This window comes from Streptomyces sp. Je 1-369 (assembly GCF_026810505.1).
Lineage (GTDB): Bacteria > Actinomycetota > Actinomycetes > Streptomycetales > Streptomycetaceae > Streptomyces.
In genome coordinates this window covers 5,922,722-5,979,531 of sequence record NZ_CP101750.1, presented here as the reverse complement: position 1 = coordinate 5,979,531, position 56,810 = coordinate 5,922,722, and the positions used below count along the sequence as shown (strand labels likewise).

Genomic DNA, 56,810 nt, shown 5'->3' with positions numbered 1-56,810 from the left:
CTGTTCGGTGTGCTGGCTGTCACACATGAGAAGCAATCTGCGCGTCTGTGCATCCGGAGCGCCAATTTGTCTGGTATTGGAGCGCTTTCGGGTCGCGCGTCAACGGGACGACTCGGCTTCCCGCCGCTCCTGGAAGCGCGAACGGGCGCCGATCGCGGTCGCTCCGTTGACGCCCGCGGGCACCGGAGGTTCCTCTTCCGCCGGTGTGGCCTCCTGGGCCGCCAGTTCGGCGGCGGCAGCGGCACGGCGGCGGCGGTAGCGCGGCGGCACGAACGCCTCGGCCCACCGCGGGGTGCGCGGGGTGAAGCGCGGCAGCAGGAGCAGGACGAGGCCCAGCGCGCTGAGCGCGACGATCAGCAGCAGGATCCACATGCTCGTCGAGTGGACCGAGTACGCGACGGTGCCGAAGGCGATGAGCGCCGACCAGAAGTACATGATCAGCACTGCGCGGCTGTGCGAGTGGCCGATCTCCAGGAGCCGGTGGTGGAGGTGCCCGCGGTCGGCGGCGAAGGGCGACTTGCCGTTCCAGGTGCGCCGGACGATCGCGAGGACCAGGTCCGCGAAGGGGATCGCGATGATCGTGAGCGGCATCAGGAGCGGGATGAAGACGGGAAGCATCGCGTGCGTCGCGTCGCGCCCGGTGCCGAAGTTCAGCTTCATCGTCGCGGGGTCGACCTGTCCGGTGACGGAGATCGCACCCGCCGCGAGGATGAGCCCGATGAGCATCGAGCCGGAGTCGCCCATGAAGATCCGGGCGGGGTGCATGTTGTGCGGCAGGAAGCCGAGGCACATGCCCATGAGGATGGCGGCGAAGAGGGTGGCAGGCGCGGCTGCCTCGATGCCGTAGCCGTACCAGATGCGGTAGGCGTACATGAAGGACGCGGCGGACGCGATGCAGACCATGCCCGCGGCGAGCCCGTCGAGGCCGTCGACGAAGTTCACGGCGTTGATCGTGATGACGACCAGCGCGACCGTCAGCAGCGTGCCCTGCCCGGACGTGAGCGAGACCGTGCCGACGCCGGGGACCGGGATCCACAGGATCGTCAGACCCTGCATCACCATGACGCCCGCGGCGATCATCTGGGCGCCGAGCTTGATGAGCGCGTCGATCTCGAACTTGTCGTCCAGGACGCCGATCAGCCAGATCAGCGCCGCGCCGGAGAGCAGCGCACGCGGTTCGTTGGAGTTCTCGAAGACCGCGTTGAGGTTCGGCAGGTGGTCGGCGACCAGGAGCCCCGCACAGAGACCGAAGAACATCGCGATCCCGCCGAGCCGCGGTGTGGGCTCCCGGTGCACGTCACGAGCGCGGATCTCCGGCATGGCGCCGGCCACGATCGCGAACTTCCGCACCGGGCCGGTCAGCAGGTAGGTCACCGCGGCCGTGATGCAGAGCGTCAGGAGGTATTCACGCACGGGCTTCCCCACAGGTCTCGCTGGCCATCTCAGCCCCACACCCTAGCTTTGCGCGCATACGGTTGGGGACTTACGGGTAGCGACGATGGTTGCACGACTCTCCGTCGCCCTCTGACCCGGCCGCCCCTCGTCAGGCCGGATACGGCGGAAATCCCCCCACCAGTCCGCGTACCTCTTCTCGTACGTTCGTGTCCTCCCGCACCGCTTCGACCAGGAGTCCCGCGATGCGCGCCTGTTCCCGGCCGCCCATGCCCTGGGTCGTGACGGCCGCCGTGCCGAGCCGTAGACCGCGGGTGTCGTCGTGGGGCAGGGCGCAGGTGTCGAGGAAGATGCCGGAGGCCGCGAGGCGGCCTCGGGCCGTGTGGGCGTCCACCCCGAGGGGGGTCGGGTCGGCCAGGATCAGGTGGGTGTCCGTGCCGCCGGTGGTGACGGCGAAGCCTGCGGCGGCCAGTGCTTCCGCCAGGATGCGTGCGTTGCGGACCACCTGATGGGCGTACGCCGTGAACGCGGGCGTCGCCGCCTCGCCGAACGCGACGGCCTTGGCGGCGATCGTGTGCATCTGGGCGCCGCCCTGCGTGAACGGGAAGACGGCGCGGTCGATCCGTTCCGCGAGCTCCGTCCCGCACAGCAGGAGGCCGCCCCGCGGGCCGCGCAGGACCTTGTGCGTCGTGGCGCAGACGACGTCCGCGTGCGGTACGGGGTTCGGCGCCGCTCCCCCGGCGATCAGGCCCATGGGGTGCGCGGCGTCGGCGATGAGATACGCGCCCACGTCGTCGGCGATCTCGCGGAAGGCCGCGTAGTCCATGTGCCGGGGGTAGGAGATCGAGCCGCAGACGATGGCCTTGGGGCGGTGCGAGCGGGCGAGGGCGTGCACCTGGTCGTAGTCGATGAGGCCGCTCTCGGGGTCCACTCCGTACCCGACGAAGTCGAACCAGCGGCCGGAGAAGTTCGCGGGCGAGCCGTGCGTGAGGTGACCGCCGTACGGCAGGCCCATCGCGAGGACCGTGTCGCCGGGGCGCAGCAGCGCGGCGTACGCGGCGAGCACGGCGGAGGAACCGGAGTGTGCCTGTACGTTGGCGTGCTCGGCGCCGAACAGGGCCTTGGCCCGGTCGACGGCGATCCGCTCGGCGATGTCGACGAGCTCGCAGCCGCCGTGGTGGCGGGCGCCGGGGTAGCCCTCGGCGTACTTGTTGGCGAGCGGCGAGCCGAGCGCGGTGAGGACGGCGGGCGAGGTGAAGTTCTCGGCGGCGATCAGCTGCAGCGCGTCGGCCTGCCGGGCGGCCTCCGCGGCGAGGACCTCGGCCAGCTCGGGGTCCTGCCTGCGCAGCCCTTCGAGGTCCGTGTAGGACGTGGGTGCGGTGGCTGCGGTGGGTGCGGTGCTGACCGTGCTGAGCGACATCGTGGGCTCCGGGCCTTGCAGGGGTGACCTCAGATCCAATGTAGGCCGCTACATGTGCGCGGGCACCCCGGTCAGCGCCGTCACCACGGGGTCGAGGGCCTGGTTGATCTCGTCGCCCACCGACCGGAAGAACGGCAGGGGCGCCCCGTACGGGTCGTACACCTCGTCGGCCTCCACGTTCGGTGCGAGGAGCCAGCCGCGCAGCGCGGCGGCGGCCCGCACCAGCGCGCGGGCCCGCTCCACCACTCCGCCGTCCGGGTCCGGCAGCGTCGTCATGTCTATGGCCCGTACGAGCCGCGTGAACTCCTTGAGCGTGAACGTGCGCAGGCCCGCCGAGTGCCCCATGGAGATGACCTGCGCCCGGTGGTCGCGGGTGGCGGTCAGCACCAGGTCGGCGCGGATGACGTGGTCGTCGAGGAGCTCGCGGCCCATGAAGCCGGTGGGGTCCGCGCCGAAGTCGGCGAGGACCGTCTCGGCGTTGGTCTCCATGGGGGCGCCCTCGTGGCCCCAGGTGCCCGCGCTCTCCACGATCAGACCACCGGTGAGGGGGTCGCCGAGGCGGTCCGCCAGGGCATGTCTGGTCAGCCGCTCGGTGATGGGCGAGCGGCACACGTTGCCGGTACTGACGTGGAGGATGCGGAAGGAGTCCGCAGAGCCCGGGAAGCCCGCTATGCCACGCCCCGTCTCAGGGGCTGTCAATTCGCCACCTCGAGGTCGGGTACCACCTTGCGCAGCTCGTCCGCGTCGAGTGCGCCCGCGCGGAGCAGCACCGGCACCTTGCCCGTGACGTCGACGATCGACGACGGGACGATGCCGGGGGTCGGGCCGCCGTCCAGGTAGACGGAGACGGAGTCGCCGAGCATCTCCTGGGCGGCGTCGCAGTCCTCGGGGGCGGGGTGTCCCGTGAGGTTGGCCGAGGAGACGGCCATCGGGCCGACCTCGGTGAGCAGCTCGATGGCGACGGGGTGCAGCGGCATGCGGATGGCGACCGTGCCGCGGGTGTCGCCGAGGTCCCACTGCAGGGACGGCTGCTGCTTGGCGATGAGGGTCAGGGCGCCGGGCCAGAAGGCGTCGACGAGCTCCCAGGCCATCTCGGAGAAGTCGGTGACCAGGCCGTGCAGGGTGTTCGGCGAGCCGATCAGGACGGGCGTGGGCATGTTGCGGCCGCGGCCCTTGGCGTCCAGCAGGTCGGAGCACGCCTCCGGGGAGAAGGCGTCGGCGCCGATCCCGTAGACCGTGTCGGTGGGCAGCACGACCAGTTCGCCGCGGCGTACGGCGGACGCGGCCTCGCGCAGACCGGTCGTACGGTCGGTCGCGTCGTTGGTGTCGTATCGCCGTGCCATTAGTCCGGACTCCTCACTGAAAAGCTGACACTGATGATCTGGGTCGTCAGGGCTGTCGTCACGGCATCGCCCTGCGGGCGGTGGCGAAGCGCGGGCGGTTGTTGAGATCGGGGTGGTCGGCCGCGTCGGCCCAGCCGCGTTCCTCGGTGAAGATCCACGGGACCTGGCCGCCCTGGGTGTCCGCGTGCTCGATGACGACCACGCCCCCGGGCCGCAGCAGCCGGTGCGCGGTGCGCTCGATGCCGCGGATCAGGTCGAGGCCGTCCTCACCGGAGAAGAGGGCGAGCTCGGGGTCGTGGTCGCGGGCTTCCGGGGCGACGTACTCCCACTCGGTGAGCGGGATGTACGGCGGGTTGGAGATCACGAGGTCCACCTGTCCGTCGAGCTCGGGGAAGGCCTCCCTGGCGTCTCCCCGCACGAGCTCGACCCTGGACCCCTCGACGTTCTTGCGCGTCCACTTCAGGGCGTCCTCGGACAGCTCCACGGCGTGCACCCGCGAGCGCGGGACCTCCTGCGCCATGGCGAGGGCGATGGCGCCGGAGCCGGTGCACAGGTCGACGATGAGCGGTTCGACGACGTCCATCGCGCGGACGGCGTCTATGGCCCACCCGACGACGGACTCGGTCTCCGGACGCGGCACGAAGACGCCGGGGCCGACCTGCAGCTCCAGGTAGCGGAAGAAGGCCCGCCCCGTGATGTGCTGGAGCGGTTCGCGGGCCTCGCGGCGCGCGACGGTCTCCCAGTAGCGGGCGTCGAAGTCGGAGTCCTTGACGGTGTGCAGCTCGCCCCGCTTCACGCCGTGCACGAAGGCGGCGAGCTCCTCGGCGTCATTGCGCGGCGAGGGCACGCCGGCGTCGGCCAGCCGCTGGGTGGCCTGGGCCACTTCCGCGAGCAGCAGGTTCACGCTGGTCCTCCGGGGACGGGTCGTACGAGCGGGTGTGCTTACGCGGCGGCGAGCTTGGCGGCGGAGTCGGCGTCGACGCAGGCCTGGATGACCGGGTCGAGTTCGCCGTCGAGCACCTGGTCCAAGTTGTACGCCTTGAAGCCGACGCGGTGGTCCGAGATCCGGTTTTCCGGGAAGTTGTACGTACGGATCTTCTCGGAGCGGTCGACCGTGCGGACCTGGCTGCGGCGGGCGTCCGCGGCCTTGCTCTCCGCCTCTTCCTGGGCCGCCGCAAGGAGCCTGGAGCGCAGAATGCGCATCGCCTGCTCCTTGTTCTGCAGCTGGCTCTTCTCGTTCTGGCAGGAGGCGACGACTCCGGTGGGAAGGTGCGTGATGCGGACGGCGGAGTCCGTCGTGTTGACGGACTGGCCGCCGGGACCCGACGAGCGGTAGACGTCGATGCGCAGGTCGTTGGCGTGGATCTCCACGTCGATCTCCTCGGCCTCGGGCGTCACGAGGACACCGGCCGCGGAGGTGTGGATGCGCCCCTGGGACTCGGTGGAGGGCACGCGCTGCACGCGGTGCACGCCGCCCTCGTACTTCAGCCGCGCCCAGACGCCCTGACCCGGCTCGGTGGCGCCCTGGCCGCCCTTGGTCTTCACGGCGACCTGAACGTCCTTGTAGCCGCCGAGCTCGGACTCGGTGGAGTCGATGATCTCGGTCTTCCAGCCGATGCGCTCCGCGTACCGCAGGTACATGCGCAGGAGGTCGCCGGCGAACAGGGCGGACTCGTCGCCGCCCGCGCCCGCCTTGATCTCCAGGATGACGTCCTTGTCGTCGGACGGGTCCCGGGGCACGAGCAGCAGCCGCAGCTTCTCGGTGATCTCCTCGCGCTGCCGCTCCAGGTCCTTGACCTCGGCGACGAAGTCCGGGTCGTCGGCCGCGAACTCGCGCGCGGTCTCGATGTCCTCCCCGGTCTGCTTCCAGGAGCGGTACGTCGCGACGATCGGGGTGAGCTCGGCGTAGCGCTTGTTGAGCTTGCGCGCGTTGGCCTGGTCGGCGTGGACCGACGGGTCCGCGAGCTTCTGTTCGAGATCGGCGTGCTCGCCGATCAGTTCCTCGACCGCCTCGAACATCGGGGGCTCCTGGTCTTCTGCGCGGTGATTCTCCGCGAATTGGCTGCGGGACGGCAAAAGCGCCGGTCCCGGCCGCCCCCTCGCGAGGGCGGTCGACGACCGGCGCAGTGGCTCGCTACTTCTTGGCGGAGCCGGCCTTGCCGAAGCGGGCCTCGAAGCGGGCCACGCGGCCACCGGTGTCGAGGATCTTCTGCTTGCCCGTGTAGAACGGGTGGCACTCGGAGCAGACCTCGGCACGGACGGTGCCGCTGGAGATCGTGCTGCGGGTGGTGAACGACGCGCCACAGGTGCAGCTGACCTGCGTCTCGACGTACTCGGGGTGGATGTCGCGCTTCAAGGTGTCTCCTAGTTTCGGGAGGGCGCCGGGTCGTACGCGCGGATTGCTCGTACGTGAACCGGGGCCGACGTACCAGTCTGCCAGGACCGGCCGTATCTCCCAAAACCGGGGTGGAGGCCGATCTATTCCGGATCCGTCCGGATCGGTCCGGCTCAGTGGCTGGAGACCACGTCGCCCGCGTCGCCCTTGTCACCGGCGGACTTCTCCGTGGCGGACTTGGGTATGGCCTTGTCGGCCCTGAGCGCGTCCCAGACCTCCTGGTCGGCCTTCTCCAGGGGGAGGACGCGGTTGGGGTCGTTCGGGTCGTACTGGATGGGCAGCGTGACCATCTTCATGTCACCCGCGCCGATGCCCTTGAGGCCGTTCGCGAAGCTCGCCAGGGACTTGACGTCGTTCAGGTCGGAGTCGGTGGTGATGGCGCTGGTCGCGTCGTTCGCCAGGTCGTACAGCTTCTTCGGGTTGCCGAAGACGCCGACGTCCTTGACCTGGTCGAGGAGGGCCTTGATGAAGGCCTGCTGGAGCTGGATGCGGCCGAGGTCGCTGCCGTCGCCGACGCCGTGCCGGGTGCGGACCAGGCCGAGGGCCTGCTCACCGTTGAGGGTGTGGGTGCCGGCGTCCAGGTCGAGGTGGCTGTCCTTGTCGTGGATGGCCTTCTTCGTGGTGATGTCGACGCCGCCGAGGGTGTCTATGAGCTTCTTGAAGCCCGTGAAATCGACCTCTACGTAGTGGTCCATCCGGATGCCGGACATCTTCTCGACGGTCTTGACGGCACAGGCGGGGCCCCCGACCTCGTACGCCGTGTTGAACATCTGCCGCTGCCCGCCGGGCTCGGACTTGCCGTCCTCGGTCGAGCAGTCGGGCCGGGATATGAGGGTGTCGCGGGGTATGGAGACGACGCTGGCCGTCTTGTGGCCCTTGTAGACGTGGACGATCATCGCCGTGTCCGAGCGGGCGGCACCCTCGTCCTTGCCGTACTTGGCGTTGTCGCCGGAGCGCGAGTCGGAGCCGAGGACGAGGATGTCCTGGGAGCCGTTGTCGACGTCCAGGGGGCGGTCCGTGCCGAGAGCGGCGTTGATGTCGACGCCCTTGATGTTGCCGTTGAGCTTGAAGTACACGTAACCGAGACCGGTGCCTCCGAGGACGGCCACGCCCGCGGCGGTCCATGCGGTGACGACGAGCACCTTCTTGCGCGTACTCCGCGGCTTGCGGCGGCGGCCACGCTTCGCGCGCTTCGGCGCGTCGGCGGCCCTGCTCTCGTCGGTCATGCGCTCCTCAGTCCCGTCGGTCGGTACCCCCTGCTTTCAGGGCCAGATGCGGTGTGTCGTCACTAGTCAGACGGCCAAACCGCTTGAAGGGTTGCACAGCGCGCTGTGCGCACCCCGGGCACCACCGGTGACCGACCGTGTACCCCCACCCCAACGATTTCAGGCCTCACCTGCGCCTTTTTCCGTCACCGGGCTACTGCCCGTGACCGTGAGAGTCTCTTATGTGTGTGGCCAAGGTCTCTCCCTGGTCGCATCGCGCACCAAAAGGGCCGCCCCGTCACAGCTGTGACGGGGCGGCCCTGTGGACTGCTGAGGACGACTAGTCGTTGCCGTTGCCCGGCGTCGGCGTCGTCTTCTGGATCTGCAGCAGGAACTCCGCGTTCGACTTCGTCTGCTTCATCTTGTCGAGGAGCAGCTCGATCGCCTGCTGCTGGTCGAGCGCGTGCAGCACACGGCGCAGCTTCCAGGTGATCGCGAGCTCGTCGGAGCCGAGCAGGATCTCTTCCTTGCGGGTACCGGACGCGTCGACGTCCACCGCCGGGAAGATGCGCTTGTCGGCGAGCTTCCTGTCGAGCTTGAGCTCGGCGTTGCCGGTGCCCTTGAACTCTTCGAAGATGACCTCGTCCATGCGCGAGCCGGTGTCCACGAGCGCGGTGGCGAGGATGGTCAGCGAGCCGCCGTCCTCGATGTTGCGCGCGGCACCGAAGAAGCGCTTCGGCGGGTAGAGGGCCGTCGAGTCGACACCACCGGACAGGATGCGGCCGGAGGCCGGGGCGGCGAGGTTGTACGCACGGCCCAGACGGGTGATCGAGTCGAGCAGCACGACGACGTCGTGGCCCAGCTCCACCAGACGCTTGGCGCGCTCGATGGCGAGCTCGGCGACCGTGGTGTGGTCCTCGGCGGGACGGTCGAAGGTCGAGGAGATGACCTCGCCCTTCACCGACCGCTGCATGTCGGTGACCTCTTCCGGACGCTCGTCGACCAGGACGACCATCAGGTGGCACTCGGGATTGTTGTGCGTGATCGCGTTGGCGATCGCCTGCATGATCATGGTCTTGCCGGTCTTCGGCGGGGCCACGATCAGACCGCGCTGTCCCTTGCCGATGGGCGCGACGAGGTCGATGATGCGGGTGGTGAGCACGCCCGGGTCGGTCTCCAGACGGAGCCTGTCCTGCGGGTAGAGGGGCGTCAGCTTGTTGAACTCCGGCCGTCCGCGCCCGGATTCGGGCGCCATGCCGTTCTGCGAGTCCAGGCGGACCAGCGCGTTGAACTTCTCGCGGCGCTCGCCGTCCTTGGGCTGGCGGACCGCGCCGGTGACGTGGTCACCCTTGCGCAGACCGTTCTTGCGGACCTGGGCCAGCGAGACGTAGACGTCGTTGGGACCGGGGAGGTAGCCCGACGTACGGATGAACGCGTAGTTGTCGAGGATGTCCAGGATGCCCGCGACGGGGATCAGGACGTCGTCGTCGGAGACCTGCGGCTCGTTGCCGAAGCCCTGCTCGTCACGGCCACGACGGCCACGGCGGTCGCGGTAGCGCCCGCGGCGGCCACGGCGCCCGCCATCGAAGTCGTCGTCGTCCTGCGGACCGTTGTCGCGCTGCTGACGGTCCTGGCGGTCCTGCCGCTCCTGGCGCCCGCCGCCCTGCTGCTGGCGGTCCTGACGGTCCTGGCGGTCCTGACGGCCGCCGCCCTGCTGGTCGTCGCCCTTGTTGCCGCGGCGGTCGCGGTCACGGCCGCGGCCCTGCCGGTCACGGCGCTCACGACGGCCCTCGCCACCGTTGTCGCCGGAGGCGTCGTTGCCCTTGTCGCCCTTGGCGCCCTTGTCGTCGGACGCGTCGCCCGAGGCGTCGCCCTTCGCCTCGGCGGCGGCCGACTCGGGGCTGCCCGCGTCGGCGGTGGCCCGGCGCCTGCGGCGCTCGGCCGGCGGCTGGTCCTCTCCGCCGCGCTCGCCCTCGCTCGCGCGGGCGGGGCCGCCGGCGGGCTGCCCGGGGATGTCGATCTGCTGCTGGGCCGCGGCCTTGTCGGCCTTGGCGTCGGACTTGCCGCTCGCGGCCTTGGCCGGGGCGCTCGCCTTGGCGGCGGGCTCGGCGTCGTCACCCGTGCGGGCCTTCGAGGTGGCGCGGCGCTTGGGCTTGGTCTCGGTGGTGTCCCCCGAGGAGGCGGCGCTCTTCGCCGGGGCTCCGCCCCCTGCCTGCGCCTCCTTGATGACCTCGATCAGCTGGCTCTTGCGCATGCGCCCGGTTCCCTTGATCCCAAGGCCCGATGCGACCTGCTGCAGTTCCGCCAGCACCATGCCCTCGAGGCCGGTGCCGCGGCGCCGCCTCGACCCGGCCGAAGCACCGGTGGCAGGCGCCGCGGAGGCGTCCGTGGCGGGCGTGTCGGCAGTCACGCCCATCAGATCGGTGGTGTCGCTCACGAAGGGTCCTTCCCTGGAGCGGACGTCGGCCTGTCTGGCTCGGCGACCGGTTGTGCTGTCCGGCGGTCGGTCCTTGCATTCTGTGGACCGTGCCGGGGCGGTGGTCCGCCAACGCGGCGGAAGAATTCATTGGTGATGGCGATTCCCGGTGCGGTGCCACTGAAGTGCGGTGTCACCCGGCTCGGTCACGCCGGTTCCGGAGCGTGCTCAGGACCGCTCAGTGCAGGGCACGAAGCAGTTTGGGAGGCTCCCGGAAGAATGGTTGTCCCGGACGGGGACACAAAGCACCTCGCCATGGTGAGGTCGGGTGCGGACTTGAGATTAACACTACCGGATCCAACAAACATTCCCCCTCTCAGGATCGGGACACCCCGAATCCCTTCGTTCACTGCGTCAGGGCGCGAGCGGCAGCACGCTCGCTCCCGAGGCGTCGAGTTCCAGGCGGTTGGCCGCCCAGCCCTCTCCCGCCAGTCGTGCGACCTTGTCGGCCGCACTGTCTTCGGCCAGCGCGAGGACCGTGGGCCCCGCGCCGGAGATCACCGCGGGCACGCCGTCGGCGCGCAGCCGCTCCACCAGGGCGGCGCTCTCCGGCATGGCGGGAGAGCGGTACTCCTGGTGCAGACGGTCCTCGGTGGCGGGCAGCAGCAGCTCGGGGCGCCTGGTCAGGGCCTCGACGAGCAGGGCCGCACGGCCCGCGTTGGTGGCCGCGTCGACGTGCGGGACGGTGCGCGGCAGGAGGCCGCGCGCCGTCTCGGTGAGGACGGGCTTTCCGGGGACGAAAACCACCGGAACGATGGAATCGACGGGTTCCATCCTGATCGCGCGGGCGGAGCCCCCGTCCATCCAGGAGAGCGTGAAGCCGCCGAGCAGGCAGGCGGCGACGTTGTCGGGATGGCCTTCGATCTCGGTGGCCAGTTCCAGCAGCGCGGCGTCGTCGAGCCTGGCCTCGCCGCCTATGGTCACGGCGCGCGCCGCGACGATGCCGGCGCAGATGGCGGCGGACGACGAGCCGAGGCCGCGGCCGTGCGGAATGCGGTTGGCGCAGACGATCTCGAGGCCGCGCGGCTGTCCGCCGAGCAGGTCGAAGGCGGTGCGCAGGGAACGTACCAACAGATGCGACTCGTCGCGCGGGAGGGTGTCGCTGCCCTCGCCTGCGATGTCGATGTTCAGACCGGAGTCGGCCACCCGGACGACGACGTCGTCGTACAGACCCAGCGACAGGCCCAGGGCGTCGAAGCCCGGACCGAGGTTGGCGCTGGTGGCGGGGACGCGCACCCGGACGGCGGCGGCGCGGAACGCGGGACCGGCCATCGCTCGATGACTCTCCTTGAGCTGCGTGTTTTTGAGGCTGCGTATTTTCGGTACGTGCCACGTGTACGGAACACCCGAAGGCCGCGAACAACGGCGGCACCGCGGCATATGCGGCGGGGCGGGTTCGGTACAGCCTATCGAAGGAAGGTTCTGTGGCGACATAGGGCGCACAGGAGGCGCACGATGCGTGTCGTAAGCCCCCTGTGCCACCCCCTGTACAGGGTCGCGGGTTCTGTCAGCCCACGTGGTTACGCGAGGCCGAGGCGCTCGGCCGCGGCGGCCGCGTCGACCGGGACGGTGACCGGCTGCGGAGCACCCGCGACGGCCCAGTCAGGGTCCTTCAGTCCATTGCCGGTGACAGTGCAGACGATCCGCTGCCCCTTGTCGACCTTGCCCTGCTCGGCGGCCTTCAGGAGACCGGCGACCGAGGCGGCCGACGCGGGCTCCACGAAGACACCCTCCTGGGACGCCAACAGCTTGTAGGCGCGCAGGATCTCACGGTCCGTCACCTCGTCGATGAAGCCGTCGGACTCGTCGCGCGCGGCGAGCGCGTGCTGCCACGACGCGGGGTTGCCGATGCGAATCGCGGTGGCGATCGTCGAGGGGTCCTTGACGACCTCGCCGCGCACGATGGGCGCGGAGCCGGAGGCCTGGAAGCCCCACATCCGGGGGGTACGGGTCGACACCGCGTCGGCCGCGTACTCCTTGTAGCCCTTCCAGTAGGCGGTGATGTTGCCGGCGTTGCCGACGGGAAGGACGTGGATGTCCGGGGCGTCGCCGAGCGCGTCGACGATCTCGAACGAGCCCGTCTTCTGGCCCTCGATTCGGTACGGGTTGACCGAATTGACCAGTGCCACCGGGTAGTTCTCCGACAGCGCTCGAGCGAGGTTCAAGCAGTCGTCGAAGTTGCCGTCGACCTGAAGGATCTTCGAGCCGTAGACGAGCGCCTGGCCCATCTTGCCGAGCGCGATCTTGCCCTGCGGCACGAGGACCGCGCAGACCATTCCGGCGCGTACGGCGTAGGCGGCCGCGGACGCCGAGGTGTTGCCGGTGGAGGCGCAGATGACGGCCTTCGCGCCCTCCTCCTTGGCCTTGGTGATCGCCATGGTCATGCCGCGGTCCTTGAAGGATCCCGTGGGGTTGGCGCCCTCGACCTTGAGGTGGACCTCGCAGCCCGTGCGCTCGGAGAGCACATGTGCCGGTACGAGCGGCGTGCCGCCCTCCCGGAGCGTCACGACCGGCGTGGTGTCGGAGACCGGAAGACGGTCCCGGTACTCCTCGATGATTCCGCGCCACTGGTGGGTCATTGCTGCTTACTCCCCTTCAACCCGCATGATGCTGGCGACACCACGCACGGTGTCGAGATTGCGCAGCGCCTCGACGGTGCCGCTGAGGGCGGCGTCGGGCGCGCGGTGGGTGACGACGACGAGGGAGGCCTCGCCGTCCTTGCCCGTCTGACGGACCGTATCGATCGATACGCCGTGTTCGGCGAAGACCGTCGCGACCTGGGCGAGCACGCCCGGCTTGTCGGCCACGTCGAGGCTGATGTGGTAGCGCGTGACGACCTCGCCCATGGAGCTCACGGGCAGCTGGGTGTACGCGGAGTCGCCGGGCCCGGTGGCTTCGGCGAGCTTGTTGCGGCAGACGGCGACGAGGTCACCGAGGACGGCGGACGCGGTGGGCGAGCCACCGGCGCCGGGCCCGTAGAACATGAGCTGTCCCGCGGCCTCCGCCTCGACGAAGACGGCGTTGTACGCACCTCGCACCGACGCCAGCGGATGGCTGAGCGGAATCATCGCGGGGTGCACGCGCGCGGTGACGGACCCGCCGTCGGCGGCCCGCTCGCAGATGGCAAGAAGCTTGATGGTGCAGCCCATGCGTTTGGCGGAGGCGAAGTCGGCGGCGGTGACCTCGGTCATGCCCTCGCGGTACACGTCGTCGAGGCGCACGCGCGTGTGGAAGGCGATTCCGGCGAGGATGGCGGCCTTGGCGGCGGCGTCGAACCCTTCGACGTCGGCGGTGGGGTCGGCTTCCGCGTAACCGAGTGCGGTGGCCTCGTCCAGGGCTTCCTGGTAACCGGCCCCCGTCGTGTCCATCGCATCGAGAATGAAATTCGTGGTCCCGTTCACGATGCCGAGGACGCGGTTGACCTTGTCACCGGCGAGGGACTCGCGCAGCGGCCGGATCAGCGGAATGGCACCGGCGACGGCGGCCTCGTAGTACAGATCCCGCCCGTGCTCGACGGCGGAGGCGTGCAGCGCGGCGCCGTCCTGGGCGATGAGCGCCTTGTTCGCGGAGACGACTGAGGCGCCGTGCTCGAACGCGGTGGTGATCAGGGTCCGGGCGGGCTCGATCCCCCCGATCACCTCGACGATGACGTCGATGTCCCCACGCTTGACCAGAGCGGTCGCATCCGTGGTGATCAGTGACGGATCGATTCCCTCACGCACCTTGGAGGGGCGGCGGACGGCGACCCCGGCGAGTTCCACCGGGGCGCCGATCCTGGCTGTGAGGTCGTCGGCGTGCGTCGTCATGATGCGCGCCACCTCTGAGCCGACAACCCCACAGCCCAGCAGCGCCACCTTCAGCGGACGCGTACGCATCATCCGACCTCACTTCTCATACATCTACGGTGGGACCAGTCTCACCCACCGGAACAGACTTTCTGTCCATCGTCCGGATCCTGAGACATCTATTTCATGTTTTGCGTCATCCGACGTCGAGACGCAGGAGATCTTCCTCCGTCTCACGCCGGACGATCACCCGCGCCTCGCCGTCGCGCACGGCGACGACGGGCGGGCGAAGTGCGTGGTTGTAGTTGCTCGCCATCGAGCGGCAGTACGCGCCGGTCGCGGGCACGGCGATCAGATCACCGGGCGCGAGATCCGCCGGAAGGAAAGCATCTCGTACGACGATGTCACCACTCTCGCAGTGCTTGCCCACGACACGCACCAGGACGGGGTCGGCGTCGGAGGAGCGGGAGACGAGGGCGACGGTGTATTCGGCGTCGTACAGCGCGGTGCGGATGTTGTCGGACATGCCGCCGTCCACGGACACGTACGTACGGAGCCCTTCGAGGGGCTTGACGGTGCCGACCTCGTAGAGCGTGAAGGCGGTGGGCCCGACGATGGCGCGCCCCGGCTCGACGGAGATGCGCGGCGTCCGCAGCTTCGCCGCGGCACACTCCCGCGTCACGATCTCGTTCAGCGCCGTGGCGATCTCGTGCGGCTCGCGGGGGTCGTCGTCGGAGGTGTAGGCGATACCGAGCCCGCCGCCGAGGTCGATCTCGGGCAGCTCGACGCCGTGCTCGTCGCGCACCTCGGCGAGCAGCTGCACGACGCGGCGGGCGGAGACCTCGAACCCGGCCATGTCGAAGATCTGCGACCCGATGTGGGAGTGGATGCCGATGAGGTCGAGCGAGTCGAGCTTCAGCACGCGCCGCACGGCCTCGGCGGCCTGCCCGCCCGCGAGCGCGATGCCGAACTTCTGGTCCTCGTGCGCGGTGGCGATGAACTCATGGGTGTGCGCCTCCACGCCCACGGTCACGCGGATCTGCACGCGCTGCCGCTTGCCGAGCCGCTCGGCGATGTGCGCGACGCGGACGATCTCCTGGAAGGAGTCGAGCACGATGCGGCCCACGCCGACGTCGACGGCGCGCTCGATCTCGGCGGGTGTCTTGTTGTTCCCGTGGAACGCGATGCGTTCGACGGGCATCCCGGCGTCGATGGCGGTGGCGAGCTCGCCACCGCTGCACACGTCGAGGTTGAGCCCCTCCTCGTGCAGCCACCGCACGACGGCGCGGGACAGAAACGCCTTTCCGGCATAGAAGACATCAGCTTCGCTGCCGAAGGCATCACGCCAGGCCTGACACCGGGCGCGGAAGTCGGCCTCGTCGATGAAGTAGGCGGGCGTACCGAACTCCTCGGCGAGCCGCGTCACTTCGATCCCACCCGTACTGACGACCCCTTCGGGGGTACGGGTGACGGTGCGGGACCAGACCTTGGGGTCCAGCGCGTTGAGATCGGCGGGCGGCGCGCTGTAGTGCCCCTCGGGCAGCACGTCGGCGTGGCGGGGGCCTGCGGGGTGGGCGGAACGGCTCATGGGTGCGGTGTCTCGTCTCTTGCGGGGTGATGGCCGTGGGGAGGCGGGGCGGAGGGGGCGGGCGGGGTGTCCGCGCCGTGCGGTACGTGTTTCTGCGGGAACACGTACCGCACGCCGTGCACGGGATGTCGCCCACCACTCCGCTGCTCACTCACGGGTGTCACACGAATTCGGGTGCGCTGATGCCGAGCAGGGACAGGCCACCGGCGAGCACCGTCCCGGCGGCTTCGGCGAGGGCCAGCCGGGCGCGGTGGGCGGCCGAGGGTTTCTCGTCACCGCGCGGCAGGACGGCTCCCTGCGGGGCGCTCTGCAAGGCCAGGAACGCGTCGGCGATGACGACGAGCTGCCGGGCGAGTCGGTCCGGGGCGCGGTGACGCCCTGCGGAGGCGAGGGTGGCGGGGTAGTCGCCGAGGGGGGTGAGGAGGGCCGGTGCGGGGTCGTCCGGGTGGCCCGGTGTGTCCTCTGCCGCCGGGTCCCGCTCCGGCTGGGCGGTAAAGCCGAGGGCGGCCGCGTTGCGGGTGAGGGCGCGGTTGCGGGCGTAGGCGTACTGGACGCGGAAGAGGGGGTTGTTCTCGCGCTGTACGAGGTGCTCGTCGCCGCCCTGCTCCGGGGTGACGCGGGGGTGGTCGTGCGGGGCGGGGTGGAGCAGTGCCCAGCGGGCGGCGTCGCGGCCGAGCCGGAGGACGGCGTCGGCGGGCGCGGGGGCCGGGACGGGGCGGAGGGTGGGGAGCGGCTCGGGGGGCCGTCCGTAGGCGTCGATGCGTACGTCGAGGGCGTCGAGGGCGGCCGCCCAGGCGGGGTCGGGCTCCTCGTCGCAGGTGACACGGACCAGAACGCCCTGTGAGCGCAGGATGCGGCGGGCGCTGTCGGCGATGACGGCGGCCCGGAGCTCGCGGGGCACGTGGATCTGGGCGAGGCCGCCGGTGTCGGGGTGGACGTGGCCGTAGCAACGGCCGCGCTCACGGATCTCGCGTACGAGGGCGGTGGCGTGGGCGCGGGCGTCCGTGAGCGTGATGTTGAGGAACCCGGGCCCGGTGATGTCGACGCCGGCGATGCCGGGCGCGGCGGCGAGTCGCGGGGACAGCACCTCGGCGACCTCCCGGGGCGTACGTCCGGCGGCGCGGGCGATCTGGAGGGCGACGTTGGTGGCGAAGTCCCCGCGTCCACCGGGCCGGGGCCGCTCGACCCGTACGTTCCCCGCCTCCACGGACGCGGTCACGTCCCCGCTGAGCTCCCCGGCATCGACGGCATTACGCATGGCGCGCAGCACGGTGCGGGAGAGCTCGGCGGGGGTCACGGGTCCAGCGTATGGGAGGAGGGGGGTCGGTAGGCGAGTCGGTTTCGGGGATGGTCCGGGATGTGGACGGGGGTGGGGCTTGGGTGCGGGGGGGGCTCCGCCTCCGGCGGCTGGCCTCTGTCGTGTGTGTGTGGGGGGGGGAGCCCCGGCCGGACCTCCCGCCGGGCAGGGCGGCCTCCGTGACCTGTGCCCGCCCACGCCCCCTCAGTCACGGAGACGAATGACGAGCGACGAGCGACTGACTCACCCAATGGTCTGTCCGACACGGACACCCACGCCCCGCGTCCGCACCCGCGTCCGCACCCGCACCGCTACTGCTCCGACGCCTCGCTCCCCGCGCCACCGCAGCCAAGATCACGTCCGACCGTGACGCCCTCACGCACTCTTTCCCCACCGGACTCGGGCTCGCCTTCCCCGTCAGGCTCCGCTTCCCCGTCCGCCTCACCGTCCCCCGCACTGCCCCGTCTCCCCTCCCCCTCCGATGAGATCAACTGGCGGACGATGCCGACCAGTTCGTTCGGCTCGAAGGGCTTGGCGAGGAAGGCGTCGACGCCGACTTCAAGGCCGCTCTCGACCTCGTACCGCGTGCATGCGCTGATGACGACGATGGGGAGGTCACGGGTCCGCGCGTCGGACCGCAGACGCGCCGCGGTGCGCAGTCCGTCGAGCCGGGGCATCACAACGTCGAGGGTGATCACATCGGGCTGGACCTGCTGCACGACGTCCAGGCATTCGACACCATCGGCCGCGGTCACGACCTCGAAGCCCTCCAGCTCGAGGTTGACCCTGATCAGCTGCCGGATGACCTTGTTGTCGTCCACAACAAGCACGCGGCCGGGCACGCCTGGCACAACTCGAGAGTAGGTCCGCGCCCGCCACCGCGTCCCGGTTTTCCCTACTTCCGCCCCGTGCGGCCCGCCCGGCCACCGCTCCCCTCCACCCCGGAGCGCCCCCTCCCCGGCCCGCCCCGTGAGCACGGAAATACCTGTTCATGGCGAGCCCCACAGAGCTGGTAGGGTTCTACCCGTCACCGCGCAAGCCGCGCTGATACGCCCCCGTAGCTCAGGGGATAGAGCAACGGCCTCCGGAGCCGTGTGCGCAGGTTCGAATCCTGCCGGGGGCACTCGCCACACAGTCAGCCTGAATCAAGTGCTGAGCTGGGCGGATGCCGACATGAGAGAGCGGGAGTCAGTCTCACTGGCTCCCGCTCTTTTTCGTTGTCTCTCAGTACTCACGCACTATCTGCGATACGTGCGACACACCTCCGACACGCCAACGCCACTCAGGAGTCTTCCCGCTATCTGCCACCCCAAGGTGTGGTGGAGCCTTCCCCCTTGCGGGGTGGGGGGCGCACGCTGAGTGGGGTGAGGGGGCGGAGGGGGCGAGCGTGCGAGTGAGAGGGTTGAGGATGATCCGAGCGTGCCTGTCCAGTGCGGCCGTGCCCGCCAAGGAGCGGTTCGACTGGTGGTTCGGGCTGAAGTCCGCGTCGCCCATCGCGACGACGTTGCGCAGTGACTACACCGATGACTTTCCCGTCGCCGTCGACCACGTGGACCTCGGGGCCGCGACGCTGACCACCATGTCGTACCCGTCGGCCGAGGTACGACGGACGGCGCGGCACATTCGCCGAGGGGATCCCGGGAGTTTGCAGGTCTCCCTCACTCTGCAAGGGCTCAGCGGCTTCGAGCAGGCTGGGCGGAACGTGCAGTTCGGGGCCGGGAATTTCTTGCTGTACGAGTCTTCTTCGCCCTTTGCGGGGTGGATGCGGCGGCTGGACGAGAGTGGTGCTCCCACTCGGAGCATCGTGGCCACGCTGCCCATGCATCTGCTGCCGTTCCCCGCCGACCGTCTTCCCGACCTCGTCTCCCGGCCCCTGTCCGGTCAGGAAGGGTTTGGTTCGCTGCTCTCAGTTTTCATGCGGCAAGTCGTCGATGATCCGGCGCAGTTCGGGGATACGCCTGCCGCCGCCGATCGGCTCACCCATACCCTCGTCGACCTCGTGGGGCATCTCGCCGCCCAACACTTGGACAGCGAACGTTCATTACCGGCCGAGAGTCGTACGCGCGTCCTGTTGCTGCGGGTGCAGAGTCATGTCCGACGGCATCTGCGCGACCCGGGGCTCAACCCCGACAGCATTGCCGCCGCGCATCACATCTCCACTCGGTATTTGCACCGGTTGTTCCAGGAGCAGGGGCTGACCGTCTCCTCCTGGATACGGCAGCTGCGCCTCGAACGCTGTCGTCGGGCGCTCGCCAATCCCGCCCTCGCCGCCGTGCCCGTCGGGGCCATCGCCGCCCGATGGGGGTTCACCCGGCCCGCCGTCTTCACCCGTGCGTTCCGTGCCGCGTACGGGCTCACCCCCAGCGAAGTGCGCGCTCGCACGCTGCTGAGCGACGGGAGTGCGCTGGCGGTCAACAAGAGTGCGCCCTTGGTCAACGACGTCGAGTGAGCGGTCGGGAAGACTTTGGGGCAGCGGCGAGGTCGGGGGTTCGCCGCCAGTGTCCGCCACTGCGCCCGAAGGAACGGGGGAGGGCGTAGGGGCGCGGCACGTACACCCGAGCCGATGACGTGTTGACGGCCGCCCGGCCATCCCGCGCCGTGACCTTCCGTGACCGGTCGCCGTCCCACCGTGCATCCACATCTTGTCGATCCTGTGCATCTTTGCCGTCGGCACCATGGAACCCGGACGAGGCCGCCCATCTTGCGAGGTGGTGGGCGTGGGCTGCGTGATAGCACGGAGCGATCATCGTCGAGGGAGGGTACGTACCCCGTGGGCATCTTCAGCCGTCGCCAGACCGCCACCATCGAGCCGACGTCGGCCGGTGGCACCGGCGCGCCCGGCGCGTACGACTCGGCGGGCGGTGTCGCGCTCGACTCCGCGCTGCGCGGGCTGACGGGGCAGTGGACCATCGACCGTCCGCACAGCCGCGTCGGATTCTCCGTGCGGCACGCGATGGTGACGACCGTCCGTGGCGCCTTCGCCGACTACGACAGCACGCTGCACTTCGACGGCGACCGGCCCTCCGCGTCGCGGGCCGAGATCGTCATCCGGGTCGGCAGCGTCGACACGGGCGTGGAGCAGCGGGACGCGCACCTCGTCGGCGCCGACTTCTTCGACGCGCGTCGCTTCCCGGAGATGGTCTTCCGTAGTACGTCCACCGTTCACGAGGGCGGAGAAAGTTTCCGTATGACCGGGGATCTGACCATCCGCGACGTCACGCGCCCCGTCGAGCTGCAACTCGACTACCTCGGGTCGGTCGTCGACCCGTTCGGCTTCGAGCGAGTCGGGTTCGACGGCACCACCACCATCGACCGCACCGACTGGGGGCTCGTCTACAACCAGCGCCTCGCGGCGGGCGGCACGATGGTCAGCGAGAAGGTGCGGCTCCAGTTCGACATCTCCGCGGTGCGCGCCGGCGTCACGTCATGACGTGACGTCGGCGGGGCCCTGCTTCTCCCTCTGCCGGTTCTCCTGCTGGTCCCGCTGCGCGTCCTCGTCCCTCAGCGCCTTCGTCTCGCTCTTGAGGATGCGCAGGGACTTGCCCACCGAGCGGGCCGCGTCCGGGAGTTTCTTGGAGCCGAACAGCACTACGACCACGAGCACCACGATCAGTAGGTGCCAGGGCTCCAGGGCGTTGCGGATCATCTTGGCCCTCGTCTTCCACTTCCATGAGCAATACTTGCCTTATTGCGCAACTGTACAACTGTTGCCGCGTAGAGGGTCAGGACCAGGGCCAGGAGTGCGTAGTAGAGGGGCGGGAGGGGTGTCATGCCCAGGGGTGGGGCCAGGGGTGTGAGCGGAAGGAGGAGGCCCGCGGCCGCCAACGCCATCGCTGCGCGGGTGACCGGGGTGGTGGCTCTTCTGCCCGGGGCGGTCGTCGCGTAGTACGCCGTGCCGCGCAGGAGCAGCATCGCCAGCGCCTGCGTGAGCAGGTTCTCCGTGAACCAGCCCGCGTGGAACAGCGGCTCGTCCTCCGTCCCCGTCGGGCCAGGTGCCGCGAGCGCCAGGACCGCGAAGGTCGCCAGGTCCGCCGCCGCGTTGAGCACGCCGAAGCCCGTGATGAGGCGGAGGAAGGTCCGGGGGCGCAGGACGGTGGGGCGGCGCAGGGCGGAGGGGCCCGGGCGTTCGTGGGCGAAGGCCAGCTGGGCCGCGTCGAAGCAGAGGTTCTGGACCAGCACCTGGGCGGGGAGCATCGGCAGGAAGGGCAGGAGCAGACCCGCCGTGAGCATCGCGATGACGTTGCCGAGGTTCGAGGAGAGCGTGATGCGCAGGTACGTGGCGATGTTCGTGCCGCTGCTTCGGCCTGCGGTGATGGCGTGGTCGATCGCGGCCAAGCCGCCTGTGGGGCCGCCTGCGGGGCCGTCCGCGGGGGCGCCTGTGGATCCGGCCGCGGGGACGCCTGTGGATCCGCCCGCGGGGACGCCTGTGGATCCGCCCTCGGGGCCGCCTGCGGGGCCGCCCGCGGGGACGCCTGTGGATCCGCCCTCGGGGCCGCCTGCGGGGCCGCCCGCGGGGACGCCTGTGGATCCGCCCTCGGGGCCGCCTGCGGGGCCGTCCGCGGGGACGCCTGTGGATCCGCCTGCGGGGCCGTCCGCGGGGACGCCTGTGGGGGCGCCTGTGGATCCGCCCGCGGGGCCGTCCGCGGGGACGTCCGTGGGGCCGGGGACATCCGTGGGGCCGTCCGTTTCGGGGTGGGCGGTCGTGGCGTGCGGGGCGCCGTACTGCGTGCGCTGCGGCAGGACCACGTCCGCCGCCTCCCTCGCCACCGGCACCGCGTCGTGCGGGGCGAGGCCCACGTCGGCCGCGTGCAGGGCCGGCAGGTCGTTGACGCCGTCGCCGAGGAAGCCCGTGGTGTGGCCGTGGGCTCGCAGGGCCGCTACGACGCGGGCCTTGTGGTCGGGCGTGCAGGCGGCGAAGACCGTGGTGCGGTGGGCCAGTTCCGCGAGGGCTGCGACGTCGGTGGCCGGGAGGGCGTCTATGTCCTCGGCCGTGCGGATGGCGTCGGGGGGCAGGGGCAGGGCCAGGTCGCGGCAGACGCGTGCGGCCGTTCCCGGGTGGTCGCCGGTGAGGATCTTGACCGTGACGCCTCGGTCGGCGAGCGCGCGCAGGGCGGGCCCGGCCGCCGGGTCCGGGGCGTCGCGGAAGGTGACGAAGCCGATGAAGGTGAGGCCGCGTACGTCGGTCCGGGACCAGGTCGGGCGGGAGGCGGTCCCGTGGCGCCGTGCGGGGCGGTCCGCCGTTGCCACGGCCAGTAGGCGCAGGCCCTCCGCCGCGTGGTGGGACGCCAGCGCGTGGAGGCGGGTGCGCTCCTCGGCGGGGAGGGTGCAGAGCTCCAGTACGTTCTCGACGGCGCCCTTGACCACCAGCGTGTGGACGCCGAGGCCCGCGCCGGGGCGCGTGACGACGGCCGTGGCGAGGCGGCGTACCGGATCGAAGGGCAGTGCCGCGACGCCGTCGTAGCGGGTGAGGGCGTCCTCGTCGGGCGCGGCCGCATCCAGGATCGCCTCGTCCAGCGCGTCCGGCGTGGGCAGGTCCGCCAGTTGGAGGGTCCACCACGCGTTCACCGCCGCCCAGTGCAGCGCCTCGGGGGCGTCGCGGCCCGCCGCGTCGAGGCTGCGGTCGACCACGGGGCGGTCCTGCGTGAGCGTGCCGGTCTTGTCCACGCAGAGGACGTCCATGGCGCCGAGGTCGTGCAGGGCGGGCAGGCGTCCGACGATGACGCCGTGCGTACGGGCCAGGTGGGCGGCGCCGCGGGCCAGGCACGTCGTGACGACGACCGGCAGCATCTCCGGGGTGAGACCCACCGCCACCGCCACGGCGAACGGCAGCGTCTCCAGGCCCCGGCCGCGCAGCGCGGCGTCCGCCACGAGCACCAGCGGAGGCGTGAGCAGCATGAAGCGGATCAGGATCCAGGAGATGCCGTGCACTGAGCGGTCGAAGGCGCGGGATCCTCTCCTCCCGCCGCTGGGTGGTCCCGGTGCCGCGTACGTCGTCGTGGCGAAGCGCGTGTGCCGTCCCGTCGCCGTCACCACGGCCGTGCCACTGCCCGCGGTGACGCTGCTGCCCTGGAAGCAGAGGTGGGGGGCCGGGGCGGCGGGTCGGGCGCCTGCTCGCGGCTCGGGTCCGCGTGGCGTCCAGGGTTCCTTGTCGGTCGGGGTCGACTCGCCCGTCAGCGGGGCCTCGTTGACGGACAACGCCGTTGCCGTGAGCAGCCGCGCGTCCGCCGGGATCAGGTCCCCGGGGGCCAGCCGGATGATGTCGCCGGGGACCAGTTCGTCGGCGGGGAGTTCGCGGGGCGCCACCCGTTCGTCGGGGGACGGGCGGCGTACCACCGTCGCCGTCGTCGGCACCAGGTCGCGCAGCGCCGTCATCGCGCGGTCGGCCCGGTGTTCGCCCGTCGCGCGGAGCGCGCAGCTCACCGCCACCAGGACCGTGATCACGGAGGCCGTGCCCCAGGCCGCCGTCGCGGCCGAGACGATGCCGAGGCAGAACAGGACCGCGGTGAACGGGTCGCGCGGGCCTCGTAGGAAACGGCGTGGCCAGGACACCGTGCGCCGGGTCGGCGGCACGTTCGGGCCGTGCCGGGCCAGGCGCGCGTCGGCCTCCTCCTCCGTGAGGCCGCGCGGTCCGGTCTCCAGCGAGCGCAGGACCTGGAGCGTGGTCGGTCCGGACATCGGACCCTCAGGCACCGGTTCCGCGGAGCCGGCGGGCCGGGGCGGTGGACGCCTCGGCGCGCGACGCGAGTTGCGTGACCATGAGGCGTACGACGGTCACGACGTCGGGGTCGGCGACGAAGTACACCATGCGGCGGCCCTCGCGGCGCGAGCCGACGAGGCCCGCCAGTTTCAGCTTGGTGAGGTGCTGGCTCACGGCGGGCAGCGCGCCGCCCACCCGCTCGGCGAGGCCGCTCACGTCGCTCTCGCCCTGCGCGAGGGCCCATACGATGTGCAGCCGCGCGGACGACGCGAGCAGGCCGAAGGCCGCGGCCGCTTCCGTGAGCAGTTCCGGGGGCGGATCGTCGTGGTCGGCGAGGGGTACGTCGGCGGGGGCGCCCGCGCCGTCCGGCGTCGTCGCCACCGGCGTCGTCACCGGGGCCGTCACCGGCGCCGTCCGTCGGCTTCCCGCTCTCACCACCGTCGCCCTTCTCGTCGCCCTCAACGTGGGCCGTCAGTCTAGGTCGGAGCCGGTCGGCCTCCGCCCGCCCCCGCCCCCGGCACCGCTCCCTCCCCCCGGCCTTCGACCGGGCGCACTTCCTCGGGCATGCTGACCTGAGCCAACGCACAGAACCCAGAACACAGAACACCGAACACAGAACACCGAACACCGAACGCCGAACACCGCCGCCCCGCGCGGCAGCGAAAGGAAGGTCGCGCTCGTGGGCGACTGGATACGCAGCTTCCACCCCGCGCCCGCCGCCGGGACCCGCCTCGTCTGCTTCCCGCACGCGGGCGGCTCAGCCAGCGCCTACCACGCGCTGTCCGCCGCCGTCTCCGGCGCCGTCGACCCGATGGTCGTGCAGTACCCGGGGCGCCAGGAGCGGTACGGCGAGCCGTTCGCCGAGCGCACGGACGACGTCGTGGACGCGGTGCTCGCCGCGCTCCCCAGGCCGGGTGGCGGCCCGCCCATCGCTCTCTTCGGGCACAGCATGGGCGCGGTCCTCGCCTTCGAGACCGCGCGGCGCATGACGGCCGAGGGGCGGCCGCCCGTCGCCCTCTTCATCTCCGGGCGGCAGGCCCCCTCGCTGCCCTCGCGCACCGCGGCGGCGGACCGGCCGGTGTACGAGATGTCCGACCGTGAACTCGTGGACGAGATGCGCGAGCTCTCCGGCACCGCGAACGAGCTCCTCTCCTCCCCCGACCTGCTGCCGCTCATCCTGCCGCCGGTACGCGCCGACTACCGCCTCCTCGACACCCACGTCCACCGCCCCGGGCCCCCGCTCGACTGCCCGGTCGTCGTGCTGACCGGGGACGCGGACCCCCGCGTCACGGTCGAGGGCGCGCGGGCATGGGAGAGCGAGACGCGCGGCGACTTCTCCTGCCACGTACTGCCCGGGGGCCACTTCTTCCTCGACGGGCATCTGCCGTACGTCACGGAGGTCATCGCCTCCTCACCGGCTGGCCGGGGCGCGACGGCGTAGACCGCGTACTCCGACTCGTACGCTCACGCCGAGGCCTTACGCCTTCCCGTCCCCGTCGTCTTCTTCGCCGTCGACTTCTTGGCCGCCGCGGTCTTCTTCGTCCCGGTCGTCCTGGTCGTCCCGGTCGTCCCGGTCGACTTCGCCGTCGTCGTCTTCTTGGCCGTCGTCTTGCGCGCGGTCGACTTGGCCGACGCCTTCTTCTTCGCCGAGGACGTCGCTGTCGACGTCGACTTCTTGCCGCCCACCTGCTTCGGCGTCGCGCGGGACGACTTGCGGGTGAGCGGCGTCACCTCAGCCACCGACCCCGCCCCCGAGTCCGAGTCCGCCCCGCCCGCGTGCTCGCCCCGCGCCGTGCGGGCCTCGCGGACGCTGTTCTCCAGGGCCGCGAGCAGGTCGATGACCTTGCCGCCGCCGTCCCCGGCCGGGGCCCTCTCCGCCGGGGTCACGCCGTCCACCTTGGCGGCGACCAGTTCCTCGACCGCCTCGCGGTAGTCGTCGTGGAGCGTGTTGATGTCGACCTCGCCGAGGGTGTCCATCAGCGCGTCCGCCAGGTCGAGCTCGGCGTCGCGCACGGTGACCTCGGAGTCGGGGGCCACCCCCTCGGGCGCGCGGATCTCGTCCGGCCAGAGCAGTCCGTGCATGGCGATCACGTCGTCGACGACGCGCAGCATGCCGAGTCGCTCCCGGCCCCGTAGCGCGAACTTCGCGATGGCCACCTTCTGGCTCCGCTTGAGCGCCTCGCGCAGCAGCGTGTACGGCTTGGCGGCCGGGGTGCCGCTCGCCGCCAGGTAGTACGCGGCGCCCATCTGGAGCGGGTCGATGCGGTCCGCGGGGACGAAGGCGACGATCTCGATCGTCTTGGCGGTGGGGATGGGCAGCGTGGCCAGGTCCTGGTCCGTGATCGGGATGATCGAGCCGTCCGCGTCCTCGTACCCCTTGCCGATCTCCGCCGACGGCACCTCGCGCTCCTCCAGCTCGCACACCTTGCGGTAGCGGATGCGGCCGCCGTCCTCCGTGTGGATCTGGCGGAAGGAGACCGAGTGGCTCTCGGTCGCGTTCACGAGCTTGATCGGGATGCTGACCAGCCCGAAGGAGATCGCACCGTTCCATATGGATCGCACGTCCGGCACCTCGCTATGGGGGGAGCGGTAAGACAGCTGGGACAGGTTCCAGGTTCGGCCAGGTTACTTTTGTGTCGTTATGGGCGTTATATGGGACTCTCATCCTATGACGCCGATCACAGAGGTGGAGGGGCGGCGGCTCGCGCTCAGGAATCTGGACAAGGTCCTGTATCCCGCGAGCGGCTTCACCAAGGCCGAGGTCCTGCACTACTACGCGTCCACGGCCGACGCCCTCCTCCCCCACCTCCGCGACCGGCCCGTCTCCTTCCTGCGCTACCCGGACGGGCCCGACGGCCAGCAGTTCTTCTCCAAGAACGTGCCGCCGGGCACCCCCGACTGGGTGCATACCGCCGAGGTCCCCCGCTCCCGCTCCGAGGGGACCGCCCGGCAAGTCCTCGTGCAGGACCTGCCCACGCTGATGTGGGCGGCCAACCTGGTGACCGAGTTCCACGTGCCGCAGTGGCGGGCGGAAGCCCCCGCGCAGGCCGACCGGATGGTCTTCGACCTGGATCCGGGGGCGCCCGCCACGGTCGTGGAGTGCTGCCGGGCGGCGCTCTGGCTGCGGGAGCGGCTGGCCGCCGACGGTTTCCACGTGTACGCGAAGACGTCGGGCAGCAAGGGGCTGCATCTCCTCGTACCGCTGGAGCCGACCTCCTCCGAACGGGTCACGGCGTACGCCAAGTCGCTTGCCGTCGCGGCCGAGCGCGAACTGCCCGACCTCGTCGTGCACCGCATGACGCGGAGCCTGCGCCCCGGCAAGGTCTTCGTCGACTTCAGCCAGAACGCGGCCGCGAAGACCACCGCCGCGCCCTACACGCTCCGGGCGCGGCGGGAGCCGACCGTCTCGACCCCCGTCACCTGGGACGAGGTCGAGGCGTGCGACGAGCCCGGGCGGCTGGTCTTCGCCGCGGACGACATCGCGCCGCGCCTGGAGGCGTACGGGGATCTGATCGAGCCCCTCGACGACCCCGACCGGGCGCGACCGCTGCCGTCCTGACGGCCGGGCGCGACCGCTGCCGTTTCCGACGGCCGGGCCTCAGGTAAGGGACGACTCGGCGCGTCGCCTCACCTCAAGTGCCGCGCGAAGAACCGCGCCGCCCCCTCCCCCGCGGACTCCGGGACCCCCGCATGCCCGCCCATGTTCGCGTGCAGGGACTTCTCCTCGGAGCCGAAGGCGTCGAACAGGTCCAGGGCGGCCTGCCGGTCGTTGCCCTCGTCGTCCCACTGCAACAGGACGTGCAGCGGAATGGTGACCTGCCGGGCCTCCTCGAACACGGCACGCGGCACGAGGCTCCCCGCGAACAGCACGGCGGCCGAGACGCGCGGCTCGACCACCGCGAGCCGGACCCCGACGGAGATCACGCCCCCCGAGTATCCGACCGGGCCACCGATCCCGGGCAGCGACAGGAGGGCGTCCAGAGCGGCCCGCCATTCCGGGACCGCCTGTTCCACCAGAGGGAGGACGAGCCGGTCCACGATGTCGTCGGTGACCGTCTCACCGGCTGCCATGGCCCGGCGCAGGTCGGCGCGGGCCCGGTCGGTGACGGCCGAACGGGGACGGGTCCCGCTGCCGGGGAGCTCGATGGTGGCCGCGGCGAAGCCGTCCGCCACGGCCTGCCGGGCCCTGGCCGCCAGCCTGGGATACATCTTGTCCAGCCCGAGCGGCGGGTGCCCGAGCAGGAGCAGCGGCGCCGCGGCGGACGGCTCGGACGCGGGAGGGACAGCGGATACGGGAGGGACAGCGGGCGTCCACAGGATCCCGGGAACCTCACCGAGCGTGAACTCACGCTCGATAACCCCGTCGTCGAGACGCTTCTCGGAAGTGAAATGCATGGTCGTGCCTTTCGGGAGTGCGCAGAACGGCGCTCCCGGACGACCTACCGCCCGACCGTGACCCCTGAGGAGAGCACCCACGTCGATACGTTCACGGGTACCACCTCCTCGGTCTCTCGCACGGCCGCCCGAAACGTACCAGCACCCCCCATAGCCCTCCAACAGGTTTTCAGACCCGTTCCCACGTCCGACGGTCCCTGGCCAGCGCGTGCAGTGCCTCCACATCGGCCGGTTTCAGCACCCCTCCGAGGCGGGCCAGCGCCGGCAGGTCCACCTCGCGCAGCACCCGCACGTCGCGTGGCGGTGCCGCCACGTCCAGGTCGGCGGCGCCGGACCCGGCGAGGACCAGGACGGGGCGGACCTCCGCCGTGAGCGCGAAGGACGCTCGGCCCGCGTCCGAGCGGAGCGAGCGCAGAAGCGGGAACGGCTCGGCGCGGCCGACCGTCACCATCGGGTCGGCGATGCGCACCCGCTGCTTGCGGACGGCGAGAGTGCCCACGCAAAACAGGCCACCGGGGCCGATCAGCAGGTGGTGGATCCGGGCGTCGCCCGGCAGCGGCAGGGAGTGCAGCACCCGCCAGCCCGCGCCTTCGAGCGCGTCCAGGGCCTCGCCCACCGTCTGTTCGGCGGCGAGTGCGCGGTGCCGGGCGTCGGCGCGCAGTCTGCGGGCGGGCGCGGGGTCGCGGTCGAGGGAGATCCGCAGGGCCTCGCCGGGGCGGTTGGGGGCGAGGTCGTCGTCCGGGTGGAGGGCGAGACGGGCCAGTTCGGCCGGGGTCGGGACGGGCGGCGGGCCCACGGTGACCTGGCCGGTCAGGAAGGGGGCGAGGACGTCGAGGACGTCCTCCTCGCTCTCCTCGCTGAGCAGGTTGACGCGCGACGCTTCGCGGTCGTACCAGGCGACATTCCTGCCGTCCGCGAGGTAGACGTACAAACGCTCCTGCCCGTGCCTCCAAGCCGGTACGACACGCAGTCCGGTCATGTGCCCTCACCCCCTCGACCATGGGAACAGCCCACACGCTCCCCGGCAAGAACCAGGTCGCGGCCGGGAGAAGTCGAGGCGTCTTTGCGCCGAGTGCGCCCGGTCCGGGTGCGCGGTCCCACCCGCGCCGTGACGGCACTGCCCACACAGCTATGGGCCGTTGTTACATAGCTGCCGAATTGCCGCAATAGCGGACATCTACCTTTTGTGAGACCCCCGACCGTAAGGAATGTCCCGTGCGCCTCAACCGCCGTCACACCCTCCTCCGTACCGCCGCCGTCTCCACCCTCGTCGGCGGGGCGCTGCTCCTGTCGGCCGCCGGCGCCTTCGCGGACTCGCCCGCGCCCCGGCCGACGGCGTCCAAGCCGCACGCGAAGGGCGAGGTCCACGAGGTCACCCTCGGCAACGGCGCGACGGCGAAGATCCGGAACCGCGGCGGTGCGTACGCGGCGATGATCTCCCTTGAGGGCAAGGAGATAGCGACCCTCTCCGCCACGCGTCCGACGGTCACGCAGGGCGGCGTGACGTACGAGCTGCACCCCTCCAACGGGCACATCGGCATCGCGTACCTCGACGGGAAGGACCGGGCGGACGGTGACAGGACCGTCGCCCCCAAGGGCGGGGTCAAGGCCGGTGCCGAGGGCGTGCGCGATGCCGGGGATCCCGCGTTCCTGGTCGCCGGTGGCGGCATGGCGGCGGCGGGCGCGGCCGGTCTCGGGTTCGCGATGCTGCGTCGCGGCCGCTCGGACGGCTGAGTCCCAGACCCAGCCAGCGCCCCCCTGCCGCCCCTCCACCACAGGAGCCCCCACATGGCCCCCAGCACCCCCACCGACTTCGAGCCCGACACGCCCGCCCAACCCCGTACACACGACCCCCGCGCCACCCGCACCACCTCCCGCACGACCACCCGAATCGCCGCGGCCGGAGCCCTCACCGTCGCCCTCGGTATCGGCCTGATCGCCTGTGGACAGGGCGGCGGCGGCAAGGGCGCCCCCGCCCCCGACGTGAAGGTCCACAACGCCGCGACCGCGCAGGCCCAGCAGGCCGTCGCCCCGCTGAAGGCGTCCAGGCCGACCGGGTTGCGGATCCCCTCCGCGGGCGTCGACGCCACGTCGATGCTCGACCTCGGCGTGGGCGCCGACCAGGAGCTCGACGTGCCGCCCGTGGACAAGGCGGACGAGCCCGGCTGGTGGACCGGTGGGGTCACGCCCGGCGAGAAGGGGCCCGCCGTGATCGTCGCGCACTACGACACGGCGAACGGTCCGGCGCTGATGAAGAACGTCGCGAAGGTCGAGGTCGGCGACACTGTGGAGGTGCCCCGTGCGGACGGCAGCACGGCGACGTTCGAGGTGCGGGAGATCCAGCAGGTCGGCAAGGAGGACTTCCCCACCAATAAGGTGTACGGGGCGACCGGCCGACCCGAGTTGCGCCTGCTGACCTGCGGCGGGCCCATCGTGGGAGGTCACCGCTCGGACAACATCATTCTCTACGCCGACCTGGTGACGTAACAATGGTGACGTGACGACAGGCCTGGTGCCACGACAGGCCGCGCCCCCGCGGCAGGCAGGAGTGCAGTGCAACGCAGCCGGCTCGCGCCCGCCGCCTTCGCCGTCCTCGCCGTCCTGCTGGCCGGCGGCTGCGGCGACCCCGGCGGGCTGCGGGGCGCGGGCCCGACGCCCACCGCCGAGGGGCCCACGCACCTGTGGCCGGACCTGCCGTCCCCCTCGGTGCCCGCCGAGGACTACGGCGCCATAGAGGCCGTCAAGGTCAAGGGCGTCGACGTGCCGCAGGGTGATCTGCGCAAGGTGGACCCGGTCGACGTCGTGCGCGCGGACTTCAGGGAGAACCCGGGGACGTACGAGCCCACCGACCGGGCGTACAAGCAGACCGTCGAGCGGTTGAAGGACTGCGCCGAGGACGGCTCGGGCGAACAGGGGCGGTGCCCTGTCCTCAAGGCGTACTACCGGGACCTGACCGGCGACGGCAGGGACGACCTGATCGTCGGCGTCTCGACGCCCGACGACAACCTCGACATCCGCGTCTACGCCGAGGAGAAGCGGCAGCTGACGCAGATCATGGAGATGAGCGACGCCGTGCTGGGCGTCGAGGTCGCCGGGCGGGACCTGATCATCCGCGCGATCTCCAGCCTCGCGGGGTACGAGTACCACACGGTGTGGTCCTGGGACTCGCACCAGAAGGCGATGCTGCCGACCAGCGACGAGATCGTCCGCTCCGCGAAGGGCCGCAGGGCGAAGGCGCCCGAGTCCTCGACGCCCCGGCCCTCGGCGCGCCCCTCGCCCTCCGGGAGCGGCGGATGATGAGTCGCCGTCAGCCGCGCGGCCCGCGGCTCCCCGCCTGGACGGCGACCCTCACGTGGAAGGCCGCCGTCTTCATCACCGTCATGTGCTGTGCGCTCGCCGCGCTGCTCGGCGCGCTCGTGCACGTCTCGGTGACCAACCAGACCGTGGGCCAGGCACGCGACCGTGCCCTCTCCCACCTCGACGAGGTCACCGAGCGGTACGAGGCGGGCGACCGGCTCGGTCCCGGCGCGGGCGTCGACCCGGTGGGCCTGCCCTCGCGCCTGCGCGACCTCGCGGTGAACGGGCAGCGCGGCACGATGGTCGCCGCCCACGACTCACGGCCGACGATGTGGGCCGCGGGGCCCGCCGACGGGGGCCGCGCCATCGCCGTCCAGGTCGACTACGCGCAGGGCGCCCGCACCATCGACGGGCTCGACCGGGCGATCCTCGGCTCCTCGGTCCTCGCGATCGGGGCGACGCTGCTGGTCGGCGCGTTCGCGGTGACGCGGGTGACGCGGCGGCTGCACCAGACGGCGCTGGTGGCCCGGCGGATCAGCGCGGGCGACCTGGACGCGCGCGTGGAGGACCCGCACGCGCGGCCCGACGACACGGGTTTCCCGCGGCACCAGGACGAGGTGGCCGCGGTCGCCGGGGCCCTGGACACGATGGCGTCCACGCTGCAGGGCAAGCTGCTGAGCGAGCAGCGGTTCACGGCGGACGTGGCGCACGAGCTGCGCACCCCGCTGACCGGGCTGCACGCGGCGGCGGAGCTGCTGCCGCCGGGGCGGCCCACCGAGCTGGTGCGGGACCGGGTCGCCGCGCTGCGCACGCTGACCGAGGACCTTCTTGAGATCTCGCGGCTCGACGCGAAGAGCGAGGCGGTGGATCTGGACGCCCATCAACTCGCTCCACTGGCGGAGCGGGTGGTGCGTTTTTCCGGGGAGGGCACGGAGCTCGTCGTCGTACGCGATGTCTGTGTGGACACCGACCGGCGGCGCCTGGAGCGGGTGCTCGGCAATCTCGTGGCCAACGCGCACAAGCACGGGCGGCCGCCGGTCCTCGTGACCGTGGACGGTCCCGTCGTCTCGGTGCGGGACCACGGCGACGGTTATCCGGAGTACCTCGTGGAGCACGGGCCGCAGCGCTTCCGCACCGAGGGCACCAGCAAGGGGTCGAGCAAGGGGCACGGGCTCGGGCTGACCATCGCGCTGGGCCAGGCGGCGGTGCTCGGTGCGCGGCTGACCTTCTCGAACGCGGCGGACGGCGGGGCGGTGGCGACGCTGCGGCTGCCGTACGAGACGGCCGGGGACGGCGAGGAGCCGGGCACCGGGCACGGCGGAACGTGAGCTTGCGCGGGCGCGGAGTGCCGCTTTTAGTGTGAATTGCGGCTTGCGGGCATCCGCCTCGGCCGCCTCACTCCCCTTCCCCCGAGGAGGCCCCATGTCCCCGCGGACCACCCTTGTCCGGCTCGGCATACTCGCCGCCGGCGGCGCCCTCGCGGCGCTCGCCGCCGCAGGCCCCGCCGTCGCCCTGGACAGCGCAGGCGACGCCGGCACCAACGCACCCGTCTACAAGGGCCGCGTCACCGCCAAGAGCGGACTCCTGCTCCACACCTCCCCGACCCGAGGCAGCAAGGTGATCCGCACGGTGCCGCGCGGCAAAGTCGTCACCATCTTCTGCAAGACCAGAGGCGACCGCGTCGTCAACAACAACATCTGGTACCTGCTCACCGACGGGAGCTGGGCCTGGGGTTCCGCGCACTACATCGCCAACATCGGCAAGGTCCCGCGCTGGTGCTGACGCCGCTCCACTCCGCTCGGCCGACATAATCGACATAAGCGGACTTCCAGGTGGATTGCTTGCTACGTTCCCGGCATGGCCGGAACCAGCGCGGGCGCCGCACCCCCCGCGGTCCCGGCTGCCCGTGTCCCCCGGCGCCGCGGCACCGAACTCACCCTGCTCGTCGTGGCCGTCCTGCTCTCCGTGTACGGCTACTGCGCCGTCGGCCTCGCCAAGAACGGCACGGTCCCGCCCGGCGCCGCCGGTTACGGCGCCGGGCTCGGCGTGCTCGCGCTCGTCGCGCACCTCGCCGTCCGCCTCCGCGCCCCGTACGCCGATCCGCTGCTGCTGCCCATCGCGGTGCTCCTCAACGGCCTGGGCCTGGTCCTCATCTACCGGCTCGACCTGGAGACCCCGCACGACGAGGCGGCCCCCGCGCAGCTCATCTGGTCGACGGTCGGCGTGGGTCTGTTCATCGCCGCCGTCCTCTTCCTGCGCGACCACCGCGTACTCCAGCGCTACGCCTATCTCTCCGTCGTCACCGCACTGGTCCTGATGATCGTCCCGATCTTCTTCCCGGCCGTGAACGGCGCCCGGATCTGGATCAGGATCGGCGGCTTCTCCATCCAGCCCGGCGAGTTCGCGAAGATCCTGCTCGCCGTCTTCTTCGCCAGCTACCTCGCGGCCAACCGCAACGCCCTCGCCTACACCGGCCGCACCCTGTGGCGGTTCAAGCGCCTCCAGCTGCCCACCGGGCGCGTCCTCGGCCCCATCGTCGCGATCTGGCTGCTCAGTGTCGGCGTCCTCGTCCTGGAGCGCGACCTCGGCACCTCGCTGCTCTTCTTCGGGCTCTTCGTGATCCTGCTGTACGTCGCCACGGGCCGCATCGGCTGGATCGCGGTCGGCCTGCTCCTCGCCGCGCTCGGCGCGTTCGCGGTCGGCTCGCTGGAGCCGCACGTGCACAGCCGTGTGGAGGACTGGCTGCACCCCTTCGCCTCCATCGACGCGGGCCGCGGCCCGAACCAACTCGCGCAGTCGCTCTTCGCGTTCGCGGCCGGCGGGATGCTCGGCACCGGGCTCGGGGCCGGGCACTCCATCCTCATCGGATTCGCCGCGAAGTCCGACTTCATCCTGGCGACGGCGGGCGAGGAGCTCGGCCTCTCGGGGCTCTGCGCGATCTTCCTGCTCTACGCCCTGCTCGTGGAGCGCGGCTTCCGTGCCGGGCTCGCCCTGCGCGACGCCTTCGGACGGCTGCTCGCGATCGGGCTCGCCTCGATCCTCGCGCTCCAGGTGTTCGTCATCGCGGGCGGCGTCATGGGTCTCATCCCGCTGACCGGCATGGCCATGCCGTTCCTCGCACAGGGCGGCTCGTCCGTCGTCACCAACTGGATCATCGTGGCGCTGCTGATCCGGGTCAGCGACTCGGCCCGCGGCCAGCCCGTGCCCGCGGAGGCCGCGTGACATGAAGAGGTATATCCGGCACGCCGCCGCCTTCTGTGCGCTGCTGCTCATCGCGCTGCTCGTCAACGCCACCCGCGTCCAGGTCTTCCAGGCCGATTCCCTCGACGCCGACGAGGCCAACCGCCGCAACGCCATCGTCCGCTTCGAGCAGCCGCGCGGCGACATCCTGGTCGACGGGCGGCCCGTGACCGGCTCCCGGGACACCGGCGAGCAGCTCCGCTACGAACGGACTTACCGGAACGGGCCGTTGTACGCGCCCGTGACCGGCTTCGCCTCGCAGGTGTACGGCACGACGCTCCTGGAGAACGCCGAGGACGACATCCTCTCCGGCACCGATCCGATGCTCGCCCCGCTCCCCCTGTGGAACGACATCACGCGTGCCCAGAACCCCGGCGGCAGGGTCGAGACCACGATCAGGGCCGCGGTGCAGCAGGCGGCGTACGCGGGCCTGGGCGGCAAGCGGGGTGCGGTCGCGGCGCTGGAACCGTCGACCGGCAAGATCCTCGCGCTGGTCAGCACCCCCTCGTACGATCCCGAAAGGCTCTCCGGGACCGACCGGGCGGTGGCGGACACCTGGGCGGAGCTGAACGGCAGCGCGACCAAGCCGATGCTGAACCGGGCGATCCGGCAGACATATCCGCCCGGCTCGACGTTCAAGGTGGTGACGGCCGCGGCGGCGCTCGACTCGGGAGAGGTGACGGACCCGGACGCGCCGACCAAGTCCCCCAGCCCGTACACGCTGCCGGGCACCAGCACCCAGCTGACCAACGAGGTCGACGGCTGCACGAACGCCAGCCTGCGCTACGCCTTCCGGTGGTCCTGCAACACGGTCTTCGCGAAGCTCGGCGTCGACACGGGCCTCGCCCCGATGGTCGGCACGGCCCGCGACTTCGGCTTCAACGACGGTGGCCTGGAGATCCCCTCGTCGGTCGCGGCCAGCAACTTCGACACCTCGATGGACCGGGCGCAGCTCGGGCTCTCCGCGATCGGGCAGTACGACACCCGGGCGACGCCGCTGCAGATGGCGATGGTGTCGGCGGCGGTGGCCAACGGCGGGTCGGTGAAGGCGCCGCACCTGGTGGACCGTACGACGACCGAGGACGGGGACGTGGTCGACGCCACGGGCACCAAGTCCCTGCGGCAGGCGATGAATCCGGGCACGGCTGCGCAGCTGCGCGAGATGATGACGCAGGTCGTCGACGAGGGCACGGGCACGAACGCCGCGATCCCCGGTGTGACGGTCGGCGGCAAGACGGGCACCGCTCAGCACGGCATCGACAACTCCGGTACGCCGTACGCCTGGTTCATCTCCTGGGCGCAGGCGGACGACGACCCGGAGCCGTCGGTGGCGGTCGCCGTCGTCGTGGAGGACGCGGCGGCGGACCGCGGGGACATCAGCGGGGGCGGCAGCGCGGCGCCGATCGCGAAGGCGGTGATGGAGGCGGCGATCGGCGCGCACTGAGCGCGGTTTCGTTTCTGTGCTCTACCCCGCCGCCTCTCTGTGCTCTACCCCGCCGCCTCACCCGACGCGATCGCGTCCCGCACCTCCGCCACCCGCTCGTGCTCCTCGGCCGCGAAGCGCTCGGCGTCCAGCTTGTCGGCTATCTCCTCGTCCTGGGCCATGAGCAGGTCGAGGTTGGCGTCGCCCATCTCGAAGACGCCCATGTCGAGGTAGGCCTCCTGGAGGCGCTTGCCCCACAGGCCGATGTCCTTGACGCAGGGCACGATGCGGGAGAAGAGCAACTGGCGGAACAGCGACAGGAATTCGGACTGTTCGCTGTACTCCTGGGCCTGCGCCTTGGAGATGCCGAAGTTCTCCAGGACCTCTTCCCCGCGCAGCCGGTCGCGCATCAGGTAGCAGCCCTCGATGACGAATTCCTCGCGTTCGCGGAGTTCGGCGTCGGTGAGCTGCTTGTAGTAGTCGCGCAGCGCCATCCTGCCGAAGGCCACGTGCCGGGCCTCGTCCTGCATCACGTAGGCGAGGATCTGCTTGGGCAGCGGCTTGTCGGTGGTGTCGCGGATCATGCCGAACGCGGCGAGCGCGAGGCCCTCGATGAGGACCTGCATGCCGAGGTAGGGCATGTCCCAGCGGGAGTCGCGGAGCGTGTCGCCGAGCAGCGCCTGGAGGTTGTCGTTGATCGGGTAGAGCATGCCGATCTTGTCGTGCAGGAAGCGGCCGTAGATCTCGGCGTGCCGCGCCTCGTCCATGGTCTGGGTCGCGGAGTAGAACTTCGCGTCCAGGTCGGGGACCGACTCGACGATGCGGGCCGCGCACACCATCGCGCCCTGTTCGCCGTGGAGGAACTGGCTGAACTGCCAGGAGGCGTAGTGCTTGCGCAGCTCGCCCTTGTCGCGGTCGGTCATCTTCGCCCAGTGCGGCGTGCCGTGGAGCGTCATCGACTCGTCGGGGGTGCCGAGGGGGTCGAGCGGGTCGACCTCCAGGTCCCACGCGATGCGCTTGGCGCCGTCCCACTGCTTGTCCTTGCCCTTCTGGTAGAGAGCGAGGAGGCGGTCGCGCCCTTCGTCGTACTCCCAGCTGAAGCGGGCCGAACTGGCGGACGGTACGCGCCAGTTGAGCCCGTCCGGTGGACTGGTGTAAAGCTCGTGCGTCGCCATGACGGCAGGCTCACACGCTACTGGACAAGCGGTCAACAAGTCGTGCGCAAGGGATTGACGACCTTACTGACAGGCAGTCTCATAAGAGATGACCGCCGGTAACCCGCGACAAGGCAGGAACAGTCATGACGACCGTGACGGAAGACGTTTCGCTGGAGGGCCTGCGGGACGCGCTCGGACTGCTCAAGGACCGGGAGCAGGTGGCCCTGCGGCTCCTGGAGTCGTCCGCCAAGCACTCCTTCGACCCCGACAAGGAACTCGACTGGGACGCACCGCTCGAAGCGGGCAAGTGGTTCTGGCCGCCCGAGCTCGTCTCCCTCTACGGCACCCCGATGTGGAAGCGGATGTCCGAGGAGCAGCGGTACGACCTGGCCCGGCACGAGGCGGCGTCCCTCGCCTCGCTCGGCATCTGGTTCGAGATCATCCTGATGCAGCTGCTCGTCCGGCACATCTACGACAAGTCGGTGACCAGCGCCCATGTGCGGTACGCGCTCACGGAGATCGCCGACGAGTGCCGGCACTCCATGATGTTCGCCCGGATGATCGAGAAGGGCGGCGCCCCGACGTACCCCGTCACGCGCCTCAACCACAACCTCGCGCGCATCCTGAAGACGGTCTCCACCACCCCCGGCTCGTTCGCCTGCACCCTGCTCGGCGAGGAGATCCTCGACTGGATGCAGCGGCTGACGTTCCCCGACGAGCGCGTGCAGACGCTGGTGCGCGGCGTGACGCGTATCCACGTCGTCGAGGAGGCCCGCCATGTCCGTTACGCGCGTGAGGAGTTGCGGCGCCAGATGGTGACCGCCCCCGCGTGGGAACGCCAGCTGACCCGCCTCAGCTGCGGCGAGGCCGCCCGCGTCTTCTCCCTAGCCTTCGTGAACCCCGAGGTCTACACGAACGTGGGCCTGGACCGCAGGGAGGCCGTCGCGCAGGTGCAGGCGAGCGGGCACCGCAGGGAGGTCATGCAGACGGGGGCGAAGCGGCTCACGGACTTCCTGGACGACATCGGTGTGATGCGGGGGGTCGGGCGACGGCTGTGGCGGTCATCGGGGTTGTTGGCATAGGGCCCGGGCTCCGGCCGGATCGGTCCGTCTGTCTCTTCGTACAGGAACACGGTTACGCTGCGAGGCATGACCTCGCCTGCCGCCACCACGCCCGCGTACCGCCGCCTGAGCGTCGAGGCGCGGCGGCGGCAGCTCCTGGACTCCGCGCTCACCCTCTTCGCGCACCGCGCGCCCGAGGAGGTCAACCTCGACGACGTGGCGGAGGCGGCCGGTGTCTCGCGGCCGCTCGTCTACCGCTACTTCCCCGGCGGCAAGCAGCAGCTGTACGAGGCCGCGCTGCGGTCCGCCGCCGACGACCTGGAGCAGTGCTTCGCCGAGCCGCCGGAGGGCCCCCTCACCCGGCGGCTCTCCCACGCCCTCGACCGCTACCTGGCCTTCGTCGACCAGCACGACACGGGGTTCAGCGCGCTGCTCCAGGGCGGCAGCGTGGTGGAGACGTCGCGGACCTCCGCGATCGTGGACGGCGTGCGCAGGGCCGCCGCGGAGCACATCCTCAGCCACCTCGACGTGCCCGAGCCGGGGCCCCGCCTTCGCATGACCGTACGCATGTGGATCACCGCGGTCGAGGCGGCGTCCCTGATCTGGCTGGACGAGGAGAAGCAGCCGCCGCTCGACGATCTCCGGGACATGCTCGTGGAGCAGTTCATGGCGGTGCTCGTGGCGACGGCGGGACGGGACCCGCAGACCGCGGAGGTCGTCCGCTGGGCGCTGACCCTGGAGACGCCGGAGGGCCCCGTGGGCACCCTCGCCCGCCGCGTCCTGCCCGTGGTGGCCGACGCGGCCCACCTGCTCTGACCCGTGGCGGCACGGGTGTGACACTGGGGACGTGAAGAGCGAAGACACCCCGTTCGTGGACGGCCCCCTGGACGGCCGGGTCCTCCCGGTCCTGCTCGGCCCGACCGGACACCCCCCGAAGGTCTACCGCGTCCCCGTCCCCGACGACGCGGGCGGCCCCCCGACCGTCCTCGTCTACCGCCGCGTCCCCGCGGCGGGCCGCGGCCGCATCTCGCTCGGCGCGAGGTGGCAGTACGAGTACGACGCGGACGGCGACAAGGGCGGCGGCCTGAAGTGGCCGTGGTCGAAACCGACCACCAAGTAGGGGCGACGGCCCCACGCACCCGCAGACGTGGACCGTGGGACGCAACCCGCCACGCCGACGCCCCCTGCAAGGGTGACCGGAGTTGCGCCACCCGCCCCCGCCGGGAGGCGGACCCCGCGGCCGGGCCGGATGCTCACCCTGCGCGCAGGAGAGCCCTCCGCGCACCGGAGGTGATGACGTGTCAGCCACACTGCTGCGGTGGGTCTGCACAGGGGCCGCCCTCGGCGCCCTGTGCACAACCGCTCCCCCCGCCCACGCGGCACCCGGGGCCCCGGGGCCGGAAGACCGCCCCGTCACCCAGCTCCTGACGGACCTTCAGCGTCTTTACCGGTCCGCCGAGGAGACCTCGGAGACGTACAACGCCACCGAGGAGAAACTGAAGGAGCAGCGGGCCAGAGCCGCCGCCCTGGACCGCAGACTGGCGAAGGCACGCGCCTCCGTGCGCGACAGCCGGAGCGACGCCGGCCGGTTCGCGCGCCAGCAGTACCAGGCCACCAGCAACCTCTCCCCGTACATGCGCCTGCTCCTCGCCCGTGACCCGCAGCGCGCCCTCGACCAGGGCCAGGTGCTCCGGCGGGCCGCCGCGGGCCGCGCCGCCACCGTGGAGCGGCTGACCGGCGGGGAGAAGAAGGCCGGTGATCTCGCGGGGGCCGCGAAACGGGCCCTCGCGGCCCGGACCGCGCTGGCCGCCCGGCAGAAGAAGCAGCGGGACCGGGTCGAAGGACAGCTGCGGGACGTCGAGCAGCTGCTGTCCTCGCTGACCGTCGAGCAGCTGGCCGCGCTGCGGCAGGCGGAGGAGGCGGACACGGCCGACGCCCAGCGCAGGTTCCTGGCGTCGGGCGCCCTCGGCGGCAGCCCCGCGACCCGCCCGCCCTCACGCCAGGGCGACACGGCCCTCGACTACGCGGTACGGCAGATCGGCCGCCCGTACAAGTGGGGCGCCGAGGGGCCGAAGGCGTTCGACTGCTCGGGGCTGACCCAGCGGGCCTGGGCGCACGCGGGCCGCAGGATCCCGCGGACCAGCCAGGAGCAGTGGGCGGAGCTGCGCCGCATCCCCCTGTCCAAGCTCCGCCCGGGCGACCTGGTCGTCTACTTCCGCAAGGCCACGCACGTCGCGCTGTACATGGGCGACGGCAAGGTCGTGCAGGCGCCGCGCCCCGGCGCCCGCGTCAAGGTCTCCCCCATCGCGGCGAACCCGGTCCTCGGCGCCGTGCGGCCCGACCCCAAGGGCCGGGCCATGGACAGGTACACGCCGCCGAAGCTGCCCGCGAAGGCGAAGGCCGTCTCGGGCAGCGACATCGGGTACGACAGGAGTCACGCGCCGGGCGCGACCGACTCCAGGTAGGCGGCCGCCTTCTCCGGGTCGAAGAAGTAGTTCTCGAGGTCCGCCGGGTCGTTGAAGCCGTTGACGAACCGGTCGGCGACGGGCTGGAGTTGGCCGGCCGCGCCGAGGATGTTGAGGACGTGCTCCGGCGGGGCGCCCAGCATCGCGTTCGTCCACTTGGTGACGTGCTGCGCCGTCTCCCAGTAGCGGTCGAAGGCCGACTGCATCCACTCGGCGTCGAAGGGCTTGTCGCCGTGCTCGACGATGGAGGAGATGTACGAGGCGGCGCACTTGGACGCCGAGTTGGAGCCCTGACCGGTGATCGGGTCGTTGGCGACGACGACGTCGGCGACCCCGAGGACGAGGCCCCCGCTGGGCAGCCGTCCGATCGGCTTGCGCACGGTGGGTGCGTACCGCCCGGCCAGCGTGCCGCCCGCGTCGGTCAGCTCGACCTTCGTGGCGCGCGCGTACTCCCAGGGCAGGAACTTCTCCAGGAGTTCGAGGGTGAGCGCCAGGTGCTCCGAGGGGTCCTTGATGCCCTGGAAGACGTCGAGCGGGCCGCCCGGTATGCCCTCCCAGAAGAGGATGTCCGCGCGTCCTGACGTGGTGAGCGTCGGCATGACGAAGAGCTCACCCACGCCGGGCACGAGGTTGCAGCGCACCGCGTCGAACTCGGGGTGCTCCGGGCGCGGGCCGAGGCCGTGCACGTACGCCACCGCGAGCGCGCGCTGCGGGGCGTCGAACGGCGAGCGGGCCGCGTCGCGCTCGAACATCGAGACGAGCTCGCCCTTGCCGGCGGAGACGAGCACCAGGTCGTAGGTGCGCGAGAAGTAGTCCAGGTCACCGACGGCCGCGCCGTGGATGACGAGCTGGCCGCCGCGCTGCGCGAACGTGTCCATCCAGCCGGACATCTTCACGCGCTGGTCGACGGATTGCGCGTACCCGTCGAGCTTGCCGACCCAGTCGATGACGCGGGTGCCGTCGGGGCCCGCGACGGAGATGCCGACGCCCTCGATCCTCGGGGCCTGCGACTCCCAGAAGTTCGCCTGGATGTCGCGCTCGTGCTGGAGCGCCGTGTGGAACATGCACTGCGTGGACATGACCCGGCCGGACCGGATCTCGTCCGCGGTGCGGTTGGACATCAGGGTGACCTCGTACCCCTGCGCCTGGAGCCCGAGGGCGATCTGGAGCCCGGACTGACCGGCTCCGACGACAAGTATCTTCCGCATGCGGGTCCTTCTAACTTCCTCGGGGCTCTCGGAGCACGGGCTCTTACTCGGGGGTCGCGTCGAGCGCGTGGCCGACCAGGGCGAGGAGCGACTCGATGACCGAGATCCGCTGCCTGGCGTCCATGATCAGTACCGGTATGTGCGGCGGCACCGTCAGGGCCTCGCGCACGTCCGCCACCTCGAACTTCTCGCTGCCGTCGAAGTGGTTGACGGCGACGACGTACGGCAGGCCGCAGCTCTCGAAGTAGTCGAGGGCCGGGAAGCAGTCGGACAGGCGGCGGGTGTCGGCGAGCACGACGGCGCCGATCGCGCCGCGCACCAGGTCGTCCCACATGAACCAGAACCGCTGCTGGCCCGGCGTACCGAAGAGGTAGAGCACCAGGTCGTCGTCGAGCGTGATGCGGCCGAAGTCCATGGCGACCGTCGTGGTCGTCTTCTCCGGGGTCCCGGTCAGATCGTCGGTGTCGGCGCTCGCCTGCGTCATCAGCGCCTCCGTCTGGAGGGGCGTGATCTCGGAGACGGCGGTCACCAGCGTCGTCTTGCCGACGCCGAAACCACCCGCCACCACTATCTTCGTGGCGATCGGGGCGCGTGACCTGTCCGTCTGCCAGGCCTGCAACTGACCCTCGTTCTCGTTCGCGAGGAGTTCAGAGACGGCGGAGTCCACTCAGCACCCTTTCCAGCAGTGCGCGGTCGGGCTGTCCCGGGCCGTGGCCCGTTCCGTACACGCGGATCTTTCCCTGGTCGGCGAGGTCGCTGAGCAGCACGCGGACCACACCGAGCGGCATCTTGAGGAGCGCCGCGATCTCCGCCACCGTCCGCATGCGACGGCAGATCTCGACGATCGCCCGCATCTCCGGCATGACCTTCGACAGCGTGCCCTTGGGCAGTTCGAGACGCTCGTCCGGCCCCTCGATCGCGGCGTTGCTCGCCACGAACGTCTCGACGAGCAGGACGTGCCCGAACCTGGTCCGGCCGCCGGTCAGCGAGTAGGGGCGGACGCGGGCGGGTTTCCTGTCGCCGCCGCGCTGCGGCAGCTTCGGCGTCTTGCTGCTGCGGCTGCTGCTCATCGGGCACTCTCCATCGACTGGCGCAGTTCGCTGCGGAGTTCGGGGGTGAGGACGTGCCCGGCGCGGCCGACGAAGAGCGCCATGTGGTACGCGACGACGCTCATGTCGCAGTCCGGCGTCGCGTGCACGCCGAGCAGCGAGCCGTCGCTGATCGCCGTGACGAAGAGGCTGCCCTCCTCCATCGCGACGACGGTCTGCTTGACCCCGCCGCCGTCCATGAGCTTCGCGGCGCCGATGGTGAGGGAGCCGAGCCCGGACACGATGGTCGCGAGGTCGGCGCTCGACCCTTTGGGTCCTTTGGGCTTCTCCGTGGAGCGCTCGGCGTTGCGCCCGGGGTCGGAGGAGAGCAGGAGCAGCCCGTCGGACGAGACGACCGCGACGGAGAGGAGCCCGGGCACCTCCTCCACAAGGTTCGTCAGGAGCCAGTGCAGGTTGCGTGCTTCCCTGCTCAGGCCGTACGTGGCGGGTTCGGCGGAAGAACTGGGCGTGCGCATGGGCGCAGTCAACTGCTTGCCTCCTCGACTGGGTCCCCCATTACGTCTGCGGCTCGTTCGTTCTTTTCATCACCGTCACCCGAACCGTCACCGGAGATCTCGGCCTCCACGTCCCGCCGGCCGCTGATCGCGCCCTGGTGGAAGTTGCCGAGGCGGCGCCGGAGTGCTTCGGCGTCCACGGAGCCGGTGCGCGGCTTGGGCGCGGCGGCCGCGGGAGCGGTGATCTTCGGGGTGCGCTTGGGCAGCCCCTTGTCGGTGACGCGCTCCCACTTGGGGGGCGCGGGGCCGGCGTCCGGTTCGGGTTCGGGCTCGGAGTCCGGCTGCGGCTCCGGGTCCTGCTTCGGCTCCGGAGCGGTCTCCTCCGGTGCGGTCTCCTCCGGTGCCGGGGGTGCCGCGAGCTCCATGGTCGTCTCCGGCGACGGGGACGGCTCGGGGTCCGGGTCCGGCTCATCGGAAGGCCCGGGGGACGGTTCCGGGGACGGGGAGGGCAGCGCAGTCTCCAGGGTCCGCTCGGCCGCCGCGATCAGCGGGTCCTCGCCGGGCGCCCCGGCCAGCCGCCCCGGGAGCACGTTGGAGTTGGCCTCGGCCTCCGACCCCGGCAGGTGGGTCAGCGGCTCGCCCGGGCGCGGCGGCGTGACGACCGCTGCCTGCGAGGGCGCATCCGCGAGGATGCCCTCGGGCAGCACCACGACCGCCGCGATCCCGCCCTGCTTCTGGTCCCGCAGCCGCACCCGCGCCCCGTGCCGGGCGGCGAGCCGCGCGACCACGTAAAGGCCGAGGCCGAGGCCGTCCCCGCTCTCCTGGTCGTACGCGTCGTCCGGGTCGAAGTCGGCGAGCCGGGCGTTGAGCTCCCGCATCCGGTCCTGCGTGACGCCGATGCCCTCGTCCTGGACGGAGAGCATGACCTCGCCGTTCTCCAGGAGCCAGCCGGAGACCTCGACGGAGGAGTCGGGCGGCGAGAACGAGGTCGCGTTCTCCAGGAGTTCGGCGGTGAGGTGGCTGATGTCGTCCGCGGCGAAGCCCGCCACGTGCGTGTGCGGCGGCAGCGTGGCGATGCGGACGCGTTCGTACCGCTCGATCTCGGAGACGGCGGCGCGCACCACGTCGACGAGCGGGACGGCGCCGGGGTGCTGGTGGCCGTGCTCGGCGCCGGCGAGGACGAGGAGGTTCTCGCTGTGCCGTCGCATGACGGTGGCGAGGTGGTCGAGCTTGAAGAGCGTGGCGAGGCGGTCCGGGTCCTGCTCGCGGTCCTCCAGGTGCTCGATGACGGCGAGCTGGCGCTCCACCAGGCCGAGCGTGCGCAGGGCGAGGTTGACGAAGGTGCCGTGGATGGACTGGCGCACCCGCTCCAGGTGCGCGGAGGCCTCGGCGAGCTCCTCGCGCAGCGCCGCGCGCTCGTCGGCCATGGACTGCCGCTGTCCGATGAGGTGCTTGCGGTCCGATTCGAGGGTGGCGAGGCGCTCGGTGAGGGCGGCCGCGTGGCCGTGCAGGGCGTTGACGGAGCGTACGACCTGGGCGAACTCGTCGTCGCGGCCGGTGAAGCGGATCGGCTCCTGGGGCGCGGGTTCGGTGGCCAGGCGGGCCGAGCCGAGGCGCAGGACGGCGAGCGGGCGGGTCAGCGAGCGGGCCGCGCCCATGGCGAAGCCGACGGCGACGAGCAGGCAGACGCCGACGAGGGCGATCCGGATCTCCAGCGCCGTGACGTCGTCGTCGCGCAGCTGGGCGAGGTGCTTGGTGCGCTCGACGGCGAGCGCGGACTCGGCGCCGCGCATCGTCTCGATACGGGCGGAGAGCGCGGCGTCGACCTTCTTGCGGTCGTAGCGCTGCTCGGCCGCGGAGAGCTTCGGCTGGTCGGTGAGGCGTTCCAGGTACTTCTCGGCGGCGCCGACCTCGGAGCCGGTGACGGTCGACTCGTAGGTGGCGCGGGCCGGGTCGCTCGCCGCGTCGCGGAAGTCGGCGAGGGCGGCCAGCTCGCGGACGCGGGCCTGCTGGGCGGCGGAGCTGAGCTCGTCGCGCCGCTTGGCGTCGGCCGACGACTCCTCGGTGCCGGTGGTCGGCAGGCCGGTGACCGGGTCGACGGTGGAGGTGCCGGTGGGGCGGGGCAGGGCCAGGGCGGCGAGGAGGAGGCCGCGGGCGGCGGCGGCCTGCTCGACGGCGTGGTCGAGGTCGGAGAGGGCGAGGGCGCCCTGGTTGGCCTCGGGGGGCAGCTTCTCGGCCAGGTCGCGGGTGAGGCCGTGCAGTTCGGCGATGACCTTGGTGTACGCCTCGTGGGCTTCGAGAGCGGTGCTCTTGCCGGTGAGCGCCGCTCTGCGCACGGCGGCGACGTCGGCGAGGTCGCCGCGCAGTCCGGCGGGCGCGTCGGTGCCGCGGAGCTCGTCGATCTGCCGGTCCACGCGGGCGCTCCGGCTCTCGGAGAGGCCCTTGTCCTGCGGCCGTCCCGCGGCGATGAAGGTGGTGACCTCGTCCCGCTCGTCCGCGAGCGAGTGGCCGAGGGAGACCGCCTGCTGGGTCTGTTCGGCGAGGGTGACCAGGTTCTGCGTGTCGTTCAGGTCGCCGGACGCGGCGAGGACGGCGGGCGCGCCCGCGCCCGCGACGGCGGCGGCCACGACCGCGACGGCGACGATCAGCCGGTTGCGCACGCGCGCGGTGGGCGCCTTGTTGACCGGCGGGGCCGCGGCATCGGGCACGGAGGCGTCCGTGGCCGTGCGCTCCGGCACATGCTCGGTTGGAGTCGTCGCGCCCGGCGTGGCCCCTTCCGGGGCCGCCTGCTTGCCTTTGCGCCGAGACCGCATCTTCTGCACCGGTGCTCGCATTCTTGTTTTCGTCTGCCCTTGGCCCGGGTGACGACCTGTCAACACGAGCGCTCCCCCGGTACGGCTCCTGACCCTTCCAGTGCCGGTTGGTGGCGGTCGCGCATCGCCTGGCTGGCCACCCGAAGGAGTGAACATCGGCGGGGAGTTGGCGGGCAAGTCCCGGTGGGGCCGTCCGAGGGCCCCTGCGGTGCGCCGGTTGGACGTCGCCGACCGGCTTTGGCAGGATGCGCCGCCACACCCCCGCCGGAGGTGATCATTCCGGTCGAATCCGGCGTCAGCGCGGCCCGTACGCACCTCTCCCCGGCCCCTTCGCGGCTCCTGGTGGACCCTGTGAAGGCCTCGTGCAGACTGGCCGGATGCGTATCGAACTCGCCACCGAGCCCGGTGACCCCGCACGCCCCAACGAGGACTACGCGTCGGTCGCGCTTCCCGCGTCCGGACAGGGCGGATCGCTCGTCCTGCTGGACGGCGTGACCCCGCCCGAGGGGTCGGTGGGCTGTCCGCATTCCGTCCCTTGGTTCACGGCGCGACTCGGCGGCGCACTGGGGGAACTGTCCGTTTCACGCCGGGATATGACGCTCCCTGAGATCCTGGCGACCGGCATCACGCGTACCGCTGAAGCGCATGGTTCAACCTGTGACCTTTCTCACCCACGCACACCTCAGGCAACCGTGGTGCTCGTGCGGTGGGACGAGGAGCGCGTCGAGCACTTGGTCCTTTCCGACTCGGCGCTCCTCCTGGCGGGCCGCGACGGCGAGGTGACGGCCGTCCTCGACCGCCGCCTCGCCGAACTGCCGCCCACCGTGCAGGCCCTGCGCGACCAGGTGCGCGCCCTGCCGCGCGGCTCCGCGGAGCGGGACGTCGCGGCCCGCGCCTACGGAACGGCGGTCGAGGCGCTGCGCAACGCGGAGGACGGCTTCTTCACGGCCGCGTCCGACCCTTCGGCGGCCGACCGCGCGGTCACCGGTGAGCTGCCCCGTTCGGAGGTCACGGCGGTGGCGGCGCTCACCGACGGGGCCGGGCGGTGGGTGGAGACGTTCCGCGAGGGCGACTGGGCCGACTGCTTCGCGCTGCTGCGCAAGCAGGGCCCGCAGCATCTGCTGGACCGGGTGCGGCAGTTGGAGCGCGCGGATCCGGACCTCGTGGCCTTTCCGCGCGGGAAGCGGCACGACGACGCGGCGGTCGTCTACGCGGAGTGGTGACGTGGGCGAGCCGGGTTCGTGGTCACTCCGCGCTCGCGTTCAGCCGGCCGAGCAGTCTTGCGAGTTCGGCGACCTCCGCCCGGTCCCAGCTCGCGAGGCGCCGCACGTAGCGGGCGCGGCGGGCGGCGCGCACCGTGCGGAAGCGGGTGCGGCCGTCGGGCGTGAGCCGGATGAGCCAGGCGCGGCCGTCGGCCGGGTCGGGCTCGCGCGCGACCAGGCCGAGCTCTTCCAGGGCCCGCAGCTGGCGGCTCATCGTGGCCTTGCCGACGCCGATGTAGGCGGCGAGGTCGGTGGCCCGCTGCGGGCCCGAGTCGTCCAGGCAGACGAGCAGTCCGTACGCCGCCGGCTCCAGGTCGGGGTGGACCTGGCGCGCCATCTCGCCCGATGAGGCCCGCGCGCGGCGCAGCAGGAGCGACAACTCCCGTTCCAGGGAGAGGAACTCGCGGTCCGCCCCCCGTGCCTTCTGGGCCCCGTGCCCGTCGTCGTCACGCGCGCCGGGCTTCATGCCCTCTTCTGCAGCACCCATGTCCCGTTTTCCCGATCCTGAAAGTTATCGCCGGAAGGCTCTCGCGCCGCGGCCGTGGCGGCAGCGGTCTGACCAGTATTTCGCAAGGTCCGGGCGGTACCGCCCCGGTGCCGCCGCCACAGGAGTGGACCAACGGCAGAACTCTGGACCTCTTCCCTAGCAGCGGTCTACGTGCGTAGCTTTTCGCATGACATGTTCACACCACTACATGTCGACAGGTCCCCACCGAGCACCACCGAGGCCCTCGGAGGCACGCCCATGCCCGTGCACAGACCCGGACCGGCCCGCCGCTCGCGCTTGTCGCCGGCGGGGGTTCTCCTCGCAGCACTGTCCGCCCTCTCCCTCCTCCTGACGCTCCCCACGGCGGCCACGGCGGACGACGTCCCCGACCGCGGCACCGCCCGCCTCGGCCAGGGCGTCATCGAACACGACGGCCAGGGCGGCCGCCCCGCCGGTGGTGACGCGACCCAGACCGAGGGCGTCGACGTCAGCAGCCACCAGGGCAACGTCGCCTGGCAGACGCTCTGGAACAGCGGGGTGAAGTGGGCCTATGTCAAGGCCACCGAGAGCACCTCGTACAAGAACCCCTACTTCGCCCAGCAGTACAACGGCTCGTACAACGTGGGCATGATCCGCGGCGCGTACCACTTCGCGACGCCGGACACCTCAAGCGGCGCCACCCAGGCCAACTACTTCGCGAGCAACGGCGGCGGCTGGTCGCGCGACGGCAGGACGCTGCCGGGCGCGCTCGACATCGAGTGGAACCCGTACGGCGCGGCCTGCTTCGGCAAGTCCCAGTCGGGGATGGTCAGCTGGATCCGCGACTTCCTGAACACCTACAAGGCCCGCACCGGACGCGACGCCGTCATCTACACCGCGACCAGCTGGTGGAAGCAGTGCACCGGCAACTACAGCGGCTTCGGCGCGAGCAACCCGCTCTGGATCGCCCGCTACAACACGAGCCCGGGCGAACTCCCGGCCGGCTGGGGCTTCCACACCATGTGGCAGTACACCTCGTCGGGCCCGACGGTCGGTGACCACAACCAGTTCAACGGCGCCCTCGACCGGGTGGTGGCGCTCGCCAACGGCTGAGCGTACGGACGGCGGCCACCCCCGCGTGGGGGCGGCCGCCGTTCCCGTGTGCGGTTCTACGCGGCGGCCGGGATCCTCACCTCGGCCTCCGTGAGGGCCAGTTCCAGCACCTGGCGCACGTCCGTGACCGCGTGCACGTCGAGCTTCTCCAGGACCTCGGCCGGGACATCGTCGAGGTCCGCCTCGTTCCGCTTCGGGATGATCACCGTGGTGATTCCGGCGCGGTGCGCGGCGAGCAGCTTCTGCTTCACCCCGCCGATCGGCAGGACGCGGCCCGTCAGCGAGATCTCACCGGTCATCGCCACGTCCGTGCGGACCAGACGGCCGCTGAGCAGCGACGCGAGGGCGGTCGTCAGGGTGACGCCCGCGCTCGGGCCGTCCTTCGGCACGGCGCCCGCCGGGAAGTGGATGTGCACGCCCCGTTCCTTCAGGTCGCCGACGGGCAGCTCCAGTTCGGCGCCGCGCGAGCGCAGGAAGCTCAGCGCGATCTGCGCCGACTCCTTCATGACGTCGCCGAGCTGGCCGGTGAGCGTGAGCCCCGACGCCCCCGTCTCCGGGTCCGCGAGCGACGCCTCCACGAACAGCACGTCGCCGCCCGCTCCGGTGACCGCGAGCCCCGTCGCCACGCCCGGCACCGAAGTGCGCCGCTCCGCCGGGTCCTGTGCGGACTCGGGCACGTGGCGCGGGCGCCCGATCAGGCCCCGCAGGTCGTCGTCCGTGACGGTGAAGGGCAGCTCACGGTCGCCCATCTCGTGCTGGGCCGCGACCTTGCGGAGCAGCCGTGCGACGGACCGCTCCAGGTTGCGCACGCCGGCCTCACGCGTGTACTCACCGGCGAGCTTGCGCAGGGCGCTCTCGTCGAGCGTCACCTCGTCGGTGCCGAGCCCGGCCCGCTCCAGCTGACGCGGGAGCAGGTGGTCGCGGGCGATGACGACCTTCTCGTCCTCGGTGTACCCGTCGAGGCGGACGAGCTCCATGCGGTCGAGGAGGGCCTCGGGGATGGCTTCGAGGACGTTGGCGGTGGCGAGGAAGACGACGTCGCTGAGGTCGAGTTCCACTTCCAGGTAGTGGTCGCGGAAGGTGTGGTTCTGGGCCGGGTCGAGGACTTCGAGGAGGGCGGCGGCCGGGTCGCCACGGAAGTCGGACCCCACCTTGTCGATCTCGTCCAGGAGCACCACCGGGTTCATGGACCCGGCCTCCTTGATGGCCCGCACGATGCGTCCGGGCAGCGCCCCCACGTACGTACGCCGGTGGCCGCGGATCTCCGCCTCGTCGCGTACGCCGCCGAGTGCGACACGCACGAACTTGCGGCCCATGGCGTGCGCGACGGACTCGCCGAGCGACGTCTTGCCGACGCCGGGCGGGCCGACGAGGGCGAGCACCGCGCCGCCGCGGCGGCCGCCGACGACGCCGAGGCCGCGGTCCGCACGGCGTTTGCGCACCGCGAGGTACTCGGTGATGCGCTCCTTCACGTCCTGGAGACCGGAGTGCTCGGCGTCGAGGATCTCCTGGGCGCCCTTGATGTCGTACTGGTCATCGGTGCGCTCGTGCCACGGCAGTTCGAGGACGGTGTCGAGCCAGGTACGGATCCAGGAGCCCTCGGGCGACTGGTCGCTCGCGCGCTCCAGCTTGTCGACCTCCTTGAGGGCGGCCTCGCGGACCTTCTCGGGGAGGTCGGCGGCCTCGACGCGGGCGCGGTAGTCGTCGGACTCCTCAGCCGTGTCCTTGCTGTCACCGTTGATCTCGCGCAGCTCCTTGCGGACGGCGTCGAGCTGGCGCCGCAGCAGGAACTCGCGCTGCTGCTTGTCCACGCCTTCCTGTACGTCCTTGGCGATGGACTCGGCGACGTCCTGCTCGGCGAGGTGCTCACGCAGCTGCTCGGTGGCGAGCTTGAGGCGGGCGACCGCGTCCTCGGTCTCCAGGAGCTGGATCTTCTGCTGGGTGGTCAGGAACGGGGAGTATCCGGAGTTGTCGGCGAGCGCGGCGACGTCGTCGATCTGGGTCACGCGGTCCACGACCTGCCAGGCGCCGCGCTTCTTCAGCCAGCTGGTGGCCAGCGCCTTGTACTCCTTGACGAGCTCGGTGACGGCGCCCGGCAGCTGCTCCGGCACGGAGTCGTCGACCTTCGTGCCCTCGACCCACAGGGCCGCGCCGGGGCCGGTCGTGCCCGCGCCGATGCGCACGCGGCTGCGGCCGCGGATGAGGGCGCCGGGGTCGCCGTCGGAGAGCCTGCCGACCTGCTCGACGGTGCCGAGGACGCCGGTCGCGGCGTACGTCCCGTCGATGCGCGGAACAAGCAGCACCTTCGGCTTGCTGTCGCCACTGGACCGGGCGGCGGCCTGTGCGGCCTCCACCGCGGCCCGTACATCGGCGTCGGACAGGTCGAAAGGAACCACCATGCCGGGCAGGACCACCTCGTCGTCGAGCGGCAGCACAGGCAGAGTGAGCGAAGTGTACGAGGCGGACTCAGTAGCCATGATCTCCCTTTCGGCATTCAAGTTGAGCTGTATCGACTCAATGCTTGTGAGTGCCGAGATGTTCCCCGGGGCGTGTTCGCTGTGAGCGATCACCGGGAAGCGCCGCGCGGTGCGCGGCAGGGATGCCGTCGGTCGGCCGGTCAGGCTTCCGGGTCGGCCGGTCGGGCTTCCGGGCCCCGGCGCCTGAGCAGCGGCCAGGTCAGAACGCCGATCGCCAGTGCGAGCAGGTGGCCCCAGTTCGTCATCGGGTCGGTGAACGCGATGAGGTCGTCGACCAGCATCCCGCCGAAGCAGACGAGCACGGTCCACCGCAGCCACGGCGTGAGCAGGCCCGCGAGCGCGCCGACGCTCGCTGCGACACCGAAGCTGATGCCGTAGTCGAGCCGGTGCAGCGAGCTGTCGGGCAGATGGCCCGCGAGGACCGAGAAGCCGACGGGGACCTCCGTCGCGAGCGTGGCGACGACGTGCCCGAGGAGGAACACACCGGCGGCGCGCAGCCCTCCGATGCGCCGCTCCAGTGCGGTGAGCACCAGCAGGAAGACGATCGCGTACGGCGACGTGATGCCGCCCGCGATCCACAGGGCGCTGGCGACCAGGACGAGGAGGGGGCTCTGCGCGAGGTGCGCCACGTCGGTGCTGGACCCGTGGAGCAGCGAGTCGACGACGTCCGGGTCCGCGTACTGGGTCAGGAGCGAGGTGGCGGCGAGGACCGCGGCGTAACCGAAGGTGAAGGGCGTGCCGGTGGGCGTGGGCAGGATCCGCCAGAGGCGGAGGCGCCGTGCGGACGTACCGGCGGCACGGTCCGCGACATCCGGCTCGCGGCTCTCCCCCGTTCGGGGTGGCCGGGGCGGCGACTGCCGCGGTATTCCGTTCAGGGTGCCCGGCGCCTCGACGTCGGACACAGCCGGCGTCCCGGCGTCGGACACGGCCCCGGCGGGCCGCACGCTCTGGTTCACGGGGGTGGCGCTCCTTCCGTCCCACCCCACCCTTTGCCCTTCTTTCCGGCGCTGTCTATGACGGGCGCCACGTGAGGTGCGTCTCACACGTCAACCCGGCGGGCGACTCCTGCGTCAGCCGTCGGCCGACGAGCGCCCGGAAAATCACCCGCCCGGGAACACCTCCCGGAAATAGGCTGTGCGCCATGCACACCCAGACCGCCGCCCCCGTCGTGCTCGACCGGCGCGAGGGGCCGTACGGCGAGGTCGTCCTGCGGCGCCACGGCGAGCTGCTGCAGATCATCGCCAACGGCTGTTTCCTGATGGACACCTCCGACGGCCGCTCCGAGCGCCTGCTCGTCGACGCGGCCCGCGACGCCCTGGACGACCGCCCCGACCCCGCCCTGCTCATCGGCGGCCTCGGCGTCGGCTTCTCCCTCGCGCACGCCGCCGCGGACCCCCGCTGGGGACGCATCGCCGTCGTCGAGCGCGAGCAGGCGATCATCGACTGGCACCACGGGGGACCCCTCGCCGAGCTCTCCGGACCGGCGCTCCGCGACACACGTGCGCAGATTCTTCACACCGACCTCGTCTCCTACGTATCCGGAGCCACGGAGTCCTATGACGCGCTCTGTCTCGACATCGACAACGGCCCCGACTGGACGGTGACGGAGGGCAACAACTCCCTTTACTCGCCTGCCGGTCTGGCCGCCTGCAAAGCCCGCCTGAACCCCGGTGGAGTGCTCGCCGTGTGGTCCGCCCAGCCCTCGTCCGCTTTCGACGACGCTCTACGGAATGCCGGATTCCAGGGGGTACGAACCGAAGAGATCCCCGTTGCCCGAGGCGTCCCGGACGTGGTCCACCTCGGCGTCCGGGCTGCGTAGCCGAGGTGCCTTCACGACCCGTACTCTGCTGACCGAACACAAGCGATCAGTGTCAGGGGCGGGCGATGGAGCAGACACACACCTCCCACAACGGCGCCACGGCGATGCCTGGCGCCCAGCGCCGGGTGCTGGTGGTCGAGGACGACCCGACGATCGTCGACGCCATCGCGGCCCGGCTGCGCGCCGAGGGTTTCGTCGTGCAAACGGCCGGAGACGGCCCTTCGGCGGTGGACACCGCCCAGGCATGGCAGCCCGACCTGCTGATTCTCGACATCATGCTGCCGGGCTTCGACGGCCTGGAGGTGTGCCGCCGGGTGCAGGCCCAGCGGCCCGTCCCGGTCCTCATGCTCACCGCGCGTGACGACGAGACGGACATGCTGGTCGGGCTCGGCGTCGGCGCGGACGACTACATGACCAAGCCGTTCTCGATGCGCGAGCTCGCGGCCCGCGTGCACGTCCTGCTGCGCAGGGTCGAGCGTGCCGCCCTCGCCGCGACGACGCCGCGCAGCGGCATCCTGCGCCTCGGCGAGCTGGAGATCGACCACGCCCAGCGGCGGGTGCGGGTGCGCAGCGAGGACGTCCACCTGACGCCCACCGAGTTCGACCTGCTGGTCTGCCTGGCCAACACCCCGCGCGCCGTCCTGTCGCGCGAGCAGCTGCTGGCCGAGGTGTGGGACTGGGCCGACGCGTCCGGCACCCGCACCGTCGACAGCCACATCAAGGCGCTGCGCCGGAAGATCGGGGCCGAGCGGATCCGCACGGTGCACGGCGTCGGATACGCGCTGGAGACCCCCACCCCGTGAGGCGGAGGACCCCGTGAGGCGGAGGCACGTGACGTGATGCACGGGCCCTTCGGAGGACTGCGGCCGTTCTCCATCAAGACCAAGCTGGGCGCCCTGGTCGTCGTCTCGGTGTTCATCACCACGGGCCTGCTCCTCGTGGCCATGAAGACCCAGACCGAGCTGCGCTTCATCACCGTCTTCTCGGTGATCGCCACGCTCCTCATCACGCAGTTCGTGGCGCACAGCCTCACCGCCCCGCTCGACGAGATGAACGCGGTGGCCCGCGCCGTCTCGCACGGCGACTACACGCGCCGGGCGCGCGGCGCCGACCGGCGCGACGAGCTGGGCGACGTGGCCGCCACGATCAACGCCATGGCGGACGACCTGGAGGCGCAGGACACCCAGCGCAAGGAGCTCGTCGCCAACGTCTCGCACGAGCTGCGCACGCCCATCGCGGCGCTCCGTGCCGTCCTGGAGAACGTCGTCGACGGCGTGTCCGCCGCGGACCCGGAGACGATGCGCACGGCCCTGAAGCAGACCGAGCGCCTGGGGCGGCTCGTCGAGACGCTCCTGGACCTCTCCCGCCTGGACAACGGCGTCGTACCCCTGAGGTCCCGCCGTTTCGAGGTGTGGCCCTACCTGTCGGGTGTCCTGAAGGAGGCCAACATGGTGGCCTCCGCGCGCGCGGGCATCGCGTCGGGCTCCGGCAGCCACACGCGTACGGACGTCCATCTGCACCTCGACGTGTCACCCCCGGAACTGACGGCCCACGCGGACGCGGAGCGGCTCCACCAGGTCGTGGCGAACCTCATCGACAACGCGGTCAAGCACAGCCCGCCGCACGGGCGGGTGACGGTGCGGGCCCGGCGCGGCCCCTACCCCGAGTCCCTGGACCTGGAGGTGCTCGACGAGGGCCCCGGCATCCCGGAGTCGGAGTGGCACCGCGTCTTCGAGCGCTTCAACCGCGGCAGCCACGCGGGCGCCCCCGCGAAGGGCTCGGGCAACGACGGCGGTACGGGCCTCGGCCTGGCCATCGCGCGCTGGGCGGTCGATCTCCACGGAGGTCACATCGGGGTGGCCGAATCCCCTCGCGGCTGCCGGATCCAGGTCACTCTTCCGGGCCTGCCCGAGGCGTGAAGTTGACGTAGGGTTCGACTGGAAGCGATTCACGGGGGCCTCTTCGGGGCACCCGGAGGACGCCGCCGCGCGTAGACGTCGTACCGACGTACCCGCGCGGCCATCTGGCGTTGCAGAACCTCGCTTGTTTCCCGCCATTCACAGCGCCGAAACCACGGATCCGGTGTGACTTACGCGACGGATGCCGGGCCCGGTCTGCACCTCACGCTCCGGGAGGCGTAGCCTTTATTTCCGCTGTCCATCACCTTGTGAAGCGGAAGAGGGCGGTTACCGCCGTGTCGTCACAGTCCCCCAGTAGCTCGAGCATCTCGACCGACCAAGACGGTCAGGGCAAGGACCCTGCTGCTGCCTTCGGTCCCAACGAGTGGCTCGTCGACGAGATCTACCAGCAGTACCTCCAGGACCCGAACTCGGTCGACCGAGCCTGGTGGGACTTCTTCGCCGACTACAAGCCAGGAGTGGCCGCCTCTGCTGCCGCCGCCCCGGCGAAGCCGGCGGGTGACACGGCCGCGGGGGCCGCGTCCACCACTGCTCCCGCCCCTGCCGCGCCCGCCGCCCCGGCGAAGCCCGCGGCCCAGGCCGCCCCCGCCGCTCCCCAGGCGCAGGCACCGGCCGCTCCCGCGAAGCCCGCGGCCGCCGCTCCGGCGCCCGCCGCGAAGCCGGCCGCCGCCAAGCCCGCCGCCGCGAAGCCCGCGGCCGCCAAGGCGGAGCCCGCGGCCCCTGCCGAGGCAGCTCCGGCCGGTCCCGAGTACGTGACGCTGCGCGGCCCGAGCGCCGCGGTCGCGAAGAACATGAACGCCTCGATCGAGGTCCCGACGGCGACGTCGGTCCGCGCGGTCCCGGTGAAGCTGCTCTTCGACAACCGCATCGTCATCAACAACCACCTCAAGCGCGCCCGCGGCGGGAAGATCTCCTTCACGCACCTCATCGGGTACGCGATGGTGCAGGCCATCAAGGCCATGCCGTCCATGAACCACTCCTTCGTGGAGAAGGACGGCAAGCCCACCCTGGTCAAGCCGGAGCACATCAACTTCGGCCTCGCCATCGACCTGGTGAAGCCCAACGGCGACCGCCAGCTGGTCGTCGCGGGCATCAAGAAGGCCGAGACCCTGAACTTCTTCGAGTTCTGGCAGGCCTACGAGGACATCGTCCGGCGCGCCCGCGACGGCAAGCTGGGCATGGACGACTTCACCGGTGTGACGGTCTCCCTGACCAACCCCGGCGGCCTCGGCACCGTCCACTCGGTCCCGCGCCTGATGCCCGGCCAGTCGGTCATCATGGGCGTCGGCTCCATGGACTACCCGGCGGAGTTCCAGGGCACGAGCCAGGACACTCTCAACAAGCTCGGCATCTCGAAGGTCATGACGCTCACGTCGACCTACGACCACCGGGTGATCCAGGGCGCCGCCTCCGGCGAGTTCCTGCGGATCGTCGCGAACCTGCTCCTCGGCGAGCAGGGCTTCTACGACGAGATCTTCAAGGCGCTCCGGATCCCCTACGAGCCGGTCCGCTGGCTCAAGGACATCGACGCCTCGCACGACGACGACGTCACGA

The 56,810-nt window shown here is 71.4% G+C and carries 51 protein-coding genes and 1 tRNA gene (1 of these 52 cut by a window edge); 22 read left to right on the top strand and 30 right to left on the bottom strand.

The genetic code is table 11. The features are described from left to right. Positions 1 to 99: 99 nt before the first annotated feature. The 15 genes from NOO62_RS27265 to NOO62_RS27195 form a co-directional block, all read right to left on the bottom strand. Positions 100 to 1,413 (bottom strand): MraY family glycosyltransferase, encoded by a 1,314-nt coding sequence (locus NOO62_RS27265; RefSeq protein WP_268773472.1) that lies wholly within the window; start codon positions 1,411 to 1,413, stop codon positions 100 to 102. 130 nt (positions 1,414 to 1,543) lie between these two features. Next, positions 1,544 to 2,812 (bottom strand): serine hydroxymethyltransferase, encoded by a 1,269-nt coding sequence (gene glyA / locus NOO62_RS27260; protein ID WP_268773471.1) that lies wholly within the window; start codon positions 2,810 to 2,812, stop codon positions 1,544 to 1,546. A gap of 48 nt (positions 2,813 to 2,860) precedes the next feature. Further along, positions 2,861 to 3,511, bottom strand: a complete 651-nt coding sequence (locus NOO62_RS27255) for a protein-tyrosine-phosphatase (protein WP_150186231.1) — start codon at positions 3,509 to 3,511, stop codon at positions 2,861 to 2,863. Next, complete coding sequence (locus tag NOO62_RS27250) at positions 3,508 to 4,155, bottom strand: L-threonylcarbamoyladenylate synthase (RefSeq protein ID WP_150216185.1); 648 nt, start codon at positions 4,153 to 4,155, stop codon at positions 3,508 to 3,510. The genes NOO62_RS27255 and NOO62_RS27250 overlap by 4 nt, the downstream gene beginning before the upstream one ends. A 58-nt stretch (positions 4,156 to 4,213) precedes the next feature. Beyond that, positions 4,214 to 5,059, bottom strand: a complete 846-nt coding sequence (gene prmC / locus NOO62_RS27245; protein WP_268773470.1) for a peptide chain release factor N(5)-glutamine methyltransferase — start codon at positions 5,057 to 5,059, stop codon at positions 4,214 to 4,216. A gap of 38 nt (positions 5,060 to 5,097) precedes the next feature. Then, complete coding sequence (gene prfA / locus NOO62_RS27240; RefSeq protein WP_268773469.1) at positions 5,098 to 6,174, bottom strand: peptide chain release factor 1; 1,077 nt, start codon at positions 6,172 to 6,174, stop codon at positions 5,098 to 5,100. A 115-nt stretch (positions 6,175 to 6,289) separates the two neighbouring features. Next, the gene (rpmE, locus tag NOO62_RS27235) at positions 6,290 to 6,511 is read right to left on the bottom strand and encodes a 50S ribosomal protein L31 (RefSeq protein ID WP_055564417.1); all 222 of its coding nucleotides are present in this window, start codon (positions 6,509 to 6,511) and stop codon (positions 6,290 to 6,292) included. Positions 6,512 to 6,663: 152 nt separating this feature from the next. Next, positions 6,664 to 7,776 (bottom strand): LCP family protein, encoded by a 1,113-nt coding sequence (locus NOO62_RS27230; RefSeq protein ID WP_268773468.1) that lies wholly within the window; start codon positions 7,774 to 7,776, stop codon positions 6,664 to 6,666. Between the two features lie 319 nt (positions 7,777 to 8,095). Continuing rightward, positions 8,096 to 10,192, bottom strand: a complete 2,097-nt coding sequence (rho, locus tag NOO62_RS27225) for a transcription termination factor Rho (RefSeq protein WP_268773467.1) — start codon at positions 10,190 to 10,192, stop codon at positions 8,096 to 8,098. Between the two features lie 393 nt (positions 10,193 to 10,585). Further along, the gene (thrB, locus tag NOO62_RS27220; RefSeq protein WP_268773466.1) at positions 10,586 to 11,503 is read right to left on the bottom strand and encodes a homoserine kinase; all 918 of its coding nucleotides are present in this window, start codon (positions 11,501 to 11,503) and stop codon (positions 10,586 to 10,588) included. A 248-nt stretch (positions 11,504 to 11,751) separates the two neighbouring features. Continuing rightward, positions 11,752 to 12,810 (bottom strand): threonine synthase, encoded by a 1,059-nt coding sequence (gene thrC / locus NOO62_RS27215; RefSeq protein WP_268773465.1) that lies wholly within the window; start codon positions 12,808 to 12,810, stop codon positions 11,752 to 11,754. 6 nt (positions 12,811 to 12,816) lie between these two features. Then, positions 12,817 to 14,109, bottom strand: coding sequence for a homoserine dehydrogenase (locus NOO62_RS27210; protein WP_268773464.1), 1,293 nt, complete (start codon positions 14,107 to 14,109; stop codon positions 12,817 to 12,819). A 103-nt stretch (positions 14,110 to 14,212) separates the two neighbouring features. Next, entirely contained in the window at positions 14,213 to 15,604 is a 1,392-nt protein-coding gene (gene lysA / locus NOO62_RS27205) for a diaminopimelate decarboxylase (protein WP_268773463.1), read from the bottom strand. A gap of 160 nt (positions 15,605 to 15,764) precedes the next feature. Continuing rightward, entirely contained in the window at positions 15,765 to 16,901 is a 1,137-nt protein-coding gene (gene nrtL / locus NOO62_RS27200) for an ArgS-related anticodon-binding protein NrtL (protein ID WP_268773462.1), read from the bottom strand. Between the two features lie 311 nt (positions 16,902 to 17,212). Next, positions 17,213 to 17,752, bottom strand: coding sequence for a response regulator (locus NOO62_RS27195; protein WP_414930893.1), 540 nt, complete (start codon positions 17,750 to 17,752; stop codon positions 17,213 to 17,215). Between the two features lie 200 nt (positions 17,753 to 17,952). Between NOO62_RS27195 and NOO62_RS27190 the strand changes: the two genes are divergently transcribed. From NOO62_RS27190 to NOO62_RS27180, 3 genes are all read left to right on the top strand, one after another. Continuing rightward, a tRNA-Arg gene (locus NOO62_RS27190) sits at positions 17,953 to 18,024 on the top strand. Between the two features lie 315 nt (positions 18,025 to 18,339). Continuing rightward, positions 18,340 to 19,350 (top strand): helix-turn-helix domain-containing protein, encoded by a 1,011-nt coding sequence (locus tag NOO62_RS27185; protein ID WP_268773461.1) that lies wholly within the window; start codon positions 18,340 to 18,342, stop codon positions 19,348 to 19,350. A 321-nt stretch (positions 19,351 to 19,671) separates the two neighbouring features. Then, positions 19,672 to 20,331, top strand: coding sequence for a YceI family protein (locus NOO62_RS27180; RefSeq protein ID WP_268773460.1), 660 nt, complete (start codon positions 19,672 to 19,674; stop codon positions 20,329 to 20,331). Here the strand turns inward: NOO62_RS27180 and tatA are convergent. From tatA to NOO62_RS27165, 3 genes are read right to left on the bottom strand one after another with little or no spacing between them, the layout of a single operon-like run. Then, positions 20,326 to 20,547, bottom strand: coding sequence for a Sec-independent protein translocase subunit TatA (gene tatA / locus NOO62_RS27175; RefSeq protein WP_268773459.1), 222 nt, complete (start codon positions 20,545 to 20,547; stop codon positions 20,326 to 20,328). The genes NOO62_RS27180 and tatA overlap by 6 nt on opposite strands. Then, a complete protein-coding gene (locus NOO62_RS27170; RefSeq protein ID WP_268773458.1) occupies positions 20,544 to 23,576 on the bottom strand; it encodes a cation-transporting P-type ATPase in 3,033 nt (1,010 codons plus the stop codon). The genes tatA and NOO62_RS27170 overlap by 4 nt, the downstream gene beginning before the upstream one ends. 7 nt (positions 23,577 to 23,583) lie before the next feature. Beyond that, positions 23,584 to 23,979: an ArsR/SmtB family transcription factor gene (locus NOO62_RS27165; protein WP_268775799.1), complete on the bottom strand. Its 396-nt coding sequence runs from the start codon at positions 23,977 to 23,979 to the stop codon at positions 23,584 to 23,586. Between the two features lie 298 nt (positions 23,980 to 24,277). On the opposite strand from NOO62_RS27165, the gene NOO62_RS27160 reads away from it, so the two are divergent. Beyond that, the gene (locus tag NOO62_RS27160) at positions 24,278 to 25,039 is read left to right on the top strand and encodes a thioesterase II family protein (RefSeq protein ID WP_268773457.1); all 762 of its coding nucleotides are present in this window, start codon (positions 24,278 to 24,280) and stop codon (positions 25,037 to 25,039) included. Between the two features lie 23 nt (positions 25,040 to 25,062). On the opposite strand, the gene NOO62_RS27155 is transcribed toward NOO62_RS27160, so the two are convergent. Further along, positions 25,063 to 26,160 (bottom strand): Ku protein, encoded by a 1,098-nt coding sequence (locus NOO62_RS27155; RefSeq protein ID WP_268773456.1) that lies wholly within the window; start codon positions 26,158 to 26,160, stop codon positions 25,063 to 25,065. Positions 26,161 to 26,266: 106 nt separating this feature from the next. On the opposite strand from NOO62_RS27155, the gene ligD reads away from it, so the two are divergent. Further along, positions 26,267 to 27,157, top strand: a complete 891-nt coding sequence (ligD, locus tag NOO62_RS27150; protein WP_268773455.1) for a non-homologous end-joining DNA ligase — start codon at positions 26,267 to 26,269, stop codon at positions 27,155 to 27,157. A 68-nt stretch (positions 27,158 to 27,225) separates the two neighbouring features. Here ligD and NOO62_RS27145 read toward each other — a convergent pair whose 3' ends face one another. Then, positions 27,226 to 27,993 carry an alpha/beta hydrolase gene (locus NOO62_RS27145; RefSeq protein WP_268773454.1) on the bottom strand — a complete coding sequence of 256 codons (768 nt, stop codon included), beginning with the start codon at positions 27,991 to 27,993 and terminating at the stop codon, positions 27,226 to 27,228. 169 nt (positions 27,994 to 28,162) lie between these two features. After that, positions 28,163 to 28,972 carry a nuclease-related domain-containing protein gene (locus NOO62_RS27140; protein WP_268773453.1) on the bottom strand — a complete coding sequence of 270 codons (810 nt, stop codon included), beginning with the start codon at positions 28,970 to 28,972 and terminating at the stop codon, positions 28,163 to 28,165. 236 nt (positions 28,973 to 29,208) lie between these two features. On the opposite strand from NOO62_RS27140, the gene NOO62_RS27135 reads away from it, so the two are divergent. The 7 genes from NOO62_RS27135 (at position 29,209) to NOO62_RS27105 (ending at position 35,974) form a co-directional block, all read left to right on the top strand. Beyond that, positions 29,209 to 29,727, top strand: a complete 519-nt coding sequence (locus tag NOO62_RS27135; RefSeq protein WP_268773452.1) for a hypothetical protein — start codon at positions 29,209 to 29,211, stop codon at positions 29,725 to 29,727. A 54-nt stretch (positions 29,728 to 29,781) separates the two neighbouring features. Beyond that, on the top strand, positions 29,782 to 30,480 hold the full coding sequence (locus NOO62_RS27130; RefSeq protein ID WP_268773451.1) for a class F sortase: 699 nt from the start codon (positions 29,782 to 29,784) through the stop codon (positions 30,478 to 30,480). Positions 30,481 to 30,546: 66 nt separating this feature from the next. Beyond that, positions 30,547 to 31,290 carry a hypothetical protein gene (locus NOO62_RS27125; protein ID WP_268773450.1) on the top strand — a complete coding sequence of 248 codons (744 nt, stop codon included), beginning with the start codon at positions 30,547 to 30,549 and terminating at the stop codon, positions 31,288 to 31,290. Beyond that, a complete protein-coding gene (locus NOO62_RS27120) occupies positions 31,290 to 32,618 on the top strand; it encodes a sensor histidine kinase (protein WP_268773449.1) in 1,329 nt (442 codons plus the stop codon). The genes NOO62_RS27125 and NOO62_RS27120 overlap by 1 nt, the downstream gene beginning before the upstream one ends. A gap of 94 nt (positions 32,619 to 32,712) precedes the next feature. Beyond that, positions 32,713 to 33,072, top strand: coding sequence for an SH3 domain-containing protein (locus tag NOO62_RS27115; protein WP_268773448.1), 360 nt, complete (start codon positions 32,713 to 32,715; stop codon positions 33,070 to 33,072). Between the two features lie 75 nt (positions 33,073 to 33,147). After that, positions 33,148 to 34,512 (top strand): FtsW/RodA/SpoVE family cell cycle protein, encoded by a 1,365-nt coding sequence (locus NOO62_RS27110; RefSeq protein WP_268773447.1) that lies wholly within the window; start codon positions 33,148 to 33,150, stop codon positions 34,510 to 34,512. Position 34,513: 1 nt separating this feature from the next. Further along, on the top strand, positions 34,514 to 35,974 hold the full coding sequence (locus tag NOO62_RS27105) for a peptidoglycan D,D-transpeptidase FtsI family protein (RefSeq protein ID WP_268773446.1): 1,461 nt from the start codon (positions 34,514 to 34,516) through the stop codon (positions 35,972 to 35,974). Between the two features lie 44 nt (positions 35,975 to 36,018). Here the strand turns inward: NOO62_RS27105 and NOO62_RS27100 are convergent, their stop codons facing one another. Further along, entirely contained in the window at positions 36,019 to 37,128 is a 1,110-nt protein-coding gene (locus NOO62_RS27100) for a ferritin-like domain-containing protein (protein WP_268773445.1), read from the bottom strand. Between the two features lie 125 nt (positions 37,129 to 37,253). Here NOO62_RS27100 and NOO62_RS27095 point away from each other — a divergent pair, with 125 nt between their 5' ends. From NOO62_RS27095 to NOO62_RS27080, 4 genes are all read left to right on the top strand, one after another. Further along, entirely contained in the window at positions 37,254 to 38,192 is a 939-nt protein-coding gene (locus tag NOO62_RS27095) for an AurF N-oxygenase family protein (RefSeq protein ID WP_268773444.1), read from the top strand. Positions 38,193 to 38,258: 66 nt separating this feature from the next. Next, positions 38,259 to 38,987: a TetR/AcrR family transcriptional regulator gene (locus NOO62_RS27090; protein ID WP_268773443.1), complete on the top strand. Its 729-nt coding sequence runs from the start codon at positions 38,259 to 38,261 to the stop codon at positions 38,985 to 38,987. Between the two features lie 31 nt (positions 38,988 to 39,018). Continuing rightward, complete coding sequence (locus tag NOO62_RS27085; protein ID WP_268773442.1) at positions 39,019 to 39,291, top strand: hypothetical protein; 273 nt, start codon at positions 39,019 to 39,021, stop codon at positions 39,289 to 39,291. A 178-nt stretch (positions 39,292 to 39,469) separates the two neighbouring features. Next, positions 39,470 to 40,636: an NlpC/P60 family protein gene (locus tag NOO62_RS27080; protein WP_268773441.1), complete on the top strand. Its 1,167-nt coding sequence runs from the start codon at positions 39,470 to 39,472 to the stop codon at positions 40,634 to 40,636. Here NOO62_RS27080 and NOO62_RS27075 read toward each other — a convergent pair. The 5 genes from NOO62_RS27075 to NOO62_RS27055 are packed head-to-tail and all read right to left on the bottom strand — an operon-like array spanning position 40,606 to position 46,221. Continuing rightward, entirely contained in the window at positions 40,606 to 41,844 is a 1,239-nt protein-coding gene (locus NOO62_RS27075) for a styrene monooxygenase/indole monooxygenase family protein (RefSeq protein ID WP_268773440.1), read from the bottom strand. The two genes, NOO62_RS27080 and NOO62_RS27075, sit on opposite strands and share 31 nt — an antisense overlap. Positions 41,845 to 41,887: 43 nt before the next feature. Beyond that, complete coding sequence (locus NOO62_RS27070) at positions 41,888 to 42,511, bottom strand: GTP-binding protein (protein WP_268773439.1); 624 nt, start codon at positions 42,509 to 42,511, stop codon at positions 41,888 to 41,890. Further along, on the bottom strand, positions 42,492 to 42,914 hold the full coding sequence (locus NOO62_RS27065) for a DUF742 domain-containing protein (protein WP_268773438.1): 423 nt from the start codon (positions 42,912 to 42,914) through the stop codon (positions 42,492 to 42,494). Before NOO62_RS27065 ends, NOO62_RS27070 begins: the two co-directional genes overlap by 20 nt. Next, positions 42,911 to 43,408 (bottom strand): roadblock/LC7 domain-containing protein, encoded by a 498-nt coding sequence (locus NOO62_RS27060; protein ID WP_268773437.1) that lies wholly within the window; start codon positions 43,406 to 43,408, stop codon positions 42,911 to 42,913. Before NOO62_RS27060 ends, NOO62_RS27065 begins: the two co-directional genes overlap by 4 nt. Before the next feature lie 8 nt (positions 43,409 to 43,416). Continuing rightward, a complete protein-coding gene (locus NOO62_RS27055) occupies positions 43,417 to 46,221 on the bottom strand; it encodes a nitrate- and nitrite sensing domain-containing protein (RefSeq protein WP_268773436.1) in 2,805 nt (934 codons plus the stop codon). Positions 46,222 to 46,577: 356 nt separating this feature from the next. On the opposite strand from NOO62_RS27055, the gene NOO62_RS27050 reads away from it, so the two are divergent. Then, entirely contained in the window at positions 46,578 to 47,423 is an 846-nt protein-coding gene (locus NOO62_RS27050) for a protein phosphatase 2C domain-containing protein (RefSeq protein ID WP_268773435.1), read from the top strand. Positions 47,424 to 47,445: 22 nt separating this feature from the next. Here NOO62_RS27050 and NOO62_RS27045 read toward each other — a convergent pair whose 3' ends face one another. After that, entirely contained in the window at positions 47,446 to 47,928 is a 483-nt protein-coding gene (locus tag NOO62_RS27045; protein WP_268775798.1) for a MarR family winged helix-turn-helix transcriptional regulator, read from the bottom strand. 279 nt (positions 47,929 to 48,207) lie between these two features. On the opposite strand from NOO62_RS27045, the gene NOO62_RS27040 reads away from it, so the two are divergent. Next, on the top strand, positions 48,208 to 49,041 hold the full coding sequence (locus NOO62_RS27040; protein WP_268773434.1) for a lysozyme: 834 nt from the start codon (positions 48,208 to 48,210) through the stop codon (positions 49,039 to 49,041). A 56-nt stretch (positions 49,042 to 49,097) separates the two neighbouring features. Here NOO62_RS27040 and lon read toward each other — a convergent pair whose 3' ends face one another. Together lon and NOO62_RS27030 are read right to left on the bottom strand one after the other, a co-directional pair. Then, on the bottom strand, positions 49,098 to 51,518 hold the full coding sequence (gene lon / locus NOO62_RS27035) for an endopeptidase La (protein WP_268773433.1): 2,421 nt from the start codon (positions 51,516 to 51,518) through the stop codon (positions 49,098 to 49,100). 140 nt (positions 51,519 to 51,658) lie between these two features. Continuing rightward, positions 51,659 to 52,474, bottom strand: coding sequence for a rhomboid-like protein (locus NOO62_RS27030; protein WP_268773432.1), 816 nt, complete (start codon positions 52,472 to 52,474; stop codon positions 51,659 to 51,661). Positions 52,475 to 52,659: 185 nt separating this feature from the next. Between NOO62_RS27030 and NOO62_RS27025 the strand changes: the two genes are divergently transcribed. From NOO62_RS27025 to NOO62_RS27010, 4 genes are all read left to right on the top strand, one after another. After that, positions 52,660 to 53,337: a spermidine synthase gene (locus NOO62_RS27025; RefSeq protein WP_268773431.1), complete on the top strand. Its 678-nt coding sequence runs from the start codon at positions 52,660 to 52,662 to the stop codon at positions 53,335 to 53,337. Positions 53,338 to 53,402: 65 nt separating this feature from the next. Then, entirely contained in the window at positions 53,403 to 54,140 is a 738-nt protein-coding gene (locus NOO62_RS27020) for a response regulator transcription factor (RefSeq protein WP_055568825.1), read from the top strand. 36 nt (positions 54,141 to 54,176) lie between these two features. Further along, positions 54,177 to 55,256, top strand: coding sequence for a sensor histidine kinase (locus tag NOO62_RS27015; RefSeq protein ID WP_268775797.1), 1,080 nt, complete (start codon positions 54,177 to 54,179; stop codon positions 55,254 to 55,256). A 275-nt stretch (positions 55,257 to 55,531) separates the two neighbouring features. Further along, positions 55,532 to 56,810, top strand: the beginning of a protein-coding gene (locus tag NOO62_RS27010) for a multifunctional oxoglutarate decarboxylase/oxoglutarate dehydrogenase thiamine pyrophosphate-binding subunit/dihydrolipoyllysine-residue succinyltransferase subunit (protein WP_268773430.1). Its footprint extends 2,555 nt past the window's final position; 1,279 of the gene's 3,834 nt are visible here — the first part of the coding sequence; the start codon lies at positions 55,532 to 55,534; the stop codon falls past the right edge of the window.

Coding starts and splice junctions, on each gene's coding strand:
- glyA (WP_268773471.1), bottom strand. CDS start 2,812: ATGTCGCTCAGCACGGTCAGCACCGCACCCACCGCAGCCACCGCACCC.
- NOO62_RS27250 (WP_150216185.1), bottom strand. CDS start 4,155: ATGGCACGGCGATACGACACCAACGACGCGACCGACCGTACGACCGGT.
- prfA (WP_268773469.1), bottom strand. CDS start 6,174: ATGTTCGAGGCGGTCGAGGAACTGATCGGCGAGCACGCCGATCTCGAA.
- NOO62_RS27230 (WP_268773468.1), bottom strand. CDS start 7,776: ATGACCGACGAGAGCAGGGCCGCCGACGCGCCGAAGCGCGCGAAGCGT.
- thrB (WP_268773466.1), bottom strand. CDS start 11,503: ATGGCCGGTCCCGCGTTCCGCGCCGCCGCCGTCCGGGTGCGCGTCCCC.
- thrC (WP_268773465.1), bottom strand. CDS start 12,810: ATGACCCACCAGTGGCGCGGAATCATCGAGGAGTACCGGGACCGTCTT.
- NOO62_RS27210 (WP_268773464.1), bottom strand. CDS start 14,109: ATGATGCGTACGCGTCCGCTGAAGGTGGCGCTGCTGGGCTGTGGGGTT.
- lysA (WP_268773463.1), bottom strand. CDS start 15,604: ATGAGCCGTTCCGCCCACCCCGCAGGCCCCCGCCACGCCGACGTGCTG.
- tatA (WP_268773459.1), bottom strand. CDS start 20,547: ATGATCCGCAACGCCCTGGAGCCCTGGCACCTACTGATCGTGGTGCTC.
- NOO62_RS27170 (WP_268773458.1), bottom strand. CDS start 23,576: ATGTCCGGACCGACCACGCTCCAGGTCCTGCGCTCGCTGGAGACCGGA.
- ligD (WP_268773455.1), top strand. CDS start 26,267: ATGACGCCGATCACAGAGGTGGAGGGGCGGCGGCTCGCGCTCAGGAAT.
- NOO62_RS27145 (WP_268773454.1), bottom strand. CDS start 27,993: ATGCATTTCACTTCCGAGAAGCGTCTCGACGACGGGGTTATCGAGCGT.
- NOO62_RS27140 (WP_268773453.1), bottom strand. CDS start 28,972: ATGACCGGACTGCGTGTCGTACCGGCTTGGAGGCACGGGCAGGAGCGT.
- NOO62_RS27130 (WP_268773451.1), top strand. CDS start 29,782: ATGGCCCCCAGCACCCCCACCGACTTCGAGCCCGACACGCCCGCCCAA.
- NOO62_RS27120 (WP_268773449.1), top strand. CDS start 31,290: ATGAGTCGCCGTCAGCCGCGCGGCCCGCGGCTCCCCGCCTGGACGGCG.
- NOO62_RS27115 (WP_268773448.1), top strand. CDS start 32,713: ATGTCCCCGCGGACCACCCTTGTCCGGCTCGGCATACTCGCCGCCGGC.
- NOO62_RS27110 (WP_268773447.1), top strand. CDS start 33,148: ATGGCCGGAACCAGCGCGGGCGCCGCACCCCCCGCGGTCCCGGCTGCC.
- NOO62_RS27105 (WP_268773446.1), top strand. CDS start 34,514: ATGAAGAGGTATATCCGGCACGCCGCCGCCTTCTGTGCGCTGCTGCTC.
- NOO62_RS27100 (WP_268773445.1), bottom strand. CDS start 37,128: ATGGCGACGCACGAGCTTTACACCAGTCCACCGGACGGGCTCAACTGG.
- NOO62_RS27095 (WP_268773444.1), top strand. CDS start 37,254: ATGACGACCGTGACGGAAGACGTTTCGCTGGAGGGCCTGCGGGACGCG.
- NOO62_RS27090 (WP_268773443.1), top strand. CDS start 38,259: ATGACCTCGCCTGCCGCCACCACGCCCGCGTACCGCCGCCTGAGCGTC.
- NOO62_RS27075 (WP_268773440.1), bottom strand. CDS start 41,844: ATGCGGAAGATACTTGTCGTCGGAGCCGGTCAGTCCGGGCTCCAGATC.
- NOO62_RS27065 (WP_268773438.1), bottom strand. CDS start 42,914: ATGAGCAGCAGCCGCAGCAGCAAGACGCCGAAGCTGCCGCAGCGCGGC.
- NOO62_RS27060 (WP_268773437.1), bottom strand. CDS start 43,408: ATGCGCACGCCCAGTTCTTCCGCCGAACCCGCCACGTACGGCCTGAGC.
- NOO62_RS27055 (WP_268773436.1), bottom strand. CDS start 46,221: ATGCGAGCACCGGTGCAGAAGATGCGGTCTCGGCGCAAAGGCAAGCAG.
- NOO62_RS27050 (WP_268773435.1), top strand. CDS start 46,578: ATGCGTATCGAACTCGCCACCGAGCCCGGTGACCCCGCACGCCCCAAC.
- NOO62_RS27045 (WP_268775798.1), bottom strand. CDS start 47,928: ATGAAGCCCGGCGCGCGTGACGACGACGGGCACGGGGCCCAGAAGGCA.
- NOO62_RS27040 (WP_268773434.1), top strand. CDS start 48,208: ATGCCCGTGCACAGACCCGGACCGGCCCGCCGCTCGCGCTTGTCGCCG.
- lon (WP_268773433.1), bottom strand. CDS start 51,518: ATGGCTACTGAGTCCGCCTCGTACACTTCGCTCACTCTGCCTGTGCTG.
- NOO62_RS27025 (WP_268773431.1), top strand. CDS start 52,660: ATGCACACCCAGACCGCCGCCCCCGTCGTGCTCGACCGGCGCGAGGGG.
- NOO62_RS27020 (WP_055568825.1), top strand. CDS start 53,403: ATGGAGCAGACACACACCTCCCACAACGGCGCCACGGCGATGCCTGGC.
- NOO62_RS27015 (WP_268775797.1), top strand. CDS start 54,177: ATGCACGGGCCCTTCGGAGGACTGCGGCCGTTCTCCATCAAGACCAAG.